The sequence below is a fragment of the Brevibacillus sp. NRS-1366 genome, from assembly GCF_050467985.1.
Window position 1 is genome coordinate 1 of the sequence record NZ_JBITPN010000005.1, and the last position, 57,671, is coordinate 57,671.

A 57,671-nucleotide genomic window follows, 5' to 3' on the forward strand; every position below is an offset into this window, starting at 1 on the left:
TGGGCTGGGTTTGACGCTTACTTTATATGCTTTCATTCTATACTAACTTTACTTTAAGTAAAGGAGAGAAAGAAATGACAAATGTCAAAACCTACAATTACGATCTTTGGGATCACGGAATCACCCAGGGTTACTCCGTAAACGGGACTATCTACATTTCAGGACAATTTTCCCACGACACAGAGGGCACGTTCGTTGGCGAAGGCGATATCGAGGCACAGACCCGGAAAACGCTGGAAAATCTTGATCGCGTGCTGGCGGGATTTGATGTCACGAGGTCGAACCTCGCTTATGTGGGATCTATTTGACAAACGCTCAAGAACATTCCGAGCCGGTCATCCGGCTGTTCAAGGAATACGTGGGACAACACCGGCCTGCCGGCAGTCTCATCGGGGTGACTTATCTTGCATTCCCTGAGCAATTGATTGAAATAAGCGCCGTCGCACACGCGGACTAACTCGGCTACCGTGGTCGGCGCAACAAGAGCGGTCGGGTCTCGGATAGGCGCGACCGCCATTGGCGTAAAGCAGAACGGTTTTGCCAAGTAGGTATAAAATAGTCTCCACCTGATCACCCGGTGGGGACTATTTTACGTTTACACAAGGAAGGATCAAGCCATTACATTCATTATAGTGTTTTACCATAATAACATCGTGAACTGCATGAGAATCATCAAGTTTTCTTAACTCAGCTTTCTCAGAGCGAATTAGGCTTGAAGTTGTTCCAAATGCTCAAATAGGAAAGCAGAAATATCTCCATACTTCTACTTTCCTATTTTCAAATCAAGCTACAAAGAATTAGCCTGAAGTTTTTTTTATACCAATTTCCGGTTGCTTTTTCTTTTACCTACCACCATTTAGTATATGACGGCACAAGCAAAGGAGTTTGCTGTCGAAGATGTTCTTTGATAACTGCATACATTTTGTTTCAAGTACATTCCTCTAGCCCTGTGAATAACAGAAGAACAGAAGCGACGAAGCGGAAGCGCCATGACGGTCTGACTCACTTGGGATCCGAACGATTTACTTCCGGCTGTAATCAACCTGTGGCGGGTTGAATCGCAATGATCGGTTAGAGAGATTATGATACTTCTGCCCGGCCAGCGTCACTGTATTGAGGGCAGCCCGCTCGGATGCGGGAGAGCTTCGATAAAGATCGAGATTATGATGCCGTTTGCCAGCGGCAGCTTGAAGCAGATTTTATTGCAAAAGAAGCAGTGCTTTCTCACGAGAACTGACTTTTTCTACTGCCCTCGATCCGCTGTACGTCCCCGAGAACGTTCTGTACATACCTCAATTTAGACGGAAAGGAGACAAGCAATGGCAGACTGAAGAAAACATTTCTGTTCCCATCGTAAAAGAAGAAAACTCGGAGGATATCGATCAAACCTTATTCGCCGATTACATGCTGGATTGGCTAGAAACCGTAAAGCCAAGCATTGAACTAATCACGTATATATCCTATGCCAATGCAGTACAGAAACGTATTGCTCCCTACTTTCGTGAAAAAGGCATCACGCTTCAGGAGTTGAAGCCACATCATATTCAAGATTTCTACAATCATGCCTTAAAGGAATGGGGAGTAAAAGCCAACACCATCATTCATTATCACGCCAATATTCGTTCAGCACTTCAACAAGCTTATATTACGGAGCGCATTAAAACCAATTCCGCTGATAAGATTATTCGGCCGAAGAAAGAACCGTTCGTTGACAGCTCATATAGCGCTGAGGAAGTCAATCAACTGTTAGAAATGGTAAAGGGAACAAAGATTGAACTTGGTGTCATCTTGGCTGCTTTTTACGGCCTAAGATGAAGCGAAGTCATCGGTTTAAAATGGTCGGCTATTGATCTGGTAAACAGAACCATTACAATCAAACATACTGTTACAACTGGCTCCCTGGATGGGAAGCTGATTACAATTGCAAAAGACCGAACAAAGAACAAATCGAGCCGACGCACGCTTCCGCTCGTAGACGCCTTCTACGACCTTCTGATGATCCTAAAGCAGCAGCAGGTGGAAAACCAGCAACTCTGCAGGGAATCGTATTGTAAGGACTATCTGGGCTATATTTACGTAGATGAAATGGGCAATCGAATCAAACCTAACTACATCACACAACATTTCACACTTGTTTTGAAAAAAACAATATGCGGCATATCCGGTATCATGATCTTCGACATAGCTGCGCCACACTGCTTTTAAGCAATGGTGTAAGTATGAAAGAAGTTCAGGAGGGGTTAGGCCACAGTGATTACTCCACGAGTGGAGTAATCAAAATATAAAAAAGCTCATAATGTTAGTAGTTAATGTGGTACCGGTGAGAGGACTCGAACCTCCACGGGTCTCCCCAAACGATTTTGAGTCGTTCGCGTCTGCCATTCCGCCACACCGGCACATTTTATAGTCTCCATCGCTCCTCCTCTGGACAAAGGAGAGAACTACAGGAGAGAACTTTCGAAACACATTTTGAAAAATCCAGTAATACCAAGGCTTTAGCGCATAAACCTTTGACTTACGCTCACGATTTTGAGTCGCGCGCGTCTGCCAATTCCGCCATACCGGCATATCGCCCTGGGCAGTTTCTCCCAAGTTGATCCAATCACGTCATTCGACAATTTTCGCTAATTGCATCATAAAATAATTAATATACTCCTCCTAGCGGCCAAAAGCAATACCGGATTTTTTTACCAATCAGGAAGATTGAACGGATAATCCAATGGATGGCGACCGACCACAATCCAGCGTCCATCCGCGCGTTTTTTCAGTTGGTACACACGAAAAAAACGATCACTCGGATCGAAAGCAAACCAGACAGCAAGCGTAACACATCTCCCGTTTTTTGAGAGCACCTGAGATTTGACAATGGGCGGAGCCCCGATTCCATCCCCTACTGGAACAGCGAGCTGACGGTGGATTGTGCGCAAATCGAGATTGTCCATGACACGGCTTGCCAGACAGGGCGTCAACCTCTTTTGGAAAAATTTACAGATTTTTATCTTGGAATTAAAACGCTGCGGCAAAATTCTCCCGCGCTCACCCACTTGTTTGGTTGCGGAGAAAACGATGGTCCAAAAAGCCTGCTCTGCCTGCCGGACTACTTGAACCCACTTCTTTTTCATGAGGCATCCCTCCTTCCTAAAAGGGTATGCATTCAGCCCGATATGCGGTTGGACTCTTACCTGCCTGCATATTTACCATCAAAGAAGGACATAGTAGCATGGTGTGCCAAAGAATACTTTCCCAAGGGAGGACGACTATGCCTAGCCAAATCAACACCGACTCACTCAAAAAAGCTGAAGTTTCTGCTACGCTTGCAAAATCAATGATTACCCAAGCGATTGAACAGTCTGCCGCCAATCCGCAGCTAGCTGAAGAAGCGCTGAAACAAGCATCGCAAGAAATTGCTCAGGCACAAACGATGGTTTCCCAAGTTCAATCCTCGATCCAAACGCAAACCCAGCAACAACAGCAACAAAAACAATCTTAAAAAAACCTCTATCGAGGCATGTTCACGGAGGAGCGACCGCGTTTTAGCGGAAAGTTTTCATGCGCTCCAGAATCCATAAGCGGTCGCGCTTATAAATTCTTTCACGTAATAAAACCTTTAGCGATGCCTGCTCAAGGATGAGCGACCGCGTTTTAGTGGAAGGTTTTACCGAAGTAATGCTGGATGCGAACGCTGAGGCACCTTGTTATGCGATCCGGAAAGTTTAAGCAGGATTGCTTTCATACGGTGAAGCACTTAAGCTTTCTTACACGTTAAAAAAAACAGGCAGACCCTTGACCTACGGGTTTGCCTGTTTTTTTGTCTGATGAAGCGAGTGATAGTAAAAATTTGCCCTCTCTTTTACAATGAGCGTAGTAGTTGATCTGATAACGCTATTGCGAAAGAGGGGATTCACTTTGCTGAAACCAACCGGGATTAACCATCTGTTGTTCTCTGTCTCCGATTTGGAGCGATCCTTCTGCTTTTACCGTGACGTCATGGGGGCAAAACCACTTGTACGCGGACGCAAGCTTGCCTATTTTGATCTGAATGGCTACTGGCTGGCCATCAATGAAGAGCCAAACATCCCACGTAATGAGATTGCGCACTCTTACACGCATTTGGCTTTTTCTATCGACGAGGATTCGTTTGATGCCTGGAGGTCACACCTGGAGCATCATAGTGTCAACATCTTGCCCGGACGTGAACGCGATGAGAGAGACAAACGTTCCATTTATTTTACAGATCCCGATGGGCACAAGTTTGAGCTGCACACAGGCACTCTTCAGGATCGACTCTCCTACTACCGCGATGAAAAGGAACACATGATTTTCTTCTAATAGGGGCTCAGCCAGCTTTTCCTGACTGGACGATGCCTATGTAGCTAGCGTACAAAAAGTAGCCCATTCTACTGTGCAGGTGGCAGAAAAATGCCACTGCAACGCTAGAACAGGCTACAACGAAGAAGATTATTCAAGCATCATTCGCTTTTTGCGCTTTGTCAGCAGAGCCTTCCTGGTCACAATACGTCTAAGCTGGGCAGCTGATAACGGACGGGTACGCCCTGGATTCTTGTTCTTTTTGCTAGTTCGTACGAAACCAAGCCTTCCTGCTGCTCGAGCTACACGGATAGCAAACGCCTGCATGGCCCAATGAACCGGAAATGAAATGGATCGTCTGCCATCTTCAGAGCCAGCAAAGTTGACTGCTGCCGCAAAGTTGTTTGTCGTAAGCCAGACTGAACCGGAATCACCTGGCAAAGAAACGGGTACCGAGCCCCTGACTACCGTTTGATTTCGAAAGCGGATGGTTCCCAGACCACCATAGCTTCCGTAATCAACGTCAATATCGGTATGAATCGACTCCACCACTCCGCTGACTCGTCCCGATGACCGCCCCACTTTTTTAAATCGACTTCCTACTGCGTACGAGCGTATATGGCCCGGTACCCTCCCGACTGTGGCATATCGTGCGGCAAGGAGTCGATTTGACGTCGGGATTGATAGGGCGGCATCCATGTAATTGTCCGCATTCTTGCGCAATGGTACAAAGCGGTACAATCGTCCAATTCGGTCCCTTCCTGATCGTCCCCCGTCTGCGCCGCCCGGTTGAATCGTCTCTGTATAGCCACTTGAATTGTTTTTATTCAGCACATGGTTGTTGCTTAGCAGATACCTACGTGCGGCCCTGGATGCACGCGAAACAATCAGTCCCGCTGTACCAGATGCTCCAGGATACCCTACGCTATATCCTGCGACAACGGGCCTGATTCTGCGGCGATATCTACTCCCTCCGACTGTGGGGAGAACATTGTAATGGCAGCAGCATCGACCTGACGTGATGGTCCGTACGGGAACGGATACACGGATGCTCGCCTTTGTACTGCGAACCAGGACACAGCGTGGACAGTTCCGTTTAACTGCTGTACTTGCATTTTTCGTGTACAGCACAATGCATGCTCCCCCTTTTCTGTCTTTCGCATTTGCAAACCCGATCCCAATACCGACAACACCGGGCATCTTCTTCCAGCGCTTGACCAGATGTCTTTTGGCTAGCATCGCTTCCCGAAAGGTAGCCATAGCTCCCCTTCCTTTCTAACGGAAATGACTTACATAGCCATCGTATGCCATACTTGGATAAGGCCATGGGGCATCTGGCGCGGCAAGACTGCCTGTTTTTACTTCGGCGATCCTTAAAGAAAAAGGCAAATTACTTGATCGTGCTGTTGTGGAGAAGAGGAAAAAGGAGAAAACACTCAAGCTTCTTGGGACACTTGCTCGGAGGTTAATACTGTCCGGCTCCATTCCAAAAGCGAAACCCGCGTCCAAAGCCGCCGATTCACGACGCTTCTCAAAGGTGGACGCTAAAGGCGGTTTCGCTTTTTCCATTTCACCTCGGTAGGGTCCCAAAGACCTTTCGCTTATTTCTCCTTTTTCCTCACACTAGCTCTGGGTCTTTTTCTGATTTTGTTTTGGGCCATTTCGACTAAAAAAATAAGGCTCTTTTCATAAAGATTGTTGCTTAATCCCCTTTCTGCTATAATAGACGGGAACATTAGTTTGCATCACAGGGGATGTTCGCATGGATTGATCAGAGTTATATGAACATTTCGATGAGTTGCCACAATCGGAACAGTTGCAACTCTTTCAAGCCATACAAGCCACACTCTTTCCTGAATCCAGAGTGGATATTACCAGTATGGTTGGCGATATTCGCGAAGTGCGATTCAGCAATGGTCTTGCATGCGTCCATTGCGGAAGTATCTCCGTAAAAAGTAAAGGAAAGTATCGTTCCCGCCAGCGATATCTCTGAAAGGACTGCGGAAAACATTTAATGATATGACTGCAAGCCCAATCCCAGGTTCGCATTATCCCCATAAATGGTTAAATTACTTCAAGTTAATGCTTGAAGGTGTTAGTCTGCCTAAAATTGCAGAAGAACTCGGCATTCATGTAGCAACCGCTTTCTACTGGCGGCATAAAATCTTAAATGCCATCCGTTCCCAAGGCTTTACAAAGCTCAAAGGCATAATTGAAAGCGATGAAACCTTCTTTCTCGAAAGCGATAAAGAGAAAAAGCAAATTACCCATCGCAAGCCCAGAAAACGCGGTGGTGTAGCCAGCAAACGGGGTATTAGTAATGAACAAATCAGTGTTATCGTCGCCCACGACAGAAGTGGTAATATTCCTCTCCTAAGTGGCTGGCAGAGGGCGGATTACTGCTGATGAAATTGACAAGGTTTTAAGCGGGTGTTTAGATTCTGATGTCGTTCTTTACACAGACTCAGCGACCAATTACAAGTTGTTCGCAAAGAAGAAAGATATCCAGCATGAAGTTTTAAATGGGAATAAAGGCGTACGGCTCAAAAAAGGCATCTACCACACTCAGCACGTCAACGCTTACCATCAGCGATTAAAGAAATCGATGGAGCGGTTTAACGGCGTCGGAACCCACTACATTGACAACTATTTGTTCTGGTTCCGCTTCTTAGAGTTACATAAACAGATGAGCAAGAAAATGATGAAACGTTTAATAGTCCTTGAAGAATGCAAAGAAGCGGTATTCTCACCAGTATGTTCATTTAAGACAGCATGATGGGTGGGGCAAAACAACCATTTGATTTCTAAGCTAACAGCCAGCTTTGATGAACTTAATTTTTGAGAATGGAGTTGCATTTATGAAAAGGTTAGTGATAATTACAGTCGGTAAAACTCATAGCGGGAAAACTACATTTGCTAAAGAATTAGAACAGCACTTACACAACTCAGTTGTGATTGACCGAGATAACCATGCTGAATTTATCAACACATATTATAAAAGCTTGCTACCTAAACAAGGAGTAAATACACTCAAGAACGCCATCTCTCGAACAATCGTAGATTATGCTGTCAATGAAACAAATTTTCATCTCATTTTATGTAACGCCAATCGTGGTCGCAAAGGTCGTTTGGATTTGCTCGAACGGTTTCGTCAAAAAGGTTTTGTAAGCATAATTGTTAATTTTGATATTCCCGATTTTATTCTTCATTCTCGAATTACCAATAGTCAGCGTAGTACAGCTATTTTCAGGAGTGCTTCTAATTTTGAAGAAGTGCTTAGTCGGCAACAAGCTGAGTCTCATAATGGCGATGTGTTGCCACCAATAGGCGGCGAAGCAAACCATTTGTTTGTAATCAAGGACAGCAATGAAGTTCAGTCCATCATTCAAGAGATTACGAATATCGCTCAAAGCTTGTGAGTGGTCCCTTTCAACTATACACCCAATCAAAACCCGCCATTATCGGTGGGTTTTGATTGGTAAAGACGCATCCATTTAAAGCAACAATATTTTAGAAAAGAGCCAAAAATAAAGATTTTATACGAAAATGAATACTGGAAAAGGCATGACAAAGAACCTCTCCTTCTTCGAGAGGAAAAATTCAATAATTGGGTTTTTAAGCGATTTCTTCTTGGAGATGCACGTTATAGCCAAGATTTTTGATGCATTGAACCTAGTAATCCAAACTTTTTTCTTTCTTGGGGAGGTAGTCCCAACCTAATTCATTGTAAGGTTGGTTACGTACTAGTATTTGATAAATGATCCGTAAAAGTAAATGAGAGACAACCATGTTAGCTTTTTTAGGAACTCGTCGCTTGACCAGCCGGTGATAAAACGAGGACAGTCGTGAGTTTTTTGCTTTTGAGGCGGCCCAGCCGCTTGACAAAAAATAGACTTTAATCCTTTGTTCTTGCTTCGTGTACGAGTACTTTTCTTTTTACCCGTACTTTTGTTATTGCCCGGACTGACTCCTGCCCATGAAGCTAAATGGCCTTCCGAGGGAATTTAGACTGGCTATTAACTGTCCAGCGTGCTATTAGTCATGTAGAGGAACTACAGACCGGTGTTGATTTTCGAGAACTCTAAAAATGATACATGGAGGTAGATTCATGAACGAACAACAGCATGTCAAACAAAGCAATACGCAGGCCAGCCCGATCAAAACACAAGTCGGAAGCATTTTTGTTCCCGTTAAAGATATTGAAAAGGCACGCAGTTGGTATTGTCAGGTTTTAGGGCTGAGTGAAGATGACTGCCGCTGATGGCTGAGGAGTGAGAGGTATGGATGTGCAACTTATCATTTCAAAAATGATTGATAGTTTAAAGCAAATTGACGGTGTGAGTGCTCTGGTTCTAGGCGGTTCAAGAGCTAGGGGGACTGAAAATCCCAACTCTGATATTGATATTGGTATTTATTATGATGCCAACAATGGGTTAGACATTGCCCAGCTTCGTCGGGTAGCCTCCGTCTTGGATGACGATAACAGAGACAACTTACTAACAGAAATTGGTGACTGGGGACCATGGATTAATGGTGGCGGCTGGCTAAAAGTGAATCAAAAACCGGTCGATTTTTTATACCGTGATCAAAATAGAGTTTCAAAAGTAATGGAACAATGCCTCGCGGGTGATATTACAATCGACTATCAACCGGGACACCCTCATGGGTTTATCAATTCGATCTATTTAGCTGAAATAGCGTTGTGTAAGGTGTTATGGGATCCATCAGGTCTTGTGGAAGAATTAAAGACCAGAACAAATCCATACCCGCATGTTTTGCAAAAAGCGATCATTCAAAAATTTCTTTGGGAGGCAAATTTCTCTCTTGAGATTGGGAGAAAAGGTATCTATAAAAAAGATTTATCTTATATCGCTGGATGTTGTTTTCGGTCAGTTTCATGCTTGAATCAGGTTTTGTTTGCACTTAACGAAACTTACTGGATGAACGAAAAAGGAGCTGTAGCCATCGCCGATTCGTTCAGCATGGTGCCAAGCAAATACTCCTACACAGTAAATAACATATTGACCTTAGTCACAGAAGATCAAGCCGAATTAGAGCAGGCTCTAAGAATGTTACGTGATCTGATTCATGAAACAGATCATCTCGTAAAAATGAAGGGTCTGTTTAACTAAATGGTGTGCAATATCTTCATTCAACAATGAAAGTTAATGAGGTGCAGGTTTTTCCTGCACCCCACTGTTCCTCATAATTAGATGTGTTACCGGTATTTATTCTGTTCGGTTCATGTCAACGTTGTTACCACTGGTACCCCGCTCGTTTTTCGCGTTGTTGTTGGCACCCTCTACACCCTCACCCATCTGGTTACCCAATGCACCGCCAGCAACGGCACCTGCAACGGTGCCAATTGGCCCTAAAATTGAACCCACGGCAGCGCCTACAGCAGCACCACCTACGGTTCCTACAGCTTCACCCGCGTTGCCGCCCACCATGTTAGTCTTGTTGGTGCCACCAGCACCGTTCTGATTGCGCTCGTTGTTTTTAGCCATACTTCTCACTCCCTCTGTTTGTGTTTGGGAAGCGCTGCTACTATGCAAGGGCCAGTCCCAGATCATATTTTGCCCAACCAGGGTGGTTTGAATTCCAAAAATAACCGAGTTTATCCATTTCTTCTAGGGCGATGATCTTGGCTTTAAAAGCCAAGAAAAAAAGCCGATTCCCCTCGTCCGGCTAAACATAACTGTAGGTAAGGCTTATTTTTCTGCAAGGATAGACCGAATTGCTTCCTTTATCTCCTGATAACTTGTGCATCGACAAATGTTGGATTGAAGCCAATTTTCTATTTCGAGCTCATCGGCTTCCGGACACGTTTCTACTAAAGCATGGCAATTCATAATAAAACCAGGGGTACAATAGCCGCATTGAAAAGCCCACTTTTCAAGGAACGCTTGTTGGATTGGTGCATTTTGAAGACCCTCAATGGTCGAAATTTGCTTACCTTCACATTCTACTGCCAGCCACAGACATGATTTTTGCGGAACATCATCCATAATGACGGTACATGCGCCGCAATCCCCATTCTCACACCCCGGTTTGGTTCCTGTTAGCCCCAAATGTTCACGAAGTACTGTCAGCAACGTGTCTGCACAGCGACAGAATGCTGTCCTTATTTCACCATTGATGTTAAGTTGGATATGTCTGTTCATTTTTAAGCCCTCTCAAAGCGTTCTATTGTGTCTAACATGAGGTTATGTACAATAAATTTCCGGAAGGACGCAGATGCATGATGATCTTCCATAACAGACTCAGGGAATTCTTGAATAGCAGAGCTGATTCGTTTTTCTAAGCTGAGCGTTTGATCATTGAGAGCCTGCTCGACTTTTTCTGAGCGAAATGGAAAGGAACACACTCCTGAAAAAGCAATGTGAACCTCACCCTGATTATGGATAGCAGCAATCGAAACAATTGGGTAACCGATGCGATCGATTCTTGTTCTTTTCTCGCTCAGGTACGGTAATGTAGTAACCTGTCGATCCACTGCGATCTTCAACAAAAATTCATGGGGTAACAGTTGCACTTCTCGTTCAATTACATCATGAATTGATACTTGTTTAATCCCATCATCCGTTGCAATATGCAGCTTGGCATTGGCAACAAGCAGTGGCAAGATCGCCTCTCGATACATGATTTTGCCACAGATGTTACCACCAATCGTAATTTTACATCTTGATGTGTGATCAGCAATACGATTGCAAACTCTACTCAGTAAAGGAAAATATTGCACTGCCTCAAGCTGTGCCAATGATATAGCGGATCCGATAACCAGTAGATCATTTTGCCATTCGAGTAAACGACAGTCAGGAATCCCTTTGATATCAATGATCCCTTTTGTGTGTAATTGCGATAATCTGGCCATGGTAATAATCTCTGTTCCACCGCAGAAGTATTTTGGTTCTTTCCCTTCTGCATCCCATTGACGGAAGATGGAGATCGCTTCTTGGATGGATTCAGGCTTTACATAGTCAAAGTCAAACGGAATCATGATTGTTGCCCTCTACTTTTGCTTCCCAGATCGATTCAGGAGTCAATGGCAGTTTGTTAAGCGGCACTTGGGCAGCATAAGATAGCGCATTAGCTAATGCAGGAGCCATACCAATGGTTCCATGCTCTCCAACTCCTCTCGCTCCATATGGACCATCGGTTTGCGGGGTTTCCAGAAATTCAACTACATATTCGGGATTTTCACCGTATCTCATCATTTTATAGGTCCTAAATTGGATATCAAGTACCTCTCCATTCTGGTTATAATGAAATGCTTCGCGGGTAGCAAAACTTAGTCCCATATTCATCCCACCCATAACTTGTCCTTTTGCGCCCATTGGATTTAACACCTTTCCTACATCGATGACTGAAATCGCTTTTTTAATCTCATAGGTATACGTTCGCTGGTCAAAAACAACCTCCACAGCTTGTGCGCCTACTGTCCAATCTGGCCCAGGTGTTCCCGAACCCGTATTTGGATCGACAGTTGTGAGATGTCTCATGACATAGCTTCCCCGCCCGATTATCTGGCCTCCAATTGTATTTCCATTTTTATATTTGTAACCATGAACGATATCCCTAAGATGGACTCCTTTTTGCGGGTCGGCTTTTAGAAATGCTCTTTCCTCCGCTACATCAATATCCTCCGGTGAACAGCGCAATACAATGGATGCAATTCGACAGATTTGCTGAATGGCATCTTCGGCAGCTCGCAGTACGGCATTTCCGACCATAAAAACGGATGAGCTGGCCACTGTCTTCCAGTGCTCAGGATTGACCTCTGTATTCACTTCCATCATAGTATGAACTTTGCTTTCACTCATTTTAAAACGTTCCGACAGAATTTGGGTAAGCGTCGTTTTTGTACCTTGTCCCAACTCAACCACACCGCAAGAGAGAGTGAGGCTACCATCCTTGTTGAATGTTATGACTGCACCGGATGAAGCATTAGAGGGTGAATTAGAGGTTTTCCAGAAGCAAACGATTCCTTTTGCTCTAACTTTTGTTTGGTCTTCCTTGATACATTGCCCTTCATCCCATTTAATCAATTCTTTGACTCTGTTTAAACATGAACTAACATCTCCTATGTTGCTTCGATTCAATTCAGCTAACGAAGGCGTAGAATCACCGGGTTTAATTGCATTCTTCAACCGGATTGAAACAGGATCCATGTTCAACTTTTCAGCTAAAAGATCCATTGTCCGTTCAATTGGAAAGGTTAACTCTGTGTGGGCATACCCTCGAAAGGATGTAGCATATGTATGATTGGTGTAAAGACAGATTGAGTCACACCAGACATTGTCGATTCGATAGGGACCCGTACAGTTTAATCCTGCCGACTTACTAATATCCACTGCTTCGTCGGAATAAGCTCCCCCGATGAACTCAAGGGTTATTTCAGCCGCCATCAATTTTCCTGATCTGGTAGAACCTAATTTTACTTTTGCATTCAATCCTATGTGGGTTGGGGATGTAATCATATCTTCTTCCCTGCTGTTGACGATCTTCACCTTTCTTCCGCCTACTGCTCTTGAAGCGGCATAGGCCAGTAATTCTAAATGAACAGCAGCTTTCCCGCCAAAACCTCCACCGACTAAGGGCACTTGTACTTGTATCTTCTCCAGTGGCACAAAAAAATGTTTATGAATCAGCTTTTGCACATCGAAAGGGGCTTGAGAAGCCGTCAAGATTTTTACCTCTCCATTCGGTAAAATCTCGGCGACTGAGCAGCGTGTCTCCATAGCCGCATGATCGGTTTGGGGAAATGAAAAACTTTCTTCGACGATTACTTCACTCTGTTTCCAACCTACATTCATATCTCCTTTTCTTATCTTGGTCCGGTTTGCTACATTTGTGTGAATCTCAGGTTGCACTTTTTGGTCAATCTTATAGTTGCCAAGATTCGGGTGAACAAGTGTTGCATTTTCTTTTTGTGCTTCAGTGGCAGTAAGGACGATTGGTAAGGCACTATATTCAATCTCTATCTTTTTACACGCAGCTATCGCTTGATACTCATGATCCGCTACGACGAGAACGACAGGCTCACCAAAATAAAGTACTTTTTCTATAGCTAAAATTGGTCTTCCTTCGATGTGTGGACCTACATAAATGGGAATATCGGTACCAGTAAGTACAGCTCGAACTCCCATCGAGCTCCTCGCCTTCTCCGTATTTATGCTGATAATTCGGGCATGTGCATAAGTACTGGTCAGCAATTTGGCGTGAAGCATACCTGGAGAGGAGAAATCAGCTGTGTATTTAGCTCTCCCCGTTACTTTATTTTCAGCTTCGATCCGCGGAACACTCGTTCCTATCGATTTCATCATAGCTCAACCTTTCTATTACCTCATCCATTGTTATTTTTAACTCAATAATTGCCATTGTATACTTGTGATAGAGTTGAAAATTCTTGCGAGAGCAAAATGGTACCCAATGAAAAAGCGCCACCCTCCGCAGTTGGCAGAGGATGGCGCTTGGATTCGATCAGGACGCTTCTGAGATCGCTCCGGCTGAAGTGTCCTGCGCTTTTTTGTTTGTGTGCACCAGCAGAATGTTGAGAACGACTGCTGTCAGGGAGCCTGTAACAATTCCGTTTTGCATCATCATTTTTAATAAGGTTGGCAGTTGATCAAACATGGTAGGGACAGTAGCAGAGCCTAATCCGACTGCAATACTGCACGCTGCAATCAACAGGTTTTCGTTTTTGCGCAAATCGACTTGCGACAAAATATTGATTCCTGAAGCTACGACCATTCCAAACATCGCGATCATCGCTCCGCCGAGAACAGCACTCGGCACGACGGTTGTGAGTGCAGCTAGTTTTGGCAGCAAGCCGAGAAGAACGAGGATTCCACCTGCGCCGATCATCACGTCACGCGATTTGATGCCAGTAAGCGAAACAAGCCCCACGTTCTGTGAAAAAGCGGTGTACGGGAATGCGTTGAAAATACCTCCAAGCACAATAGCTACGCCTTCCCCGCGCAAGCCCTTGACGACATCCTTATTGGTCACCTCGGTGTTGGTCACTTTGCCAAGTGCAAAATAAACGCCTGTGGACTCAGCCATGCTAATGATATTGACCAAAATCATCGTCAGGATCGCCACGATGCTAAACTGTGGCGTCCCAAAGTAAAACGGTTCTACAACACTGAACCAGGAGGCAGTAGCCACGTTTGCAAAGCTGACCATTCCCATCATGTACGCAGCGATCGTACCGACAATCAACCCCAAGAGTACCGAAATCGCCCGAATAAAACCAGTAAAGAAGCGGTTAATAAGTAAAATGATAACGAGGGTACCCAATGCTAGAAGCAGATGCTGCGGTTGACCAAAGTCAGGCATGCTCGCATTACCGCCCGCGGCATTTGTCATTGCCACCGGGATCAGAGACAAACCGATAATCGTAACAACTGAGCCTTGCACCACTGTTGGGAAAAAACGGAGAAGTCTGCCAAAAAGAGGAGCGGCGAAAACAACGAACAACCCTGACACGATAATAGCCCCATACGCCGTCGCTAAGTTCGTCTGACTGGCAATGGCGATAATCGGTCCTACTGCGGTAAATGTACAGCCTAACACTACCGGAAGACGGATCCCCGTGTAGCGTGTCCCGAGAACTTGCAATAGAGTCGCGATTCCACTCGTAAACAAGTCGGCCGCAATCAGATAAGCGATTTGGATCGGAGTCAAATGGAGCGCTGCGCCGATAATCAACGGTACGACGACAGCTCCGGCATACATGGCAAGAACGTGCTGCAATCCTAGGGTGACGACCTTTTGTTTGGATAGCATGTGTGTTTGTTTCTCTCCTCTTGGATTTGTCTTGATTGGAGCCATGTACCTCTTAAATAAAGTGAATTCCCTCTGGCGACATGGATTGGATCCGAGCCAACGATTCAATGCGTACACCCTCTTGCTCCAAGAGCCCACGCCCTTCCTGGAAGCTTTTTTCGATGACAGCCCCTACCCCGACGAGATGCGCGCCAGCATCTTTAATGATCTGCGTCAGACCTACCAGTGCTGCTCCAGTTGCCAGGAAGTCATCCACGATCAACACCCGATCCTCAGGTGATAAATATTGACGAGAAACACTAATTTGGTACGTTTCTTGTCGCGTAAAGGAATGAACAGGAGCGGAATAAACTTCTTCACTCAGCGTGACCGCTTTTTTCTTTTTTGCGTAGACGAAAGGAACACCCAGCACAAAAGCTGTTGACATCGCAAAATGGATACCGCTCGCTTCAATCGTCAAAACCTTTGTAATCGGCTCGTCCGCAAACAGTTCGGCAAAACGCTTTCCGATATTCATTGTCAATTGCGGGTCTACTTGATGATTCAAAAATGCGTCTACCTTCAATATGGACGCTGATAGCACCTTGCCGTCTTTTACAATGCGGTCTTGCAATTCTTTCATCTGTATATCCCCCTCGATTTGCATCCAACTTTTCAAACTACAGTCCTTGCTCCCGCCAAGTAATTGGCTTGTGAAATTGACGTATAAAATAAATAAAGCCCAGAGCGGACAGGTCACGTGCTGGCTCAACATGAAACCAACACGAAGTGAAACCTGTCCCTCTGGGCTTTTCTCCCTCAGGTGTAACACGCCATGCGTGCCAGCGTCGCTTGGACCTGCTTTCTGCACCTTCTCCCATATTCATAGGAAAATGCGAAACGGAACCCTAGACGCTCTTTCACTCGTAGTCAGGTGATTTACGGTCACCCGGTAGAAACTGCTGGGCCTTATTCCCAAAATTATACGAGCATGAGTGATAGTACTCATATCCTTTTTCGATAAAATCAAATCTATCATATCTATCACGTGGGGGGCAAGCGTTAATTTTTAGCGTCGAGGGCGCTTAGGTGGGGATGGGCTGTTGTGGAGGAGAGGAAACAGGAGAAAACGCTCCAGGTTCTTGGGTCACTGGCTTGGTTGATTCACTGTACGGCTCCATTCCAAAAGGGAAACTCGCGTCCAAAGTAGCCGGTCAGGGGGCTTCTCAGAGGTGGACGCTAAAAGCGTGTTTCCCTTTTTCCACTCTGCCTCGGTTGGTGCCCCAAAGACCTTCGCTAATTTCTCCTGTTTCCTCTCACCAGCCTTGGTCTTCCACCTGGCTTCTTTTAAAACACTGAAAAGAGAAAAGACAATTTCATAGCGAACTAGAATTAAGAAAAACGCGGGAAGTTGAAGTGCGCCCGCGTCCTTAGGTTAAGTGGTCGGTGAGGCTGTGGTGGAGAAGGAGGAAAAGGGAGCAAACGCTCCAGCTTCCCCAGTCCCCTGCGAGGGGTCATCCCTGTACGGTTCCATGAAAAAAGGGAAACCGCGTCCAAAGTAGCCGATTCATGACGCTTCTCAGAGGTGGACGCTTAAGACCGTGTTTCCCTTTTTTCATTCCACCTCGGCTGGGCCCCAAAGAGCTTCGCTTTTTTCTCCCTTTTCCCAGGCCAGCTTTAACTCCTCCCCCGTCTTCCTACATGATGGCATCCTTCGCAAACCAACAATATGAAACCGTTTCTAGGGTCACCACAAGAACGAAACTCTTCTACTTCCTTTAAGACTGAGGAACGAATTCGTTTACCATACTTCTTAACGAATGGATCCCCGTTCTTGTTTTCATCAAAGAAACTGAACGTAAGAATGTTCGTCTCCATGTCCTCATTTTACCAGCAAATAAAGGGGATGACTCCCCTCAGATTTTATACTTTCCGATATTACAAAAAAACCCTCGATTTCTCGAGGGTTTCGACGCTTATCGTTTTGGTTTGCGTTGGCGCATTTCGACGTTGATCTTTTTCCATTTATCTTTTTCAGCGGCTTGCAGTTTGGCGTCTTCTTTTCTTGCCAAATGGGCCAGCTCTCTTTGCAGCTTGAGATAGCTGTCAAAACGGGCTTTTTCCAAGGATCCGTCCTCAATTGCTTCGCGGACGGCGCAGCCGGGCTCGCGCACATGCTGACAATCGTTAAACCGGCATGTCTCGGCTATCGTTTCGATATCGTCAAAAGCACCGCGGAAGCCTTCATCTGCTTCCCACAGCTGCAGCTCTCTCATACCCGGTGTATCAATCATCAGACCGCCACTAGGCAATCGGAACAGCTCGCGGTGAGTCGTTGTATGACGGCCGCGGTCATCGCCCTCACGCACTTCGCTAACACGCTGCATCTCTACACCGCTCAGCTTGTTAATCAGGGTCGATTTCCCTACCCCGGAAGAACCCATCAAAGCAATTGTCTTGCCCTCACCAAGATATGGCGCCAACTGCGCCAAGCCTTCTCCCTGCTCAGCGCTGACCACATGAACCGGCACCCCGATGGCAACCGACTCCACTTCCGCCAGACGGGCATCCAGATCTTCACACAAATCGGCTTTGCTCAGTACGATTACGGGAGCCGCTCCACTTTCCCAGGCGAGGATGAGATAACGCTCCATCCTGCGTATATTAAAATCATTGTTTAAGGCATTGACAAGAAATACAGTGTCTACATTGGCAGCTACGATCTGCTCCTCCACGGTGTCTCCAGCAGCCTTGCGAGAAAATTTGCTCTTACGTGGAAGCAGGGCATGAATCGAGGCTTTTTTCTCCTCGGCTCGCGGGCTAATCACGACCCAATCTCCCACAGCAGGATAATCCTCTCTGCCTGTCGCCTCGTATCGCAGCTTGCCTGTTACTTCGCCCAAGAGCTCACCATGCTCGCTCAAGAGTCGATATATGCGTTTATGTTCCAGCGTGATACGACCCACGCTGTAGCCTTGCTCGGCATAAGGGGCAAAATGATTGGCAAAATACTCATTCCAGCCCAATGTTTTCAATGCTTCCTGATTCATTACGTGATTCACTACGGATTCCCCCTGCAAATGGTTAATAGATATGGCTATGCGCCACAACCAGTCACAGTCGAATCCTCATTTTGGGGAACGGTTTTATTGTTCGCTTGAAAGGAGGATTCCTGCGACCCCGATTACTACACTCTGAACGAATTTTGTGTTTGACATATAACATCTCTCCTTTTCAAACCGAACGAACCATTCCGGTTTGGATTCATATTTCCCAGTTATTGTACCATGAATCGATGCGATGCAACAGAGTCAGTCTCCTCCGCCTCCGCCGCCATCTCCACCGCCGCTATCGCCGCCACTGTCATAGCCGCCAGAGTGTCCATCAGCATCATGGAGGCGATGGCTGCTGTCTACATAAAACGGGGTCCCACCGTCCGAGGATGAGGAATAGGAACGTCCGCTCCCGCCTTTTTTTGCTTTAGACGCCAAGACCGCTATTACGACCACAAATAGTATGACGACGATGATGAAAAATTCCATCAGCCTCCACGTCCTTTCCATAAACGAAGACAAAGTACTTGCCTAATCAAGTATATCATTTTTTGCTCGATCCAAAACCACGCTCCAATCCGATCGCTGAAAAAAGGCACATACCCGCCTGTGGGTACATGCCTCCTTTATCATTAGCGTTTACGCAACACTCGGCCAAACACGACCAATATTGGTGCCAACAAGATCCCAGCTACAACCAGTGAGGCACGTATCGACAAACGGTGACCGATCCATCCCACAGCCGGTCCACCAGCCGTCTGCCCTAATGCATTGGATTGACTCATCATCGACAGGATCGTAGCACGTACGCTGCTCTCAATATTTAAATTGAGCCACGTATCGTACAACGGGCTGCTCAGTGCGTCAATAACACCGATCAGCAAGAGAGCAGCCAGTGCGACTTCAAAGCTAGGCGAAAAGGCAAAGGAAATCACTGCCGCAATTTTTAATCCAGTCAGAACAAACATCCCTACAATCACGACGCGCTCGTTATTCACATCCAGTCGTTTCTCGGCGATCCGCACAGCAACTAAACTGAGGAGGGCGGAGACAGCCGCAATGATGCCAAACCACATTGGCATAGAGATAGAAGGAATCTGTGGGAAACCAATCTCCGAGATCAAATGCGCTTCCCGTAGTCGATCATACCCCTCCGAAGCCGCGCCGGTAAAAAGCGTCACGAGCAAAATGAGCAAGAGGATAGGTTGACTGCGTACGACGCGAGCGCCTGACAACCACGTAGAAGTCATTTCCCTTAAGTGTGAAGACGTTTCCGATCGCTCTTTACGTACAAACCCTGTCTCCTTCATAAACAAGATCAGGAATACGCCAAGCCCTAAATAAATCAGGCCCCCGATCAAATAAGGCAAGTTGGGTGCCAACGTAGACAAGCCCACACTTAGTGCAATTCCAAGAAGTGTCGCCATCAGCGAATAGCGCTTGGCTCTCATGAAAATGCTGCCGAGCTTCTCTTCTCCCACCTCATCCACGATCCACGCTGTATCCGCCCCGCTGACAAACGTATCACCTACTCCAAAAAAGACTTGGGAAAGGAGCAGCCAGACCATCACCGAAACAAACGGCAGCCATTCTTCGATCACCGGGATGATGCCTTGCAGCACAAAGCCCGAACCAAGAACAAACATGCCAATAATGACAGACAAACGCCTGCTGTACGTATCGGCCACCACACCTGTAACACCTTCGAACAGTAATACAGCCAGCTCCAGAACCATTCCGACCAATAGCAGCTCAAACGGATTTAGTCCGAGAGCAGTAATGTAGTAAATCGCATAAGTCGTAAACATCGTGGAATTGGCAAGCGAGGTCGTAAATCGCTTTATCATATAAATGTTGGTTGCATCTAAAAACATGGAAGCAGTATCCACCCTTCCGGCAGATGACACGCTTTCGTTTTCACATACGTATTCAGTTGTGTGTTACTTCCTAAACTTATGGAACTACGTACGTGTCACTCTACCGCTCGTATTTTTTCCTATCTGGACTTGCATGCTTACCAAGTAGTTTTTTAACATTTTTTTACACCTCCGAAAGTAATTAGTCTTCATTATAATAGATTTACAAAAAAAGGATAGACCATTTTTTATTGGATCGGACTCCCGTTACTCTGTTAAAATATTTAGTGTGTTGGAAGAGGGCTAAACGACAAACAGCTGGAGGTTGGTTGAATGAACGTTGTGGTTACGGAGTATAACGAAAAATGGAAGCAGTTGTTCATCGAAGAATCTCAAAAAATCAAAGATATTTTTGTCAATGAACTAATCGATATCCACCATATTGGCAGCACATCTGTTCCAGGGTTAAAAGCCAAACCAATCATTGATATCATGCCAGTAGTAAAAGACATCGAAAAAATAGATTCGTTTAATGACCAAATGACAGCGCTTGGTTACGAATGCATGGGTGAGCTCGGGATGAAGGGAAGAAGATATTTCAGAAAAGGCGGAGATAATCGCACACATCAAGTGCATGTCTTTCAGGTGAATAACGCGGAAGATATTAATCGCCATTTGGCTGTAAGAGACTACCTCCGCACTCATTTTTCGGAAGCAGATCAGTACGGGAGTTTAAAAGAAAATCTGGCAAAACAATTTCCAAAGGACATTGAAGCTTATATGGACGGAAAAGATGCGTTTGTGAAAGAGCTGGAAAGTAAAGCCCTGCAGTGGTATCTCAACAGGTAGCGAACACCGCTGCCTTCACGTTTTCCGCTATTGCGCGCTGCGTCTTTCGTCTTCCTATCAATAAAAGCTAGTCACACTTGGTTAAATGTGTGTGGACTGGCTTTTTCTTTTAAGGCGTCTTTTGGAATTGCTTGAAAAAAATGATCAGCCATGATTAAATGATCTGATTAAAAAACTTTCCTCTCAATTTTTTTGATCGGAATCGCTAGAAATACTAATAGAAATGGTGGTTGAGGTAAAGATGATTTTATCAGATAGCAACAACAGATTTCTTGAAATTATGGCACTGATCATCGGTTCTTTCCTGTTTGCCCTTGGTATTAATCTGTTTGTCATTCCCCAGCATTTTGGCGAAGGCGGCGTTACAGGCGTTACCATTATTTTGTTTTACCTTTTCCAATGGGAGCCCTGGTTGACTAGTTTGGTGATCAATGCCTTCCTCGTCATAATCGGGTACCGTTTTCTAGGAAAAATAACGACCATCTATACGGTCATTGTCGTTGCCTTCCTGTCTATTTTTTTGCACGTCACGAAAACGTGGGACATTGCCTCTCATGAACCAACCGTGAATGCCATCTTTGGTGGAGTCATCATCGGGCTTGGGATTGGCTTGATTGTCCGGGTCGGAGGGACCTCCGCAGGAACGGGTATTCTCGCCAAGATTGCGAATAAGTATTTGAGTTGGAACATTAGTTATGCTTTGTTGTTTTTTGATTTGATTGTAGTGTTTGCCTCTCTTTTCATCATCGGGTTCGAAAAAATGATGCTAACCATCCTCATGTTATTCGTGGCTACCAAGGTGATGGACTTTGTTGTAGAGGGGCTGAATCCGAAAAAGGCAATCACCATCGTCTCTCTGAAACAGGACGAACTAGCCGAGCAGATCAGTATTGAGCTCAATCGCGGGGTAACCGTCCTTACCGGCTACGGCTACTATACGAAAGAGCCGAAAGAAATTCTTTATACCGTCATTACGAAACAGGAAGTGCCAGCACTCAAGAAAATCATCCGCAAAACCGACAAGGACGCCTTTGTGACCATTCACGATGCCAGAGACGTGTTCGGTGAAGGGTTTGTAGATATTTCCAAATAGAAGTGACTGTATAAAAAAGCCGTGTAGATTCCATCTCTACACGGCTTTGTCATTGTTCTTATTATTATTACGCTTTCTTTCTGAACAGGCCCACGAGAGCGATTAGCAGTGCCAAGCCCGAGAGCACCAACGGCACGGTATTGCTGCTGCCCGCAGCACTAGCGGAATCTTGGGCAGGAGCAGCAGCTGGTGTGGTTGCCTCGCCATGACCATGTCCGGCTTCACCTGCACCTGCTTTAATCGTAGTGACGGATGCTGGTGTTTTTGAGTCTTTGTCACCTGTCCATTCCACTACTTCACCATCTGCATACGTCTGATACGCTTTCCAGGCGAGACTGCCCTCTTCTTTTGGATTGGCGCCTACGAAAGCAAATTCCATAAATTCATGGGCCTTGATTCCACCATCTGTCGCTGTCCAAACCAATGCTGTGTTGCGTCCGTCTTTATCTTTTTCGAATTCATAGCTCCAGCCCGGGATTGGTTGAACCGTGCTTACCTTCACTCCTGCTGGGAATTCCAGCTTCACCTTTGTTGTGTTTACATCCTTTTCGACAGGGACGCGAACCGTATATTTTTCATAAGCACCTGTCGTTGTCTCTTTTGGATATACGTTAACGTGCGCTCCGGCAGCTGTTGTCAGTGTTAAAACAGCTCCTGCCACCAGTAGACTGCTCATCCATTTTGCCATTTTCATCGTAAAAACCCTCCTAGTTTGATTCTGCTTGAATCGTCTCTTGTGTACTTGTGTTGTCCGTCGGGTAGCTGGTCTGACTCATCCAGAGCCCAGCCAAAACTGCCAGGATGCCGAGGATGATTTCCCAGCGTAACAGACCCGCGTGCAAGGAATCTTTCGAACGCCAACGCTTTGTTTGCAGGTACGCGACAGCCAGCATCGCACACACGCTGATTACTTTCCCGTACAACAGATAGCTCCACGTAAGCGAGCTTTGCAAAATGCTTGTCATGTCAGTCTGCACAAACAACATCAGGACACCTGTCACGACGGCCAGCCCGGCAGCCAGCGCAACCGTCCGTAAAAAGAATGCTTTAAACCCTTGATTCCCCTGCTCTGCCCGTTTTCTGGCGAGCAGCATGTAGACGAGCGCTCCCAACCACAGGGAAACGGTCAGCACGTGCAGCAGCCGCAAGAGAATCGACAGCCAGAGGGGCGTAATTCCCCAGGCGTGGCCACCAAAAGCTTGGGCACAAACCAACAGCACCCAGATCCCCACATACCAGCCAGCCATCATGTTCGGAATCGCAAGCAAAAGCAATAGCGCGAACGAGACTAGTAGCATGATCGCAAATGGCGACTGAACGAGCAGATTTCCGTCCAATTGCCACAAGGCCTTTGTTAAGGAAACAGCCGCAAGCGATTCATCGTATAAAAACCAGAGAAAGATGAGTCCGACCACCGCCAGTGCCCAACCGATCTGTCTGCCAATCCCGATAAGCTGTGCCACAGTAGGCAATCCATATCGCTGTGCTCTCCACGCAACCAGATAAAGTCCGCCACCGAGCAAAAGAATTCCTTGGGCTAAATACCGATAAACGATCAAATAGCTGGTGTCCGCTTTTTTCTCGGAAGGCTGGACTACGACAGCGCTTTTTTGTCCGATTGAAAAAGACAAACGCTCCTCGACGGGATGTCCGTCCTCCGACACCACTGACACAATCGCTGTGTACGTTCCTTCTGCCAAATCAGGCAAACTAGCATTCACCTGAGATGCATCCCCAGGCTGCAGGGCAGGAGGTTCCAATTGAATTTCGTTCCCTTCCCAGTCGTACAATCGAATGGAGACCAGATCCGGCTCCAACGTTTCCGTAAATCGCAAAGACATTTGTCCTGGATTTGTCTTCAGTACCTCGCCGTCCTTTGGCGTGCTGCTCATTAATCCTGCATGGGCCGAGGCTGTAGTCATCCCCGATGAAAGCACCAGGAAAAAGGCTAGCCAGAGCAAGGTCAGGTATCGTTTCAAGCGCAAACCATCTCACCTACTTCCATCGCCTTTTCGCTTTTTATCCTATCAAAATTGTGTCCGAAGCCATATGGCTCAATTGGGCTATTGTTGTGACGTTTTCTTGAAGGACTGCAAAAAAACCGAGACTGATTTATCCCAGCCTCGGTTCGTCTTGTTTTATCTGCCACTCTTCATTTCTGTCCAGTAACGATCGTATTCTTGCAAGCTGTCTCCAACGTCTACCAACCACTCGGCGCGAGCGATATCGGCTTTATCGAGGAAGATCATTTTGTTCGAACGGTATTCTTCACTGTGCAGCGGATACGCCTTCTCGTTCGGGTTGCTGTAACCGATCGACTCGTAGTTTTTCACGCTGACTTCTGGATCCATCAAATAGTTAATAAACTTCTCTGCCAGATCTTTGTGCTTGGCGCCTTTTGGAACGGCGAGTGTATCCGCCCAAATCGTGGCGCCTTCTTTTGGAATGATGTATTCCACATCAGGATTTTGCGCTTGGATAAACGCGGCATCACCCGACCATACTGTTCCAATCCATGCTTCTTCTGCAATCATTTTTTGCTTGATGTTGTCTGTATCAAAAGCAACTACGCCAGGTACGAGCTTTTTCAGGTCAGCAAACGATTTTTCCAGTTCACCTTTATCGGTTGAGCTGTTGGAGAAGCCATTCTTGATCAGGGACATCCCCATGACTTCACGCGGGTCATTCAGCATGATGACACGACCTTTGTACGCGTCGTTCCATAGATCGTTCCAGCTCGTTGGCTGCTGCTTGACATACTTTTTGTTGTACGCAATCCCGGTAATTCCCCATGTGTAAACAACCGAGTGCTTGTTGTCAGGATCAAAGGGCGGTGTTTGGAACGTGGACACGATGTTTTTCATGTTTGGTACATTGTCCTTGTTCAGCTCTTCCAGGAGTCCCAATTGGATCATAGTCGCTACCATGTAATCAGACGGCTGAATCAGGTCGTAGCCAGACGCACCAGCCTGGATTTTAGCCAGCATTTCTTCGTTGCTTCCATACACGTCGTAGTTAACCTTGACGTTGTACTTCTGCTCAAAATCTTTGATGACATCCGGGTCAAAGTTATCTGCCCAGCTGTAGATGTTTAATACTTGCGCTTCTTGTTCAGAGGATGAACAGCCAGCTACGGTAAATGCGAGTACGGCGGTCAGTGCGCCGATCATCAGGGACTTGAAACGTTTCATTTTTTCCTCTCAACCTCCAACTCAGTAAGTGTCTGTCTTTTGTGAAAAAGCATCGGGTTATCTAAAAATGGTATTGGCCATTTTTGGAATCTCTTCGGCGGAACAACTCGGCCACGATGACCAAAAGCACCGTACTTACAATCAACAACGTCGAGAGTGCGTTTACCTCGGGAGATACCCCACGCTTGACCAGACCGTAAATATAGAGCGGCAAAGTAGTCGAATTAGGACCAGCCACGAAAAACGAAATAATGAAATCATCCAGCGATAGCGTAAAAGACATCAGGAAGCCTGCTACAATGCCTGGCATAATGAGCGGCAAGGTGACATAGCGCAGCGTTTCCCATGGGGTCGCTCCTAAATCCTGCGATGCCTCTTCCAGCTCTTTGCCCATATCCGCTAGACGTCCGGAGATGATGACCATCACATACGGCATACTGAACGTGACATGCGCCATAATCAGGGTCGCTTTGCCCAGCTCCATATGAATCTGGCTGAACAACACCAAGAGGGCAAGTCCCATCATGATCTCTGGAATGACAATCGGCAAGTAAATCAGTCCATTGACTATATTTCGCCATTTCAGCGAGTAATGCTTGATCGCCAGAGATGCCGCAGTCCCGAGCACGGTTGCCAGCACGCTGCTGATGACTCCGATCGTCAAGCTATTTGCCAAAGCCTGCATGACCTGCCTGTTTTCAAACAAGGATACATACCATTTCCAGGTAAATCCAGTCCATACGGCATTGATTCGCGAGTCGTTAAACGAGTACAGAACCAGAATGGCAATCGGCAAATACAAAAAGACAAGCATCAGCCAGGAATAGCCAGATAATGTGTGTCGACGCCATGTTTTCATGCCGCACCCTCCTTTGTTTCGCTCGCTTTCGTTGCGCGGAAGTAAAGGAGAATAAGCAGCATGGACAACAGCATCAATACGATGGACAAAGCAGAGCCGAACGGCCAATCACGCGCTGATAAAAACTGGTTTTGAATGACGTTTCCGATCAGCGCGGACTTCGCTCCCCCCATGACGTCCGGAACGACGAACATCCCGATGGAAGAAACAAAGACGAGAATGGACCCCGTCACGACACCCGTTTTCGTCATCGGCAGGGTGACGTGCCAAAACGCCCGCCAAGGCGTCGCTCCCAAATCATTCGCAGCCTCCAGCTTGCGACGATCCATCTGCTCCAGCGATACGTAGATGGGCAGCACCATAAAAGGCACCAGCGTATACACCATCCCCAAAAGCACAGATCCGGAATTGTACAACAGCGGCAGGGGCTCCGTGATGATCCCCATGGATTGCAGGAGAGTGTTGACTACCCCTTGCGACCGCAAAATAATTACCCAGGCATACGAGCGGACCAAAAAGTTGATCCAAAATGGAATCATCACGAGCAAGAGCCAAATCTGTTGCTTGGACCGCTCCAGCCTGGAGATGTAATAAGCCAGCGGATAACCGCTCAAGATCGACAACAGGGTGGTCAGGATGGCTACCACAAGCGTGTCCCAAAATATTTGGCCGTACAACGGATCCAGGATGCGAATATAGTTGTTTAAGGTGAATTCATAGACAACTTGCCCGTATGTTCCTCTTTTTAAAAAGGACAGGGCTGCGATCAAGAGCATGGGCAAGACGAAGAGCGCACCCATCCACAAAAGGGCCGGAAGCGCGAGAAGTTTCACAGGTTTCTTGTTTAACAAGGAAGAATCACCTCGTCCGTCTGTGCCCAGCCAATGGCCACGTGCTCATCCACCTGCCAGTCGAGACCGTCACCCGCATATAGATGCGCCATGACCGTCATATCCTGCCCGTCTAAACGGATATACAGCTTCTGCAGATTCCCGAGGAACACCACATCCGTTATGCGTCCCGTCTTCTTATGCTTGTCCGTCTGTTGATCCTTCTGATACAGCTTGATCTTTTCCGGACGCACAGCCATATTCGCCCCGCCATCGCGGAAAATGTTGTTTTCACCGATAAAGGTAGCGACAAAAAGCGTCTGCGGAGTATTGTAAATCTCTGCGGGAGAAGCGATTTGCTCGATCCGTCCTTTATTCATCACCGCGATCCGGTCAGACATCGCCATTGCTTCTTCCTGATCGTGCGTTACGTAAATAAACGTAATCCCCAGGTTTTTTTGCAAATTTTTTAATTCCAGCTGCAAGCTTTTCCGCAACTGATAATCCAATGCTCCGAGCGGCTCGTCCAACAGCAAAACTCTCGGGTTGTTGATGATTGCACGAGCAATCGCTACCCGCTGCTGCTGACCCCCGGAAAGCTGCTTTGGCATACGACTACGCAGCTCTGTCAGTTGTACGTACTGCAGGACTTCTTCCAGCCGTTTCTTTTGTTCTGCTGCACTTACTTTTTTCATTTTCAAGCCAAACAAAATGTTTTGTTCCACTGTCATATGCGGAAACAAAGCGTATTGCTGAAACACCATGTTCATATCCCGCTGATAAGGTGGTACGTGGCTCAGCGGTTTTTCGTCTAGGTATATTTCCCCAGATGTCGAGTCTTCAAAGCCCGCAATCATCCGCAAAAGGGTCGTCTTGCCGCAACCGCTTGGTCCCAGCAACGTCAAAAACTCCCCTTCCTCAATAGAGAGAGAAAAAGGAGGGACGACAACCGTGTCAGCAAATCTTTTTTCAATTGTATTCAGATTAATAATTGTTTTCATTGCGTCATCTCACCAGTATGTCATTATACTCATAGTAATCTAGGTTACTATATCGTGTATGATGCATTTTGTAAACAGTTTCAAGCTCTCTCCTCTCATTTTTTGTCGTTTTTTGATGCTTATTCATCTACCCCCGCACCTGTTATATTTTCATGTCATCGATTGTGATTTTGTCCGTAGCTGTTGTTTGGACACGGAAGATTTTGCCCTCAGGAAATTAGTCCCGACCACACCGGCGATAATCATGACGGCCCCGATCAGGTGATAGTAAGCCAACTGCTCCTGAAGGAACAAAACACCTGCTGCCATGGTTACCAGGGTAGACAAATTGCCAAAGACGCTCAGCCGCGAAGCTTCCATTTTCGACAAGGCAAAATTCGTCAACAAGGAAGTCACCAAGGATGATAGCACCCCCAAAAACAAAATCGAGGCAATGAACTGTGTATGGGCAAAGGGAGCAAAATACGCGGATAAGCTGCCTTCTGCTGCGTGACGGTATACAGCCATCGCATTGAAGGATAGAAACCCTATGATGGTCACCATATACGTGACGTCTATATAATGGAAAGACTTCGTCATTTTTTTGGCCAAGACGCTATATCCTGCCAGCGAGAGTGCAGACAATAGAATGAGAATAGTGCCCATGCTGTTTCCCGTCCCCACACTCATACCCTTCATCGCAAAAATGTAGATGACACCCACGACAGACAAGAGCGTTGCCAGCTTTTGCAGCCACGTAGAAGATTCCTTCAAAAAACAAGTCGCCATCACCATCGTAAAAATCGGTACTGTCGCTTGGATAATGCCTGCTTCGGATGAAGACGTATAAACCAAGCCAAATGTTTGCAATGCAAAAAACAGCGCGGGATAAAGCAAGGCGAGCGGCAGCAAGCGAAGAATATCCCGGGCCCGGATCGACAGCCGTACCCATCCGAATAAAACGGGGATGGTTGGCGCGACAAACGACATCGTAAAACGGTGGGCCAATGTATCTGTCGGAGAAGCAATGACAAGGGCCATCTTGACGAAAATGAACGACAAACCGATGATCAATGCATTGAGTACAGCTGCTATCATCGCTTTTTGTTGATCCTTCATACGATCTCTCCTATCCAGTACGTTACGTATTGAAGACGGCCGTCATCCTTACCTTCATAGTAATGGCGCAACACTCATGCTACAATTCAAAAAAAGGCCATCTGTACCGGTACAAAAAGATCGTTGGGAGCGGGATCGTATGCATAAATATTTACATTTGCAAAATGAGTTGGAAGCGTTGATCGAGGGAATCTCGTACCAGGAAGGAGACAAGCTGCCTTCTATCCGCGATCTGGCAAAGCGCTATCAATGCAGTAAAAGTACCGTCATTCGAACGCTGGACGAGCTGGAAAAACGTCATCTCATTTATTCGGTTGCAAAAAGCGGTTATTACGTCGTGAAAAAACAAGGGACTGCACAAGAAAAAGGAGAGCGTACCATCGACTTTGCCACTTCTGCCCCTGATCCCGATGTTTTTCCATACTTGGATTTCCAGCATTGCATCAACAAAGCGATCGAAACGTACAAAAACGACTTGTTTATTTACGGAACGGCAAAAGGTTTGCCTTCGCTCATCCAGGTGATTGCAAAGCAGCTCGCGAACCACCAGGTGTTTACCAACCCGCGCAATATTTTCATCACCTCTGGCGTTCAGCAAGCCTTGGCGCTTTTATGCACCATCCCGTTTCCCAATCAAAAGGAAACGGTCCTGATCGAACAGCCAGGCTATCACCTGTTCATCGAATATTTGCAAGCACACAAGCTCCCTGTCAAAGGCATCAAGCGAACCGCGCAAGGCATTGATTTGCATGAGCTGGAGGACATTTTCCGCACGGGAGAAATCAAGTTTTTCTATACGATGCCACGCTTTCAAAGTCCGCTCGGGACCACCTATTCCCGTCAGGAAAAGCAGCGGATCGTAGAGCTGGCCGGGCAGTATGATGTTTATATCGTAGAGGATGACCACATGGCTGATCTGGAGCACGACAGCAAAGCAGACCCCATGTTTGCCTACGATCGCTTTGCTCGAACCATCTATTTGAAAAGCTATTCCAAGATTATTTTTCCTGGGCTGCGACTAGGTATCGCCGTCATCCCGGATGTACTGACAGAGTCTTTCAATCAACATAAGCGGCTCCAAGACATTGACAGCTCCATGCTCTCGCAGGCCGCTCTGGAAATCTATCTGAAAAGCGGCATGTTCGAACGCCACAAGCAAAAAATCCGCGAATCCTACCGGAAGAGATCTATGATCCTCCATGCTTCCCTGATCGAGCACATGGCAAAAACGGGTGAGCTTCTCTCTTATCAGCCGCCAAACTACCCGGGCATACACACCCATATCGTACTGGACAAAAGGGTCCCTGTGCCGCGGCTTATCAGCCAGCTAAAAAAGCGTTCGGTCCTGCTCGAGACAATTGACAAGCACTACCTCCCTGATTTCCCTCGCGAAAATATACTCAAGCTCAATGTGTCCAATGCCAAGGAAGAAGACATCAGAGAGGGTCTACAGGAGCTTGCAGATGTACTTTGCAAGATACGCAAGTGAGAGAGCAAAAAAGGCAAAAAAACCACCACGTCGAAATGCTGACGTGGTGGCTTTTGCTCAAAACTTATCAACAAGCTGTGCCTTTGGTGCTTTTCCATACGGTTTCGCCATCATTTTCTCCCACATTGGGATAAACTGCTTGATCAACGGTCCGATCGCCAGTGCCGTGACCAGTGTTCCTATTGAAACCGGCCCTCCGAGCAAAAAGCCCAGCAGCATAACCGTGCACTCAATCCCGATCCTGACTTTGCCGATGCCCCAGCCCATTCGTTCATGGAGAGCCAGCATAAAGCTGTCACGTGGGCCCGCCCCCAGTCGCGGCGAGATATACATCCCTGTACCGAATGTATAGATAAGTAGACCCGCAGCAAACAGGACACTTCGCTCTATGACTGTCTCGCCGGTAGGAATCCATTTCAGCCACATGAATAAGTCGATAAACAGCCCAAAGAAAAACATATTCAAAAACATACCCACGGTAGGCCTAATCCTGCCGATTACATAGGATGCGAGAATGATTATCAAACCCACGATTTGCGACCACATACCGATGGTCAGTCCAAACGTCTTTTGCAATCCGATATGCAGTGTATCCCACGGAGCAACACCTAAATTCGCCTCAATCATCGTTCCGATCCCAAAGGCCATAACGGCCAATCCCAGCATGAAAACGCTGTATCGAACCGTGATCGGTCGAAGCATGAACTTCCATCCCATGTTTCCTTTTCCCCCTCTTTGGGGTGGTCAACCCCTGTTTCGAATGCCCTTTATTAGGACACATAAGGGGGGGATTGGGCGAATGCGATCCGTTCTCCAAAATCAACGCCGAGCACCACGTGTTTATTCATCTGCTTCACCTTCTTTCCTGCCGTTTGAATCATTCCTCTTCTTTCATGACCTCCATTTAGAGGGGGGAATGGGGTCATGTTTTACCTCGTTTTTACCAATCGAAAGATATGTCAATTCCTTTGTCCCATATGACTGGCGACTTACTGAAAGTTGCTGCACAAATAAAATTGGAGTACCATCTTCGTGCTTTTAGAGCTTGATCTTTGCTCCCTATCATTTTCATACAAACGATCCGGCTTGTCTATTATTTAATTGAACTTCCCATTAGTTGGCTGCGTCCCGCGACTGCTCCGTCGAGCTACTCAACTATAATCTTCAATCAACAGTTAGAAAACCTGTCTGCGCAATGCCTTTTGGCGCAGCCGCGGTTGCCCTTATACTGGATAGGAATTTTATAAATTCCTATCTATAAAAAAAAGGACTCGCCCGAAGGCGAATCCTTATGCTTTCTTCACGCGGATGCTGTCTTCCTCGACATCGATCGCAATCGCGGTCACGTTTTCTTCATCAATCACCAGATCGGCGATGCCATCCTCCACATATTGCTGAATCACTCGGCGCAATGGTCGCGCCCCGAAGGATGGATGGTAGCCCAGCTCGACCAATTTTTCTTTGGCAGCAGCCGAGACGCTGATTTCCATGCCTTGCTCCTCAAGATTCACCATGACATCCTGCAGCAAGAGATCAACAATTTTAACCAAATCCTCTTTTTCCAAATGGGTAAAGGAGATGATCGAATCAAAGCGATTCAAAAATTCTGGTTTAAAGAAACCAGCCAAAGAGTCAAGAACAGTAGCAGGTTTAGGCGATTTAGCACCAAAGCCGACCTCAATTTTTCGTTCACTCACGCCGGCATTGCTTGTCGCGATAATAACGGTTTCCTTGAAGCTCACGGTACGTCCCTGACTGTCTGTCAAGCGCCCGTCCTCTAAAATTTGGAGGAACATGTGCTGCACATCAGGATGAGCTTTTTCAATCTCATCGAGCAAAATGATGCTGTGCGGATTGCGACGCACACGCTCGGTCAACTGACCTGCTTCTTCATGCCCTACATAGCCAGGAGGAGAACCGATCAGCTTGGAGACGGAATGCTTCTCCATGTATTCACTCATATCCAAGCGAATCATAGAATCGCGAGTCCCAAACAGCTCTTCTGCCAATGCCTTCGACAATTCGGTCTTCCCTACACCTGTTGGACCTGCGAACAGGAAAGAAGCGATCGGTCTATTTTTTGGCTTCAACCCTGCGCGGCTGCGGCGGATGGCCTTGGCTACCTGCATTACCGCCTCGGACTGACCAATTACCTTGGCTTCCAAGTGAGCTGTCAGGTTTTTCATTTTTTCCTGCTCATCACTTTGCAGCTTCCGAACCGGGATCCCTGTCTTCTGCTCAATCATTTCTTGAATGTCTGCTACCTCGACAAGGGAGCGCTGCTCTACCTTATCCATTTGATCCAGCTTTTCCATAATACCCGCTTCTTCATCACGCAGACGGGCTGCACGTTCATAATCTTCTTGCTGAGTTGCTTCGTTTTTCTCTTGAGTGATTTGCTTTAGACGCTGATGCAAGTCTGTCGTATCCATTGTAGAAGAACGCAGATTCAAACGAGAGCCTGCTTCGTCCATCAGATCAATCGCCTTGTCCGGCAGAAAACGATCCTGGATGTAACGATGGGAGTATTCCACGCAGGCACGAATCACGTCATCTGAATAAGAGACTTGGTGAAACGCTTCGTATTTCGGGCGCAGCCCCTGCAAAATCTCCATGGCTGCTTCGATGCCAGGCTCTTTTACCATGACCGGCTGGAGTCTGCGTTCCAAAGCAGCATCTTTTTCAATGACACGGTACTCTTTTAATGTAGTTGCCCCGATCAATTGAAGCTCGCCACGGGCCAAAGCCGGTTTTAAAATGTTACCGGCATCCATGGAGCCTTCTGCCGATCCAGCTCCAACCAACAGATGAATCTCATCGACGAATAGGATGACGTTTTTACGCTTGTGCAGCTCGGAGATCACTTGCTTTACTTTCTCTTCAAATTGACCGCGAATACCCGTACCTGCTACCAAGGAAGCCACATCGAGAATGTATACCTGTTTGTTTTTCAGCTTGGCAGGAACTTGACCTTCTGTAATTCGCAAGGCCAGCCCTTCGGCAATCGCTGTCTTCCCTACCCCCGGCTCACCAATCAAAACCGGATTGTTCTTGTTGCGGCGGTTCAGGATCTCAATCACGCGCTCGATTTCCTGCTCGCGTCCAATTACAGGATCAATCAGTCCTGCTCGCGCCGAGTCGTTTAGATTACGTCCTAGCTCATCCAGGATGCCACCACGTTCAGGTGCCTGATCTTGTGTTTGTGGCTGAAAGCCGGATTTGCCTTGATCCATCGTAGATTTCGCGAAGTCTTGTAGAAAATCGTCCAAGCCCGAGAAGGACGGGAAAGAACCGAAGCCCATGCCGATCCCCATTTTGCTCTGCAGCTTGGCGTTGCACTCCTTGCACAAATAGTATTTTTGCTGTTTGTTTTGCAGCTTTATATTTACAGAGACAGTTGCTTGTCGTTGTTTACAGATTTCACATTGCATCTGTTTTACCCCCTACATGCTCGTTATTTCTATACGTACTTTCCTGTACGCCTTTGCGAAAGGTTCAGATCCGTTTGACCATTTCTGACCTTCGTTGACTTTATTATAATCTGACCTTCTTTGACCTTCAAGAGGATTTCTTTGGAATCAGATTCTTTTGTTAGGAAAAGCTATAGGCTGGGATGTTCGCTATTGCCTCACCATACATCCCTTCCTATAATGAACAAGAGATAGATAAACGTCAGGGGGCTCTTCGATTTGAATACTCTCGCTTATGGACTCCTTGGGCTGGTAGCCCGAACACCCAGCTCCGGTTACGATTTGATGCTTCAACTACAGCCCTTTTGGCAAGCCAAGCACAGTCAGATTTATCCGCTTTTGGCGAAGCTGGAACAAGAAGGCTATCTGGAGTTCACTCGTGTTCATCAAACGGACCGACCGGATAAAAAGGTATACTCGATCACGGAAAAAGGACAGATTGCCCTGAAGCTCTGGCTCGGGCAACCAGCAGTCGAGCCGGTGGTACGAGATGAGCTCGTGTTAAAAGCGTACTGTTTGTGGCTAGCAGACGACAAAATGGCTAACTCGATATTTACCGAGCGCATGGAACACTGTCGCGAGCAGCTGCAAATGTTCGAGGATTACATTCGCGAGCTGGAAACGGAGCCAGAGGGAGTGCCTGATCACCCTGATCATCCTGCCTTCGGTGATTACATCCTGCTTTCTTGGGGTGCTCGCCGCATGAAAGACGACATCAATTGGTGCGAATGGGTAATGGAATTGCTAAAAAAGCGGAAGAAATAATTGATCACATACAAAACGAGCCCCGGAAGCGATCTCCAGGGCTCGTTTTTTCATGGCTTTTTTGGGATGGAGCATTTAAAAAGAATGTGCGTTTACTTCTTCTATAGTAGGAAGGGATGGCTGCGCTCCTTGCTTTGTTACGACCAATGCCGCTACCTTGCTGGCAAAAGTGGCTGCCTCCACTTCGTTCATCCCTTTTGTCATTCCGACAGTAAATGCAGCGGTATAGGAATCTCCAGCCGCTGTGGTATCCACCGGCTCCACGCGACACGCAGGAATGTGGACCTCTTGATCTGGCGTCACGAGAATGGCTCCCTTTTCTCCCATCGTCACGATCACACGCTTGGGACCTTTCTCCAGCAGCTTACGTGCTGCTGCCTTCACTTCCTCTATCGTCCGTACCGGCATCCCGGTCAAAATCTCAAGCTCGGTCTCATTCGGTGTGGCAGTATGAACAAAGCGCAGCAGATCACTCGCCAGCTCGCACGCTGGTGCCGGATTTAAAATGACCAGCTTGCCCATTTCAGAAGCGCGCTTTGCTACGTACCGAACAACATCGAGCGGGATTTCCAACTGGAGCAGGACGAAATCGCTTTGCTCCAGTAGAGCAAGATTTTGTTCAATGTGCTCCACACTGACAAGCTCATTAGCCCCCGGTACCAGGACGATGTTATTTTCACCATCATCACTGACATTAATAAAAGCCATCCCCGTTGTTCCTTGCCGTTTCACTCCCTCTACATGAACATTCGAATCCGTCATGCCAGCGAGTAAAGTCGTGCCATTTTCGTCGGTACCTACCATTCCAATCATAGATACGTGCGCACCCAACCGTGCCGCTGCAACCGCCTGATTGGCACCCTTTCCCCCGGGAATCAGTTGAAAGGAATGGCTGGAAATCGTTTCTCCCGCTTTGGGCAAGTGATGGACATGGGAGACGAGATCCATATTGATACTTCCGACCACTACTATTTTCATGCTTGTGCTACCTCCCTGTCTTTCCACTGTCTTTCTACTGAATCTTGTCTATGTAGAACCTGCTTCAGCAATTGCAGTTCGAGTTTTTGGCAAATATGGTATCGCTACATCCAATCGTTAATAATAACACCGTAAGTTGTGTCTTTCAATAAACCGTTCATCGTTTGTTGGCTCTATGGTATAATCAAAAGACGAGGGGAATCCCTCAATCAACCATTTACAGGAGAGGTTTGCCATGATTATCAAGTTCATTCGTTTGCGCTAATAAAAGGAACATTTCATTTTTACTCACTCATTTTTGAAACGAAACGTGTGGGTTTATTTGAATGTGCCTTTTTGCATGCCAACAAATCGAATGAAATGAGGAGATCATGATGAGAGAACAAATCCACAAAATAAATGGGATTGATATTTGCACGGAGTCTTTTGGGAATCCAGCTCACCCAGCGGTATTGCTAATTATGGGAGCGATGTGCTCGATGGTTTATTGGGATGATGAGTTTTGCCAGCGTTTGGCCGACACAGGCAGATTCGTGATTCGCTTTGATAACCGAGATGTAGGTCGCTCTGTAACGTATGAACCCGGGACTTCTCATTACACCGTAACCGATATGGCTGATGATGCTGTCGGTGTCCTCGATGCATACGGTATCGAGGTGGCCCACCTCGTTGGCATGTCATTAGGTGGGATGATTGCTCAGGTGGCAGCCATCAAGCATCCGCAAAGAGTGCTGACCATGACATTAATTGCTTCAGGTTTTTTTGGTTCCGATGACAACACGCGGAATTTGCCTTCGATGGATGAAAAGATTCTCGCCTATCATGCGAACGGAGGAGCACTGGATTGGTCTGATGACGAAGCTGTTGCGAACTACCTGGTAGCAGGCTCACGTTTGCTTTGCGGTTCCAAACATAGCTTTGATGAAAAGCGTGTTTATAAACAGGTCACAACTGAAATCAAGCGTGCAAACCATTTACTCAGCATGTTTAATCACGCCCTTTTAAAAGGCGAAGATTTCTACGAAGGCAAGGTAAAAGACATCGATGTACCGACGCTCGTCATTCATGGTACAGAAGATACCGTACTTCCTTATGCGCACGGTCTAGCACTTGCTGAAGAGATCCCTCAGGCATCGCTCATGACCCTTGAGGGGACGGGGCATGAAGTCCACAGCGACGATTGGGATCGGATCATTCAAGGTATTTTTACTCATACTTCTGTCTCGTAGAAAGCCTAGGTATTGCCTTAAAGATTGAGCAAGTAAACCAAGAAGGGTTACGTCATCGGCACGCCGATCGTAACCCTTCTTTTCTTGTGCTGCTTTTCAGGCGCGATTGTCATAGTGACAAATAAGTCACGAGTATCGTTTCAAAGGGTGATAGATGGATTTCCTTAGAAAAATGGATACACAACTTAATATCAAAAATAGAAATCCTCCAAATACAACGTAATGTATACCAATTCCTGATATAAATAATCCGCATACAGTGGCACCAATTGTTGTTCCTAAGTTTGCGGAGGTTAAAAATAATCCATTTGCAAACTCAGGAGCCTCTGGAGCTGCGGACGTAATCCAGTATTGGTTGATATTTGCTCCCATACCAGCCAAGATTCCCCAGAGTAAAATAATTAAGGACATTGGAACACTGATATGTCCCATCAAGAACAAGATGATGTAAACAGCTCCTAACGGAAAAGGAAAAGTCGATACAGATTTGAAAGCATTTTTAGTAAGCAGCTTCCCTGCGAGGATGTTTCCAATAATATTGGCCGCACCGTATATAAGTAACATGAAGCTAATGGTGTTCCAAGTCATCTTCGTAACGGTTTCAAGATACTCCGTAAGGTAACTATAAACGCCGAAAACGGCTCCATTCATAAAAATGACCCCGGCAACGGATAGCCAGGTAATTGATTTTTTTAGTACGCTTAATTGTGCACCGTAAGATAGTTTTTCACTAACAGGCATTGACGGTACAAAGAGGAGTGTGGTTATGAATACGACAGCATTCACAATAGCGAAGAATAACATTGCCATGCTTAAAGAGGTTTCAGTGGCAATTAAGCTAGTGACAGGCACACCAAGTACCATCCCTGCCGATACGCCAATAAATATTTTGGAAACCGCTTTGGGGGCTTCTTCCTTACTAACCGATGTGGCAGCTACCGTAAAAGCTAATGACACATAAATCGGGTGGAAAATGGCTGGGATCACGAGCGATTAATAATACGGTAAAGTTTGATGTGAATGCGGAGACAACGTTACCCAAAATGAAAACACCGAGTACAAGTAACATGGTCGTCTTACGATTCAGGCTTGAAAACAAAATAGGCATAGTTGGACCAGATATTGCAACAACAAGCGCAAAAAGACTTACGACTAACCCTGCGCTGGATATACTTACATGAAAGTGATCGGCAATTAACGGTAATATACCAATGACACCCATTTCAGTATTTAAAATGCCAAACACACCCGTCGTCAAAAGAAATACAAGCAAGTTATTTCCTTCAACTTTCATAATTTATCCCCTATCTTCTCTTCACTTCTCCACGTACGAACCGCAGACTACTGGTCAAACGGTACCAACAAACCACACGAACATCAAATCAATCATGCTTATTGTTACCAATCGACTCGTTTTCCATCTCTGAAGAATTCCCCGTTAGGTCCTTCAGGTCCAATCGTCGCTAACCCAAAGGATAGATTCAGCAGCTTGCTTAAGAGTTCTTGGAGCAGTTCAGCATTGTTTTTGCATGAGGGGAATTGCTGCTTGACGGATATTTTCTTGATGATTGACATCCATCAGCACAAATGAAACGTCCAATCATTCAAATCCTCCCTTTCTCGGCTATTTATCATGGATTGGGGAAAAGTTTGTACCTTATTTTGAATATTTTGCGGAAAATTATTTATTTTTTCGACCATGTTAGCAAGTAAAGGGACCCCATCATCTTTCAGATCTCGGCTTTTTGCTTCTTTTATTGAAGGATTCAAAGGTGAGATTGACAGAGAAAGCGGCAGGAATACTGAATTAAGTGAAGATGTTCTGCTGCAATATGCTGGGAACGCCTATGTAGGGGTAATTGAGTTGTGGATTCGAATGGGATACCGTATCAAGTTATGGCCAAACAAGTCGGGGTTTTGTTAGGGAGAAGTCTATAGCTCATGTATAACAAGAACGTCCCTGCCCGTGGGGCATTGACCCCGTCCGCTAAACTGTTTACCCCCTACTTGTAGAAACATGTTTGAGGCTGGTTGGGACGAGATCCCGTATAATAAAATGTGAACAACAGCAGTCCCCAAAAGATGAACAGACACCTGCCGAACCGATCCAGTAGTTCACCGACGAATGGGCGAAAAATAACGGCAGCCGTGATTGGGCTACCGTTTCTGTCTGTTATTTTCATTTACTTGAGATTGATATATTCTTCATCGGTTACGGGTTCTAACCAATCTGTTGGCCCTGGTGTAAGTGCTAAGTGTACAAACCAGCTATCTTTCGTTGCCCCATGCCAATGTTTCACATTAGGCGGAATGTTTACCACATCACCTGTTTTGAGTAATTGAGCCGGTTTTCCTTCTTCTTGATACCAACCCTCACCACCAGTAACTAACAACACTTGCCCGGCGTGATGAGAGTGCCAGTTATTGCGAGCACCTGGAGCAAAGGTTACATTCCCGATAGCTGTATTGAGTGGTGTTGGATCGGTAAACACCATTTGTAAGTATGCGTCACCGATAAAGTATTGTTCTACTTTTTGACCCAACGGGAAAATTGTGCTATTGCTTAAGTTTTCGTTCTTCATTTTTTTATCCCTACTTTCTTTTATTTTTATTATTTATTAACCAACTTGAGCTGTTGGACGAATGATCATCTCATTGATGCCTACATTCTTCCTGATGCAAGCGGACTAAATGAAATTACTCCAATGTTTTCCTCTTTACAAAGTGGCAGCATCTCCCTCTCATCTTCACGATATATGAGGTTGTAGTGATTTTCGACCATGTGACCATGAGTTGCATCCTCCTGATTTATAAGTGTCTAGCTCGGACATAATGTTTCCTGTATTTCTGAACAAAATGAACATTGATTGTTTAATCAACTCGCGTTTATAATTCTAAACGGATACAAAATGCTTGCAATAATCAGTTCCTCCCGATGTGTGGATTACTCAACAAACCATCAATAATTGCCGATTATCTAAGAGGGGACTTTAGAAATGACTAAAGTGGATAGAAGGGTACTCAAATCTCAAGCAGCAATCAAGAAAGCAATTCTTGAACTGATGGCTGAAAAAAACTTTGATGACATTACAAACCGGGATATTTCCGACAGGGCAAACGTTAATCGAGGAACAATCTATCTCCACTACATGGATAAATATGACTTGCTTGATAAGATTATCGAAGAACACATAAGCAATCTCCGTGAACTTTGCCATTCTGCATCTGATATGACTTTCAAAGAAGGAAATTATGTTTGGTTTGAATACTTTGCGGACAATCATTTGTTCTTTTCAACAATGCTAAACACGAAAAGTGCAGCTTATTTCCGTAGTCGATTCCTTGATTTAGTCGTTCAAGAGTACAAGGTTGAAGTAGATGTAACCGAAGGAAAAAATCAAGGCTTAAGTGAAGTTGTTATTCTTCAATTTTTTGGGGCAGCGGTCGTGGGGACAGTGGAATGGTGGTTCAGGAATGGAATGCCTGTACCACCTCGTGTCATTGCAGAACAAACAGGGATATTGTTAGATAGGAATTTTTAACGCCCATCCCCACTCATCCTTACAAAATGGAGCAATTGCTTTTCTTCCGACGTTGTTACAATTCTTCGATTTGAACAAAATCCTCATCCATGATTTCGTGATGAGGATTTTGCGTAATCTTGAAAGACAAGGATCAGTCAACACGTTAGAAATAAGTATTAGTCTGACCCTACAATCAAAACAGCAGTAGCCATTGAATACTCCACCGCTTACTTCCATCTTCAAATGTCATCGTCACTTCTACTCAATTCCATTCATCAGATGGTCCTTTCGGATCATCATTAAAACACCAATGCAATAATTTCATTGCTTCCTCTTATACTAACTATTGAAACCATTATCCTCACAGGTCATATGCTTACCACCAAGCTCAAATCGCCCAATCTTTAATTTGACCAAATTAGATTTTCTGGGGCAAATTTTCACCTTTTAACCATTCCCTTGATCCAAGCATATCAGGGACATATTTCTTTGTTAGAATGAGACCGCTCAGCGTATTTCTAATCGTTTCTACATCATCTTGATTACACAAAGATAAACCAGTGGATGATATTTCAATATGCTTACCGTAATGCTTTGTTAACCAGGTCAATAATAAGTTTTTCTCTTCGTCATTTAACATAGTAAACTCGGATACGATTATTTCAATGGATTCTCTCACAATACCTTCTCCTTTAAAAATATCATTCTCCATAGATTTACGTAAAGTTGATTGATACGGTTGCATAATACTGCCCTTTAGTTTAACAAAGGCTGCCGAATTATCACCGGCAGCCCATTTTTGTGTTTGTTCAGCTCTCGATACCCGATAGTTTAATGAGTATTAGTTATATCGCATCCATATTTCATATTTTCGATTTCTCGACAAATAATTTGTTGAAATTGTAGCAGCTCTCAAAAGCTAAAAAATCTCGAGAAAAGCCACTTTTAAGACGTTCAGTATATCTCCAATCGAGCGAAGCCATACATTCCAAAAGTTCTACATACTATATTTTGGTTGCAATTCACGAAATTGTATTTTATATTCATTTTAGTAATCATCTTGATACAAAAGCTATTCTTTCGATTGTTTCTGATTTGTTGTTGCTTTCCCACATTCGACAATGATCGCGGGATTAATTTTATGCAATGACATCGTACGATAATGGCAAACCCACTGAAAAGTGGCGACGCAAAGCTACAGGGGCTAAGGTGGATCGCGCGCATCCGCTATGCCAGCCAGTTACCGAATACGACGGAAGCCTCCGTCTATTCAGACCGGGGCTTTTTGTGTTTTTTAAAATGCGTTTTTTTACCTAATTTCAAGTAGGGAAACAAACCATCGATCGATAAAAATCTTAACAAACAAGGAGTTGTATTAATGAATACGGACCAGGTCAGTAAATTGCTAGCCAATAAATTTACCATTCTTAAACAGTCGGAATGTCCCAACATCGGTCTTGTTGGTCCCGTTCGGCTCCCTGTGCAATTGGAGGATAATGAAGCCGTATTTAAATGGTACACTTGGTTAAATACAGGCAATTCATTTATGGATAAGAATGATGTTCTTGAATCATTATCTCAGGCAGATCTCGCTTCCTATCAACAGTCTTCCGTGCTAGTATATGGTGATTTTGCCAATGAGGAGCATACCTTGATACGGATGCACAGCATTTGCCATACAGGAGACATTTTTGGAAGTAAAAGATGCGATTGCGGCTACCAACTGCGGCACTCCATGCGCATGATAGTTGAAAACGGTAGCGGAGCTCTCTTTTATTTGGCGAATCACGAGGGTCGTGGAATTGGGCTTTTCTCCAAATCGTTAGCTTATCTTTTGCAAGATGAGGGATGCGATACAGTAGAGGCCAATCTTAGTCTTGGCTTCGCAGATGACCAACGATCCTATGAAGAAGCCATACGTGTACTCCAAAGCTTGCGGCAAAAACCAGTCAGCCTTATTACGAACAATCCTAGAAAGCTACAGTCTTTGCGGGAAAAAGGACTTTTAACCGATCATCATATATCCATTTGGGGAGATGTATCCGAGCATAATAAACGGTATTTGGCAACGAAGATCGAAAAATCGGGTCATATTTACGACTCCTTGTTGGAGGCCGCTAAACTATGATGAAGAGTGTTAATCATATGAAATCAGACCAACATTTTATGAGGCTGGCATTGGACTTGGCAGGTACGGCCAGTGGGAAAACAAACCCGAATCCGGTCGTTGGCGCACTGATAGTCAATGACGGACAAGTAGTCGGTGCAGGTGTTCATAGGAAAGCAGGGGAACCTCATGCAGAGGTGCATGCATTCCAGATGGCTGAAGGATATACCGAAGGCGCAACGCTCTATGTGACACTAGAACCAAGCTCTCATTTCGGGAAAACTTCTCCTTGTATAGAATTAGTCATAAACTCGGGGGTCTCAAGAGTTGTCGTGGCCATGCAGGATCCGAATCCGAAGGTGGCCGGACGAAGCATTCAATTGTTGAGAGAGAATGGAATAGAAGTTGAAGTGGGTGTATTGGAGAAGGAAGCCGAAATACTCAATGAACGATTCGTGCACAATATGTCAAAACGACGGCCGTTTATCATTTCCCAGGTAGCAATGACGCTCGACGGGAAAATTGCCGCGTCAACGGGGCATTCAAAATGGGTTACGTGCGATGAAACACAGCTTGTAGTACATAAATTGAGAAACAAAGTCGATGCCATATTGGTAGGAATTAATACAGTTTTGGCTGATGATCCTCTCCTAACGACCAGACTGCCAGAAGAAAGTGGGAAGAATCCCATCCGGGTAATCTTAGACTCGAATTTGAGATTGCCCGAAGATGCCAATGTTGCCGATTGTTCGGTAGCGAAGACATGGGTAGTCACGAAGGTGGATTCTGATCCGGAAAGAGTACACATGCTGCAGCAAAAAGGAATTGAAGTTCTGTTCGTCCCTGTGAACCGTTTCGGGCTAGACCTCCATGCATTATCGGATATCTTATATCAGCGAGGTGTTACCGACCTGCTGGTAGAAGGAGGCAGCGAAGTAAATGGGTCATTCCTTCGAGCCAACCTTATTGACAAATGGATGATTTATATTGCTCCCAAAGTGTTAGGGGGACGGCAATCCTTCTCGCCGTACGGCGGTTCGGATTTAGAATTAATGGATGACGCGCTACGCGTTAAGATTCATTCTGTTCAACAAATCGGCGAAGATATTTGCATCACCGCTTATCCGAATTACAATTGTCTCATGTCCAATGACACAAGATTTGATAATAATAGCGCGCATATAATTTGAAGCAGATGTATATACGCTTCGATTTGTACTGTAACTTCTTTACGTTAATGTTCACGATAGCTCGATAAGCATGAAGAAACGGCAGTCGGATACTTAACTGCCGTTTTTCTCAACTACCGGGTAGTATGTTAAAGTGAAACAGGGCGAAAAATCTAGGATGGAATTAACTTCGCCTTTTTTTAAAAAAAGAGATTGAGCGTTTATGCTGCTAACAAATTTATCGTGCGAGATCCCTTCTTGCTTGTATTCTTTCTTCTTGCTCATGTCATCCTTCCGGTGCTTACTTTAAATTATGTCACGAAGGCTGCGAGTGTCCATTGCTTGAGCAAAGGTATCTTGTAATGATGCCATAAAAGTATCATGAACGGTTTTTGCAGGAATCACTGTATCATTCCATACTAAATCTTTGGTGGTACACGCTTCATTGAGTACTATTACTTCATAGCCCAATCGATGTGCAGTTCTCACAGTCGAATCAATACATATGTAGCTCATCATGCCACAAATGACTAACCGCGTTACAAATGGCAATCAAAAGGTGGTTCCTTCGCGGCGGAATTGCTGCGGAAGTTTATTTGGCAAATCTGGTAAGTTGGTACCTGATTTCTGTCTCTTCCTCAGCATGGACACCTAGGACTTGAAAATAAAGTCTTAGACTGGCCGCTGTTTTTAATGAACTAATGAACCCGTTTAGTTCATTATGGATTTTTTAGTTCAGTCACTTGAAATTTTGCTTTAAGGACCGGATGAACATCTTTCTTTATGTAATTCTATACAACGGGGGTAACTTACACAAATCACGAAGAGATCTCCTTAGCTAATTTAGTCAGACTAACTTATTTCCATCTTTAATGTTCATGGTGAAACGCATCCATTCCCAAACACAAAAAGCCTAACCAGCACCCCGGTCAAGCTTCCTGTGAAATCATCATTTCGCGCCCTCCCAATAACCAGATCGTGCTGCGGCAAACGTTACATCTTTCTCAGGATTTCACTTAGCGAAATCTGGTAGATTATCTTGTTATCCAGCAAGAGAAGATGTTCGCCTCTGCAATCCAGTGAGGTTGCTTTTATTTCGACTCCTCCGTCTGAAAAGATTACCTCTCGTATCCTCTTCAACGTTTTATTTGCTTTTCTTTCATATATCGTATATGTATCGTGGTTCCCATACCCGCCTCTAAACAGAACATAGTTGTCATATACAACAAACCCATCGGAACCATCCATATTGGTTTTGTATGCAGTCATGCTGTCGTTCGTGAGGTGGACAAGATCAAAATCCGTGTAGAAATAAAACCAGACGTCATTCTCGCCAGTGACGTTCATAGCGTAACAATCAGAGATGTAACCCGCTTTACCGGTCTAGGTGTAAATTCTATCTCCGTTTTCATCCCAGGACAGCAATCCAGAAGAGCCTACAGGTTCATCCCAGCCATAGTTTCCAAACACGCCCTCATCAAAATAGCTGGTCCATATTTGTCCGTTTTTGGTTACAGCCACATCCTGAATGCCGTCGCCCAGCAAAAATTCCCGAACAAGGGCTCCGTCATAGGAAAAAACCTTTCCATTCAAATCATGGGGACCATCTTTATATCTGTTGCAACGGGAGGCAACCACCAAGATCTTGTCGTCACCGATAGGCTGGGAAAAATGATAGTTCCCGGTTTGATCTTTCAAAATGACTGTTTTCCTTGAATTCCCCTTGGACAAGACTATCTTGTCTTGATGCTTGGTTTCCGTAACCGCTGGCACAAACATCCCATCGATCCTCTCAGGGTTTTTGTCTGTTCCTAGGCAGCAAATCTCCGCATCCGGCCCCAGCGAGACATGTATCACTTCATAGTCTTGAAATTCATCCGTTACATCCCATGTTGGTTGAATTTCAATCTTTTTTAGTCTTTTCCAAAAGAACATGAAAACCCTCCTATCCGTTCCCTCCCTATGTTATCATCAAAATGTGATTATCAAATTTGAAACAATTGGAAAATATTACGAGATTCTGCCTGTTACTTCAACGACAATCTGGGAGCAGCTGCCGTAGCAATCTGCTCCCTTGGACGTTCAACTAACGAACCCTGTAGTTTAATCTCAACTAGCATATAGTGTTATACCCTATCCTCCCGATATGCCTGCCTTACCCGCTCGATCTGGGCGAGGTGGTCACGGACATGCTGAACGCGCAATTCCAGCAGCTCTTTGAAGGTGTACCGAACTCCATCGGGATATTGCCCGACCCGCTCAAGCTGCTCAGGAGTTAGATTTTCCAAAAGCGGCAGCATGCTGGCCCGCAGCATTTGGAACAGGAGCAGATGCTGCTCGCAGTCCAACCGTTCATATCCCAGGTTATCCGTCCAGGCTTCCTGATCAAATGATAGCAGAAGCGGTTCTTCCTCCGCCAAAACTTTCCTCAGCCGATGTGTCGACAGGATTTCGTCATCCGTCACATGGATCACAATCTGATGGATGCTCCATTTGTTCGGTGTAGGTCGGAATCTAAGCTCTTCCTCAGACAATCCTTCAACGGCATCTCGTCCCATCCGGTCCTCTCCTCCATCATTATTTATGTAAATTTTATTCTTGGTTATAGAACGAATACCTTCTTGATTTTAACCAATAGTACGTCACCCTAAAGTGATTTCCGTAATGACCCAACCGCTCATCAGCATGGGAGATTGAATTTTGGTTATATCCAAAAGCATTAGCCTCGGTTCACCAAAAATTGTATCGCGAACTATCCGACGTTTCCATCACTTGAAAGCTGGCCGCTTCTGACCCGTAGGCGAAGCAAATGGATGATTTTAAATGCGAATATGGGGGCCAAAATAAGCAGGGTTTGATCTTTTAACTCCGTAACAGGATTTTGTTCATAGTGGCCCCTCGTGTCAAATAATTGCTTGTGCTGTTTGCTCACAGCCTTGGCCCTGTCTTTGCTTCTGCCTTTGCTCCCACATAAGCTGACCGCGATGAAAGAACGGAAAAGCGATGAAGGTCAACAGCATGAGAATGGCAAAGATGACGGGGCCTTGCCCAAAGCCTAATTGCTGGAGTAAAATCCCCCCGACCCAGGCACAAACACTTTGCCCGATAAACGCAAATCCACTGGCCCCGTAGTAAGCTCCTCGCAAATGTTCGGGAGCTATCTGGCCAATCAGCACATCTCCGATCACAAAGCATAAGATTTCACCAATCGTAAATACAACCATCGACAGTGCCAGCATAAACAGATGGTCAAACATCCCGAATCCGAATAGCCCCAAACCAAACAAGAGGCAGCCTGCCTTCAACGCCGCAAGCGAAGAGAACCGCTTCATCAGCCTGGCAAGCGGATATTGGAAGACCAATACTGACAGCGTATTGACCACGAAAAGAAACGAATACGCCTCTACCCGATCATGACCAATATATTGCGACAGTGTCGTATCCAGGTGTGAATAAGCGCCTGCCACGAATACATTACCAAGTAAAAAATAGAGAAATACTTTGTCTGTAAATACAATCCGCGCCATTTGATTCATTGTGACAGAGGCTGATTTCTCCTTCACCTTTTGCTTGTACATGATCATGAGTACCACCAGAACCAATGCATAAACTGCAAAAATAATCGCACTTACGAGAAACGGCAGCAGTGATGACGAGCTCCCTGCCCCTAGCTTCAAGCCAACTAACGGCCCGATCGCTCCACCCATGTTGATGGCAAAATATCTGGCATTAAAAGCATCTGTACGACGATCCTCTGGGGTCACATCCGCTAATAAGGCACGGGCAGTCGGCTCAAACACATTGCGGAAAAGTCCATTCAAGGCACTCAATACGAAGAAAATCCACGTATCGCTTGCAAAAGCGAATCCGATCAACACAAAGCTCCAAGCTCCCATCGCAGTGATCATCACCGGATATCTGCCCAATCGGTCCGAGAACGCTCCGCCAGCAAAGCTGCTAATGGTTCCGACCAGCAGGCTTACAGCCAAGATGGCCCCGACCATCGCTGGATCGATCCCCTTTACCTTACCTAAATAAATACCCAAAAAAGGCAGCGTCATAAAAAAACCTGTACGTGACAGGAAGGTTCCAATAATGACACCCCATGCCACCGGATGAAATCGCGCCATTCGAAACAGCTTTTTCAAAAACATGTACATCCTCCCCAATCGTCTCCCAGTCATTCCCGTTTGTTGTCTGCCGTGTTATCTTCAGTATATGGATCAACAAAAAGGGGAAAAAGGGTATGATTTGAGTGAATCACGTCACCTTTTAGAAAAAGAAAAGGGGTCCTCTATGGTAACCGTTCTACATTTTTTGGAGCTTCGCTTATTTGTAGACAAAATAGAAGTCAGACAGCCTTTTTCGATCACAATTGAAAAGCTGACTGGTATTTGGCACTGTACGCCACGATACGCCAAACTGATTGTTCGCAAGCTGTGCGAGCAGGGCTGGATAGAATGGCAGGCTGGACGCGGCCGGGGAAATACATCCGTGATGACCTTCCTTGCTACCTCCGATGAAATCCTTCTACCGGAAGTGAAACTTCGAATGGAACAGGGCGATGTAAAGGAAGCAATGGAGTTGATGAACCGTTTCGGGAGTGCCGCGAGCAACCAACTGATGGATTGGCTCTCGGAAGGAATGGGCTTCTCTACGCAAGATGATGCCAATCAGGTTCACGACACTCTGCGCTTTCCTGTATACCGCAAAATTGTCACGCTCGATCCTGGTTTGGTTTATTATCATTTCGACGCCCATTTAGCCAGTCAACTATTCAACTCTTTGGTCACCTATGATCAAGAAAACAAGTCGATCCTGCCTTGTATCGCCCATTCATGGGAAACAAGCCCTGACGACAGGGATTGGACCTTTCATTTGAAGAAAAACGTGATGTTCCACCACGGACGCGAACTGACAGCCCACGACGTCATTTTTTCACTGGATCGGTTCCGTTTGAATCCGGAACGCTTTGAATCGAGTTGGATGGTTCGAGACATTGAGCAGATGGAAGCGATCAATCAGAAAACAGTTCGAATTCGTTTAAAAGAACCGAATTACTTGTTCTTGCGGATTTTAGCGACCGTTCCTGCGAGTATTGTGCCTGAGGAGATTGTGAGACAGAATGAAGCCGAATTCGGGAAGAAACCGGTGGGGACGGGGCCTTTTCGGATGACTCGCCTCGATGAGGGCATTTGTATTCTGGAAGCATACCCCGCACATTTCCTAGGCAGACCGCAGTTGGATCGGGTAGAGGTGCTTATCTTCCCTGAATTGGAAGCAAACCGTCTAAAAGAGCCTGACTGGACGTCGGTCATGACTTCACATGGAGTTGCTACGCGAGCGCAAGCGTTAAGAAAAGCTGTCGTGAGTGGCAATAGCGAGTGGTGTGACTTGGAAACACTATTCTCTTGCTGTAACCTGCTCATCTTTAACCAACGGAAGACGGGTCCGCAAAACCATCCCCACTTCCGTCAAGCGATTGATCAGATCATTGATCGGGATCAGATGATTACCGATTTGGGCGGCGACAGGATCTATCCAGCCCGAGGATTTCGCCCGCATCACCCGTCGCTGGAAAACATGCCGGCAACTACTGCTCGTCTCAGCCGTTCAGAAATCATGGATTTGTTAAAAAAAAGCGGTTATCAAGGGGAGACTCTTCGCTTAGTGACAACCGCCTACCATGAGCCGGACGCCAGTTGGATAAAAGAACGCTGCCAGACTTTTGGCATTCATCTGGAAGTCGATGTGAGAGATCAGTCGGAATTCGCCACTCACGATGCCCTGCCGGAGCACGACTGTCAATTGTTTGGAAACGTATTTAGCAATGATGAAGTAAGCGAGCTCGAGATGTATTTGCAAAAAAATTACTTCCTCCCCGCTTTTGACGAGCAGTTGTCAGAGAAAATCAATCAAGTCGCGTTGTCAATCTTTCGGGAACCAAATGAGCAGGAACGACTGAGGCGGCTTGCGCAGGTGGAGGCTCTCATCCTCGAAAAGCATTTTGTCTTGTATTTGGTCCAAAAGAAATCCCAAACGTCTTTTCACAAGTCCGTTCGTGGAGTGACGATTAACTCCTCAGGCTGGCTCGATTTCCATAAAATCTGGTTTCATCCACAAGCATTGCGGGAAGAAGCAAACTGACAGCTCGCAAAAAAACCACTGCCGTCTCTGACAGTGGTTTCCTATGTTCTTTCGCGGTAAATTACTTTCGGTAAACGTTATTTCCCGCCACGTACGTCATGGTTACATCAAACCGTTCATCCAAAACTGCGATGTCTGCATCATAGCCCGCAGCGAGACGCCCTTTTCGCTCTCCCATGCCCAAAATGGTCGCAGGCGTATGCGAGGCCATCTCTACCGCTTCCGGCAAAGGAACTCCGCTTAGCGTCACCATGTTCCCCACCGCACGGTTCAATGTCAGAATGCTCCCTGCAAGCGTTCCATCGGTCAGCTTAGCCTGATTGTCGTGCACGTGCACTTCCTGTCCGCCCAAATCGTACTTTCCTTCGCCCATGGCAGCAGCCCGCATGGAATCGCTGACCAACGCGAGACGTTCAGCCGTTTTGACCCGGTACAATATTTTCATCACCGCAGGGTGTACATGAATTCCGTCTGCAATCAGCTCTGTACTCAGTTGTTCGTGGTACATGGCAGCTCCAACTACGCCCGGCTCCCGGTGATGCAGCCCCGTCATCGCATTGAAACAGTGAGTGAAATGGCGGACACCTGCATCTACTGCCTGCGCTGCCTGCGCGAAGGTCGCACCGGAATGACCAGCCGATACGATGACCCCTTTGTCTTTTAACCACGCAATAGCCTCAAGTGCCTCTGGCTGCTCGGGTGCGATCGTGACCACTTTCATCAAGCCATCTGCAAGCTCGTACAATCTGTGCACCGCGCCAATCACTGGCAGCGAAATGTTCTCTTCCTTTTGTGCCCCTTTATAGCGAGGGTTGATCCACGGTCCTTCGAGGTGGATCCCTACTACCTGGGCACCCTGCATCCCCTGACGACTGACCTTCGCAATGTTTGCCAGTACTGGCTCCAATTCTTCATACGGCGCTGTCATCGTAGTGGCCAAAAACGACGTCACCCCAAATCGCGTCAGAGCTGTGGATATCGCCTGTAGAGATTCTGGTGTCCCGTCCATCGTGTCGTATCCGTCAATTCCGTGCATGTGAATATCCATAAATCCGGGACAAATCCATCCATCTACTGAGACGACCTGTTTCGGCATCACATCGCTGTAGTCTTTTGCAGCGCCGGCATAGCGAATCGTTTTTCCATCTACCACAACGAGGCCATCTTTTATTTCCTGGCCATCTGCTATTACTGCTCCCTTAAGAGCAAATCCCTGGTTCATTTTTCGTTCCCTCCGCGACGCTGCCACCCGTTTTTTCTCGTGATAGGGCTATCCTGCGACAACCCTTTCCACATGCGTCTTTCTCATCCTATTGTACCTTACTTACAGGACAAAAACAGAATGGAATTTCACTTGAGGGGGGAAACAACATCGCGAATACGCGCTTGAAAATCTAGCAGTACGGCTTCCTTGTTTCCTTCTGTTTCAATTACGTCGGCTAAACGGCGTACATGCTTTTCCTCCGTCCATTCCCTTTGTCTGGTTCCGTAATATTTAGATACTTGCCCAAAAAACAGATGTGGAAAGAAAACATCTGCCGTAAGTACCGTGTATTGCTCCTTGGTTAAAGGATTCACTTCTTGATAAGCCTTCATCATTTTCATCATACTCGCAAAATCCCATTTTTTCTGCTTTCTCATCACTTTATTCAGGATTTTTCTCATATCGCGAACGGGAAGATCAATCGTTAAAGTGTCCATGTCAAACACATGAATGTTTCCATTGTCATCAAGAGCAAGATTTCCTGCTGCAAAGTCTTGATGACAAAGCGTTTTTTTTGCTTTGGTTTGCTCTACCCACTGCTGGTAACAAGATTGGTCTAATATAGAGATGGCTCTCCTGCCCTGCTTGAGAAAAAAGTCGACATGAAGGAGAAACAACCTGTCAAATTCATTGATTGTCTTGGCATTGATTCTATCTGCTTTCCACTTTTCTAGTTCATCGCATCTTCTTAGAAACTCCGCTTTCCAGCTCCCCAACAGGCAAGAAGGATTGATACCGGGTGGAATCGGGATGTCAGTTGACGCCTTGTGAAAGTGTGCCATCGCCTGCATAATCTTTACCAGCTGTGTTTCATTCTTGTATGTAGGCTTTTGACCGTTAACGGCTTCAAACGCCACATAAATGTCTCCTTGAAAAACAACGTGATCTTCTCCCGTTTCTGTCCTGATGACTCCTGGTGTAAGTACCCCCTTCTTCTTCAAAGAACCGATCACATGAATCATGAATGCAAGATATTCTTTGTCGATTGGTATTTTCTTCAAAATCACCCTTCCCGTATCCGTTTGAATGGACCACACCGCTTTCTTTCCTTTATCCGAAAGTAAAGACACTTTTTTTATTTTCAGCGGATAGTGGGCGATTACCTGTTTGGCAGCATCCATGGCCATGCTCCTTTCCAAGGTTTTCTATACTTTATGAATGGCTTCTATAACAAAGCACCCATTCCATTTCAGAATGAGTGCTACTTGGGTGGACATCGTATGGCTCTGCATTACTTTATCGATCTAGAAAACCGGTGTAGCACCTGCTGTGTCTCTTCTACCAACTGCAACATAAGATCAGTCGCACTCATCTCTCTGCCAAGCGCTGCGGCCTGCCCGGCCCACATCGACAAATATTCGCTTTGCTGCTTTTTGGCGGCGGCTGCTCGTATATCCTTGGTTAATGCATTTTGTACAGGGTACGGGGGAAGCTCATCCTCAAAGGGGGCGAGCTTGGTCATGATTTCATTCTGTATGCCTCTTGCCCACTTTCCGGAGAAGGCGCGGGTCATTACCATCTTCTCGTCGTGGGACTCAAGAATGGCTTGCTTGTGCAAAGGATGTGCTCCACTCTCGATACATGTCAGAAATGCCGTTCCGAGCTGCGCAGCTTGTGCTCCCAACGCAAATGCTGCTGCAATGCCACGCCCATCCATGATCCCTCCAGCAGCAATCACCGGGATGCTAACGCGATCCACGATTTGCGGAACAAGTGCCATCGTGCCGATGAGATTGCTCGGTGAATCTGGGAAAAACGAGCCGCGATGTCCGCCCGCCTCACTCCCCTGCGCTGCGATCATATCAACCCCGCTCGCCTCTAAGGCTACCGCCTCGCGCACTGTGGTCGCCGTACCGATCACCACGATTCCCCGCTGTTTCAGCTCTGCCAGCCAGCGACCATCCAATATCCCAAAGGTAAAGCTAAAGACTGGTACCTCTTCCTCCAAAACCACCGCCATCTGCTCCTCAAACGCCTCAGAATACCGGGTCACCTCGGGACCCTGCGGGATGCCTAATTGCTCTCGCACCTCATTCATCGCTCGGGCAACATCAGGCGCTACTGGCTCGCTCGCATCAAACGGTTCGGGAATAAACAAATTCACCCCAAAAGGCTTGTCGGTCAGCTCGCGAATCGCCTTGATCGCTTCTCGAATCTGCTCGGCAGTCATGTAACCGGCACCTAATGAACCGAGTCCACCCGCCTCAGAAACAGCCGCGACCAGCGCTGGTGTTGTCACTGTGCCAGCCATTGGCGCCTGAATAATCGGCCACTTTATTTGCAGGCGTGACGTAATTGAATTGGACGACCACATGCGGCATCTACTCCCCTGTTTTTCTTTTCCTTACATAAATGATTCATCCGATTGGAGCAGTTCCAGAAAATGAGCCAATACGCGAGCAGTCATGCCCCAAATTACTCGTCCGTCAATCTCATAAAACAAATGCTCCACTGTACCAGATCGCCACGGATACTCTTTGCCACCCGGTATCAAGTGAAAAGGAAAATCTTCTTCTGGCTGTGTAGATACCGTAGAGCGATACGTAGCAGGCTGCGTCGCAAGCAGCGTATGTAGAGAAATGATAAAAACATCGCCGACCTCATCGGGATTCGGCTTCATATCCGAGACTCCTTCTATATAGCCCACGAATGGATAGATCGTAGCAGAGCCAGGTCCCATCAGCATGTCCAGCGCCCCCACATAGTGGATTCGACTGAGCGGCAAGCCCAGCTCCTCACTTGTTTCACGACGTGCCGTCGCCCAGCGCGAGTCATCTTTGTCTTCGGCTCGTCCTCCCGGAAAACAGACCTCGTTGGCTTGTCTGCGCATGGTACTTGCACGCGTTTCAAACAAGACGCCCAGCTGCTCGTCTTCCATCTTGACCAGCGGCAGCAGAATACTGAAAATCCCCATCCTTTTCGAGCCCATAATACCTGCCTCACGCTTTTGGAAAATATCAGCAATCCCTGCTAGAACTGAACCATCAGAGGTAGCTATGCTGGGTGTCGTTGTCATATAGTTGGATACCTCAATGAGGTTTTGGTCCGGGTCACGCAGATAGATAGAGAGAATAGGTCCAGTCGCCCCTGTCTTTTGGACCGGTCCTTCCAGAATGGGAACACCATGTGAAGTGACTCGCTCAATCATCTGCTCTATTGGTACCGATGCGATCAGGCAAAGATCAGCCGAGCCACTGACGGGATTCATCGCTTTCGGCTCGAACTCATGCCCGATCTGATGCAAGTTTATTTTTTGCCGGCCAAACTGAAGCGCTTTTCTACCCGCCCCGAAGGTGACGGTCTGCATTCCCAGCACCTGTTCATAGAAGCGACAGGTTTCTTCCATATCTCGTACCGTCAAAACCAAATGGTCCAATCTATCAATCAAAATCCCCACTCCCTCCTAACTGCAAAAGCTCTTATCGTTATTATAGCAAACCCTAATTTCCTCTTCACGCTCTACAGCCTATGACAAAGCGAGCATCCTCCTGCCATCCAGACCGGAAAACGCTCGCCTCATGTTGTTCGTCCTCCAGGCACGCATACAAAAGCAGCTTTCTGTCACCGCGAGGCAACAGGTCGTCCATTCTAGGACTTCGTCCGTGCGAGTAAGTACAGGAAATAAGGAGCGCCGATTACTGCTACAACGATACCCGTCGGAATCTCGGATGGCTGCAGGATCCAGCGTCCAATCGTGTCTGCGACAATCACGAGCAGCGCACCCGCTAGGGCAGCCGCGGGCAGAAGCATTTCGTGCTTGGGACCAACTAATCGGCGAGCCAAATGCGGACCTATCAACCCTACAAAACCGATACCGCCGCTCACTGCGACACACGATGCAGCGAGTCCCACAGCCGCAGCCAGCAGCTTCACCTGCTCTCTCGACACAGGTGCCCCCAGACCTGTAGCGAGCTCTTCTCCCAGATTAAGCACGTTCATGACACGGGCTTTGAAAAAAACATAGGGCAGAAGCAATACAATCCACGGCAAAAGCGACAGGACAAATTTCCAGTTCGTTCCCCAGATGCTTCCGGCGAGCCATGTCGCGACAAATTGGTACTTTTCAGGGCTCAGCTTCAGCGTTAAGACAATCATCGCGGCACTCATTCCAGCCGCAACCGCAATCCCCGTCAACAAAATACGAATGGGAGACAAGCCCTTGTGTCTCTTGTAGGAAAGGATGTAAATCAGCGCTGCGGTCAAGCTCGCTCCTACTAAAGCCAAAACAGGCAGCAAGAACACCGGAGCCGCAGCCGTGGACGGATAGAACGAGATGAACAGCATGACCATCAATCCAGCTCCAGCGTTGATTCCCAAAATTCCCGGGTCAGCCAAGGCATTACGTGAAATTCCTTGGATAATGCAGCCAGATACAGCCAGTCCCGCTCCAATCAAGATCGAAATGACGATCCGCGGCAACCGGAAGTCAAACAGGATGAGATTTTGTTTATCTGTCCCCGATCCGAGCAAAGTCATGAGCAAATCGGCTGGAGACAAGCGAATGAACCCCGTATTCATACTGATGATAAAAGCGATCAAAATAAGGATTCCCAACACCGCCATGACAGCGAAGCCTCTTTTTCGCTTGCGGGCATCTACAAAAGCAGTGACTTGTTGCATGATTACATCTCCCTTCTTTCTTTACGTGCCAGGTAAAGGAAGAACGGTACGCCGATCAGCGCAATGAGTGCCCCGAGTGGAGTCTCGAAGGGCGGATTCACCATTCTCGCTGCCAAATCGGCAAAAACGACAAGCAAACTCCCCAATACCGCTGAGCAAGGAATGATCCAGCGGTAATCCACGCCAACCAAATAACGGGTCAAGTGAGGAATAATCAGACCCACGAATCCTACTGCCCCGACAACCGACACTGCTGAGCCCGCTAAAATCAGCACGATGATCATCCCAGCGAATTTAACCAGCAAAGTGCGCTGTCCAAGCCCTTTGGCGATGTCTTCACCAAGACTGAGCATCGTGATGGAGCGCGATAGTGCGATTGCTCCAAGAAGCGCGGCAAAAACCCAGGGAAACATTATCTTAAGCTGGAACCATTTCGTACCTGCGACACCACCTGCGTACCAGAAAGCGAGGTCCTGCCCAATCTTGAAATATAGCGCAATCCCTTCGCTAAGCGCAGACAACAGAGCACTTAATGCCGCACCAGCGAGGACCAGCCGCACTGGCGTTAATCCGCCTTTTGCCATCGAGCCAATTCCGTAAACAAGTCCGGCGCCGACACCCGCTCCCAAAAAGCTATACAGGATCAGGTACATAAATGGCAAGCCAGGGAAGAAAGCAAAGCAAAGAGCCAGAGCAAAGCCAGCACCCGCATTCAGTCCTAATAAACCAGAATCAGCCAACGGGTTGCGTGTCATTCCTTGCATGATTGCACCTGCCACGGCAAAGCTGGCTCCAACCATCGCCCCGCCCAATAAGCGAGGCAATCGGATTTCCTGAATAATCTGGTGCTGCGTCAAATCCGGCTGAAAATGAAAAATGGCGTCCCAGACGACAGAAAAATGGATGTCAGCCGCCCCAAATGAAACAGACAAAAACATCCCTACTAGTAAGGCCAGGACCCCGCTCGTCAAAATCAGCGTGGCCGCCCAAGGACGAGAGCGCAGCTTGACTGGCTGCGCTATTGCTTTTTCTTGCATGGAATGCGCATGTTGACTCATACTTGCCCCCTTTTTCATTTAATCGAGAATGATTATCATTTTTATTATAATAAAAAAAAGAAAGCTCATCAATCATCGTTGAGAAGCTTTCTGCCTTTCTTTTTTGCACGACTCGTTTTTCTTATTTGACGAACGTCGTCGGTCTTCATCAGTCCCATGTTCCATTCGATGGGAACAGAATAATATGGTCCACATTGATCGCGGGAATCGCTTCTTCCGTTAGAATGACTGGACCTGTTCGTCCCGGACAGTGATGAGCTGTAATTTTATGTACGCCCCGTCATTTGTAAACTTTCTGCAGCCATTGATCGACGAGCGAAGAAGGGGGAATTGATGGGTGGCTGATAAGGCGGGATCAGCATGAAAAAAGCGGAACCTCGCCTCGTGTACGAGACTCCCGATGTGGCAGGAGTGTCCGGCACGGTAAACGAATGTTCCGCTTTTGAGGTTACAATTCCTCTGCAACCATCCAGGTCACATGTTTCGACTGCAAATCCGAATTCCATTCTTCTGGAGCGGGAGCGTCACTGATGACGATATCGACCTCTTTCAGATCAGCCACCTTGCACAATGTACTGATTCCGATCTTGGAATGGTCCGCCAAGACGATGCTTTCATTGGCATTCTCGATAAATCGCTTCGCCAGCTCTGCCCGCTCAGGATCGTAGCAAGTGAGACCCTTGTGGAGCAATAGCCCGTCCATCGAAAGGAACGCCTTGTCTACATAAAAAGACTTCATCATCTTTTCCGCAAAAGCTCCTCCAACCCGATGGTGCTTGGCATTGACTTTTCCGCCCAAAAAGTAGACTTCTGCGTTGAGCAAGCCATTGTTTTGATACTCGATCAAGAGGTTTAGTGCCGTAATGGAGCTGGTCAAGATCGTTAAATCCTTTTTGGTGGACAAGAAGCTGATCATCTGCAAGGGAGTTGTGCCTTCGTCGAT

General features: G+C 46.4%; 52 protein-coding genes, 1 tRNA gene, 6 pseudogenes and 2 riboswitches (1 of these 61 running past the window's edge). Of the genes and pseudogenes, 19 read left to right on the forward strand and 40 right to left on the reverse strand.

Annotation, left to right across the window (positions count from 1 at the left end; translation table 11 throughout):
* Nucleotides 1-74 precede the first annotated feature (74 nt).
* The 3 genes and pseudogenes from ACIFQN_RS03045 to ACIFQN_RS03055 all read left to right on the forward strand — a co-directional run bounded on the left by ACIFQN_RS03045 (nucleotide 75) and on the right by ACIFQN_RS03055 (nucleotide 2,285).
* Nucleotides 75-457: pseudogene (locus ACIFQN_RS03045) on the forward strand (RidA family protein).
* A 947-nt stretch (nucleotides 458-1,404) separates the two neighbouring features.
* The gene (locus ACIFQN_RS03050) at nucleotides 1,405-1,815 is read left to right on the forward strand and encodes a phage integrase SAM-like domain-containing protein (protein WP_429831558.1); all 411 of its coding nucleotides are present in this window, start codon (nucleotides 1,405-1,407) and stop codon (nucleotides 1,813-1,815) included.
* 335 nt (nucleotides 1,816-2,150) lie between these two features.
* Entirely contained in the window at nucleotides 2,151-2,285 is a 135-nt protein-coding gene (locus ACIFQN_RS03055; RefSeq protein WP_429831559.1) for a tyrosine-type recombinase/integrase, read from the forward strand.
* A 27-nt stretch (nucleotides 2,286-2,312) separates the two neighbouring features.
* Here the strand turns inward: ACIFQN_RS03055 and ACIFQN_RS03060 are convergent.
* A tRNA-Leu gene (locus ACIFQN_RS03060) sits at nucleotides 2,313-2,396 on the reverse strand.
* Nucleotides 2,397-2,687: 291 nt separating this feature from the next.
* On the reverse strand, nucleotides 2,688-3,122 hold the full coding sequence (locus ACIFQN_RS03065; protein ID WP_429831560.1) for a hypothetical protein: 435 nt from the start codon (nucleotides 3,120-3,122) through the stop codon (nucleotides 2,688-2,690).
* A 137-nt stretch (nucleotides 3,123-3,259) separates the two neighbouring features.
* On the opposite strand from ACIFQN_RS03065, the gene ACIFQN_RS03070 reads away from it, so the two are divergent.
* Complete coding sequence (locus ACIFQN_RS03070; RefSeq protein WP_429831561.1) at nucleotides 3,260-3,490, forward strand: hypothetical protein; 231 nt, start codon at nucleotides 3,260-3,262, stop codon at nucleotides 3,488-3,490.
* Between the two features lie 419 nt (nucleotides 3,491-3,909).
* Entirely contained in the window at nucleotides 3,910-4,329 is a 420-nt protein-coding gene (gene fosB / locus ACIFQN_RS03075) for a metallothiol transferase FosB (RefSeq protein ID WP_429831701.1), read from the forward strand.
* 129 nt (nucleotides 4,330-4,458) lie between these two features.
* Here fosB and ACIFQN_RS03080 read toward each other — a convergent pair whose 3' ends face one another.
* Entirely contained in the window at nucleotides 4,459-5,568 is a 1,110-nt protein-coding gene (locus tag ACIFQN_RS03080; RefSeq protein WP_429831562.1) for a hypothetical protein, read from the reverse strand.
* A gap of 15 nt (nucleotides 5,569-5,583) precedes the next feature.
* Nucleotides 5,584-5,877: a hypothetical protein gene (locus ACIFQN_RS03085; protein WP_429831563.1), complete on the reverse strand. Its 294-nt coding sequence runs from the start codon at nucleotides 5,875-5,877 to the stop codon at nucleotides 5,584-5,586.
* A gap of 229 nt (nucleotides 5,878-6,106) precedes the next feature.
* Between ACIFQN_RS03085 and ACIFQN_RS03090 the strand changes: the two are divergent.
* Nucleotides 6,107-7,084: pseudogene (locus ACIFQN_RS03090) on the forward strand (IS1595 family transposase).
* An 82-nt stretch (nucleotides 7,085-7,166) separates the two neighbouring features.
* Nucleotides 7,167-7,727, forward strand: coding sequence for an AAA family ATPase (locus ACIFQN_RS03095; protein WP_429831564.1), 561 nt, complete (start codon nucleotides 7,167-7,169; stop codon nucleotides 7,725-7,727).
* A 324-nt stretch (nucleotides 7,728-8,051) separates the two neighbouring features.
* On the opposite strand, the gene ACIFQN_RS03100 is transcribed toward ACIFQN_RS03095, so the two are convergent.
* Nucleotides 8,052-8,312 (reverse strand): transposase, encoded by a 261-nt coding sequence (locus ACIFQN_RS03100; RefSeq protein WP_429831702.1) that lies wholly within the window; start codon nucleotides 8,310-8,312, stop codon nucleotides 8,052-8,054.
* Between the two features lie 104 nt (nucleotides 8,313-8,416).
* Between ACIFQN_RS03100 and ACIFQN_RS03105 the strand changes: the two genes are divergently transcribed.
* Entirely contained in the window at nucleotides 8,417-8,569 is a 153-nt protein-coding gene (locus tag ACIFQN_RS03105) for a VOC family protein (protein ID WP_429831565.1), read from the forward strand.
* Nucleotides 8,570-8,588: 19 nt separating this feature from the next.
* Nucleotides 8,589-9,440: a nucleotidyltransferase domain-containing protein gene (locus ACIFQN_RS03110; RefSeq protein WP_429831566.1), complete on the forward strand. Its 852-nt coding sequence runs from the start codon at nucleotides 8,589-8,591 to the stop codon at nucleotides 9,438-9,440.
* Between the two features lie 96 nt (nucleotides 9,441-9,536).
* Here ACIFQN_RS03110 and ACIFQN_RS03115 read toward each other — a convergent pair whose 3' ends face one another.
* The 10 genes and pseudogenes from ACIFQN_RS03115 to ACIFQN_RS03160 form a co-directional block, all read right to left on the reverse strand.
* Complete coding sequence (locus ACIFQN_RS03115; RefSeq protein ID WP_429831567.1) at nucleotides 9,537-9,881, reverse strand: hypothetical protein; 345 nt, start codon at nucleotides 9,879-9,881, stop codon at nucleotides 9,537-9,539.
* A gap of 138 nt (nucleotides 9,882-10,019) precedes the next feature.
* Nucleotides 10,020-10,472: a (2Fe-2S)-binding protein gene (locus ACIFQN_RS03120; protein ID WP_429831568.1), complete on the reverse strand. Its 453-nt coding sequence runs from the start codon at nucleotides 10,470-10,472 to the stop codon at nucleotides 10,020-10,022.
* A gap of 2 nt (nucleotides 10,473-10,474) precedes the next feature.
* Nucleotides 10,475-11,308 (reverse strand): FAD binding domain-containing protein, encoded by an 834-nt coding sequence (locus ACIFQN_RS03125; RefSeq protein ID WP_429831569.1) that lies wholly within the window; start codon nucleotides 11,306-11,308, stop codon nucleotides 10,475-10,477.
* Entirely contained in the window at nucleotides 11,295-13,631 is a 2,337-nt protein-coding gene (locus ACIFQN_RS03130) for a xanthine dehydrogenase family protein molybdopterin-binding subunit (protein WP_429831570.1), read from the reverse strand. The genes ACIFQN_RS03125 and ACIFQN_RS03130 overlap by 14 nt, the downstream gene beginning before the upstream one ends.
* 160 nt (nucleotides 13,632-13,791) lie before the next feature.
* Nucleotides 13,792-15,099 (reverse strand): nucleobase:cation symporter-2 family protein, encoded by a 1,308-nt coding sequence (locus ACIFQN_RS03135; RefSeq protein ID WP_429831571.1) that lies wholly within the window; start codon nucleotides 15,097-15,099, stop codon nucleotides 13,792-13,794.
* Between the two features lie 52 nt (nucleotides 15,100-15,151).
* The gene (locus ACIFQN_RS03140) at nucleotides 15,152-15,721 is read right to left on the reverse strand and encodes a xanthine phosphoribosyltransferase (RefSeq protein ID WP_429831572.1); all 570 of its coding nucleotides are present in this window, start codon (nucleotides 15,719-15,721) and stop codon (nucleotides 15,152-15,154) included.
* A gap of 264 nt (nucleotides 15,722-15,985) precedes the next feature.
* A riboswitch (purine riboswitch) is annotated at nucleotides 15,986-16,087 on the reverse strand.
* A gap of 689 nt (nucleotides 16,088-16,776) precedes the next feature.
* Nucleotides 16,777-16,956 (reverse strand): annotated as a pseudogene (locus tag ACIFQN_RS03145) (IS91 family transposase); the annotation flags it as partial.
* Nucleotides 16,957-17,054: 98 nt separating this feature from the next.
* Nucleotides 17,055-18,128, reverse strand: coding sequence for a ribosome small subunit-dependent GTPase A (gene rsgA / locus ACIFQN_RS03150; RefSeq protein WP_429831703.1), 1,074 nt, complete (start codon nucleotides 18,126-18,128; stop codon nucleotides 17,055-17,057).
* Between the two features lie 261 nt (nucleotides 18,129-18,389).
* The gene (locus tag ACIFQN_RS03155) at nucleotides 18,390-18,620 is read right to left on the reverse strand and encodes a hypothetical protein (protein WP_429831573.1); all 231 of its coding nucleotides are present in this window, start codon (nucleotides 18,618-18,620) and stop codon (nucleotides 18,390-18,392) included.
* Nucleotides 18,621-18,763: 143 nt separating this feature from the next.
* Nucleotides 18,764-20,005 (reverse strand): MFS transporter, encoded by a 1,242-nt coding sequence (locus ACIFQN_RS03160; protein ID WP_429831574.1) that lies wholly within the window; start codon nucleotides 20,003-20,005, stop codon nucleotides 18,764-18,766.
* Nucleotides 20,006-20,320: 315 nt separating this feature from the next.
* Here ACIFQN_RS03160 and ACIFQN_RS03165 point away from each other — a divergent pair, with 315 nt between their 5' ends.
* Nucleotides 20,321-20,836: a GrpB family protein gene (locus ACIFQN_RS03165; RefSeq protein WP_429831575.1), complete on the forward strand. Its 516-nt coding sequence runs from the start codon at nucleotides 20,321-20,323 to the stop codon at nucleotides 20,834-20,836.
* A 241-nt stretch (nucleotides 20,837-21,077) separates the two neighbouring features.
* Nucleotides 21,078-21,929 (forward strand): YitT family protein, encoded by an 852-nt coding sequence (locus tag ACIFQN_RS03170; protein WP_429831576.1) that lies wholly within the window; start codon nucleotides 21,078-21,080, stop codon nucleotides 21,927-21,929.
* Between the two features lie 67 nt (nucleotides 21,930-21,996).
* Here the strand turns inward: ACIFQN_RS03170 and ACIFQN_RS03175 are convergent, their stop codons facing one another.
* The 7 genes from ACIFQN_RS03175 to ACIFQN_RS03205 all read right to left on the reverse strand — a co-directional run bounded on the left by ACIFQN_RS03175 (nucleotide 21,997) and on the right by ACIFQN_RS03205 (nucleotide 28,908).
* Complete coding sequence (locus tag ACIFQN_RS03175) at nucleotides 21,997-22,623, reverse strand: YcnI family protein (protein ID WP_429831577.1); 627 nt, start codon at nucleotides 22,621-22,623, stop codon at nucleotides 21,997-21,999.
* A gap of 13 nt (nucleotides 22,624-22,636) precedes the next feature.
* The gene (locus tag ACIFQN_RS03180) at nucleotides 22,637-23,914 is read right to left on the reverse strand and encodes a copper resistance CopC/CopD family protein (protein WP_429831578.1); all 1,278 of its coding nucleotides are present in this window, start codon (nucleotides 23,912-23,914) and stop codon (nucleotides 22,637-22,639) included.
* Between the two features lie 153 nt (nucleotides 23,915-24,067).
* Nucleotides 24,068-25,120 (reverse strand): ABC transporter substrate-binding protein, encoded by a 1,053-nt coding sequence (locus ACIFQN_RS03185; protein WP_429831579.1) that lies wholly within the window; start codon nucleotides 25,118-25,120, stop codon nucleotides 24,068-24,070.
* A gap of 61 nt (nucleotides 25,121-25,181) precedes the next feature.
* On the reverse strand, nucleotides 25,182-25,979 hold the full coding sequence (locus ACIFQN_RS03190) for an ABC transporter permease (protein WP_429831580.1): 798 nt from the start codon (nucleotides 25,977-25,979) through the stop codon (nucleotides 25,182-25,184).
* Nucleotides 25,976-26,779, reverse strand: a complete 804-nt coding sequence (locus ACIFQN_RS03195) for an ABC transporter permease (RefSeq protein ID WP_429831704.1) — start codon at nucleotides 26,777-26,779, stop codon at nucleotides 25,976-25,978. The genes ACIFQN_RS03190 and ACIFQN_RS03195 overlap by 4 nt, the downstream gene beginning before the upstream one ends.
* Before the next feature lie 44 nt (nucleotides 26,780-26,823).
* On the reverse strand, nucleotides 26,824-27,810 hold the full coding sequence (locus ACIFQN_RS03200; protein WP_429831581.1) for an ABC transporter ATP-binding protein: 987 nt from the start codon (nucleotides 27,808-27,810) through the stop codon (nucleotides 26,824-26,826).
* A 150-nt stretch (nucleotides 27,811-27,960) separates the two neighbouring features.
* A complete protein-coding gene (locus tag ACIFQN_RS03205; protein WP_429831582.1) occupies nucleotides 27,961-28,908 on the reverse strand; it encodes a DMT family transporter in 948 nt (315 codons plus the stop codon).
* A gap of 139 nt (nucleotides 28,909-29,047) precedes the next feature.
* Here ACIFQN_RS03205 and ACIFQN_RS03210 point away from each other — a divergent pair, with 139 nt between their 5' ends.
* Nucleotides 29,048-30,397: a PLP-dependent aminotransferase family protein gene (locus ACIFQN_RS03210; RefSeq protein WP_429831583.1), complete on the forward strand. Its 1,350-nt coding sequence runs from the start codon at nucleotides 29,048-29,050 to the stop codon at nucleotides 30,395-30,397.
* Between the two features lie 57 nt (nucleotides 30,398-30,454).
* On the opposite strand, the gene ACIFQN_RS03215 is transcribed toward ACIFQN_RS03210, so the two are convergent.
* Nucleotides 30,455-31,114, reverse strand: a complete 660-nt coding sequence (locus ACIFQN_RS03215) for a YczE/YyaS/YitT family protein (RefSeq protein WP_429831584.1) — start codon at nucleotides 31,112-31,114, stop codon at nucleotides 30,455-30,457.
* A gap of 572 nt (nucleotides 31,115-31,686) precedes the next feature.
* On the reverse strand, nucleotides 31,687-33,828 hold the full coding sequence (locus ACIFQN_RS03220) for an AAA family ATPase (protein ID WP_429831585.1): 2,142 nt from the start codon (nucleotides 33,826-33,828) through the stop codon (nucleotides 31,687-31,689).
* A 258-nt stretch (nucleotides 33,829-34,086) separates the two neighbouring features.
* Between ACIFQN_RS03220 and ACIFQN_RS03225 the strand changes: the two genes are divergently transcribed.
* Nucleotides 34,087-34,632, forward strand: a complete 546-nt coding sequence (locus tag ACIFQN_RS03225) for a PadR family transcriptional regulator (protein WP_429831586.1) — start codon at nucleotides 34,087-34,089, stop codon at nucleotides 34,630-34,632.
* A 75-nt stretch (nucleotides 34,633-34,707) separates the two neighbouring features.
* On the opposite strand, the gene rbsK is transcribed toward ACIFQN_RS03225, so the two are convergent.
* Nucleotides 34,708-35,610, reverse strand: coding sequence for a ribokinase (gene rbsK / locus ACIFQN_RS03230; protein ID WP_429831587.1), 903 nt, complete (start codon nucleotides 35,608-35,610; stop codon nucleotides 34,708-34,710).
* Nucleotides 35,611-35,984: 374 nt separating this feature from the next.
* Here rbsK and ACIFQN_RS03235 point away from each other — a divergent pair, with 374 nt between their 5' ends.
* Entirely contained in the window at nucleotides 35,985-36,839 is an 855-nt protein-coding gene (locus ACIFQN_RS03235; protein WP_429831705.1) for an alpha/beta fold hydrolase, read from the forward strand.
* A 126-nt stretch (nucleotides 36,840-36,965) separates the two neighbouring features.
* On the opposite strand, the pseudogene ACIFQN_RS03240 reads toward ACIFQN_RS03235, so the two are convergent.
* Nucleotides 36,966-38,133, reverse strand: a pseudogene (locus ACIFQN_RS03240) (MFS transporter).
* 355 nt (nucleotides 38,134-38,488) lie between these two features.
* Here ACIFQN_RS03240 and ACIFQN_RS03245 point away from each other — a divergent pair.
* Nucleotides 38,489-38,777 (forward strand): annotated as a pseudogene (locus ACIFQN_RS03245) (TetR-like C-terminal domain-containing protein); the annotation flags it as partial.
* A 245-nt stretch (nucleotides 38,778-39,022) separates the two neighbouring features.
* On the opposite strand, the gene ACIFQN_RS03250 reads toward ACIFQN_RS03245, so the two are convergent.
* Complete coding sequence (locus ACIFQN_RS03250) at nucleotides 39,023-39,421, reverse strand: cupin domain-containing protein (RefSeq protein ID WP_429831588.1); 399 nt, start codon at nucleotides 39,419-39,421, stop codon at nucleotides 39,023-39,025.
* 83 nt (nucleotides 39,422-39,504) lie between these two features.
* Nucleotides 39,505-39,618: pseudogene (locus ACIFQN_RS03255) on the reverse strand (aldo/keto reductase); the annotation flags it as partial.
* Nucleotides 39,619-39,835: 217 nt separating this feature from the next.
* Here ACIFQN_RS03255 and ACIFQN_RS03260 point away from each other — a divergent pair.
* The gene (locus ACIFQN_RS03260) at nucleotides 39,836-40,381 is read left to right on the forward strand and encodes a TetR/AcrR family transcriptional regulator (protein ID WP_429831589.1); all 546 of its coding nucleotides are present in this window, start codon (nucleotides 39,836-39,838) and stop codon (nucleotides 40,379-40,381) included.
* A gap of 400 nt (nucleotides 40,382-40,781) precedes the next feature.
* Here ACIFQN_RS03260 and ACIFQN_RS03265 read toward each other — a convergent pair whose 3' ends face one another.
* Complete coding sequence (locus ACIFQN_RS03265) at nucleotides 40,782-41,108, reverse strand: hypothetical protein (RefSeq protein ID WP_429831590.1); 327 nt, start codon at nucleotides 41,106-41,108, stop codon at nucleotides 40,782-40,784.
* Nucleotides 41,109-41,517: 409 nt separating this feature from the next.
* A riboswitch (cyclic di-GMP riboswitch) is annotated at nucleotides 41,518-41,611 on the forward strand.
* Nucleotides 41,612-41,741: 130 nt separating this feature from the next.
* On the opposite strand from ACIFQN_RS03265, the gene ACIFQN_RS03270 reads away from it, so the two are divergent.
* Both ACIFQN_RS03270 and ribD read left to right on the forward strand, forming a co-directional pair.
* On the forward strand, nucleotides 41,742-42,491 hold the full coding sequence (locus tag ACIFQN_RS03270; protein ID WP_429831591.1) for a GTP cyclohydrolase II: 750 nt from the start codon (nucleotides 41,742-41,744) through the stop codon (nucleotides 42,489-42,491).
* Nucleotides 42,491-43,660 (forward strand): bifunctional diaminohydroxyphosphoribosylaminopyrimidine deaminase/5-amino-6-(5-phosphoribosylamino)uracil reductase RibD, encoded by a 1,170-nt coding sequence (ribD, locus tag ACIFQN_RS03275; RefSeq protein WP_429831706.1) that lies wholly within the window; start codon nucleotides 42,491-42,493, stop codon nucleotides 43,658-43,660. Before ACIFQN_RS03270 ends, ribD begins: the two co-directional genes overlap by 1 nt.
* Nucleotides 43,661-43,945: 285 nt before the next feature.
* On the opposite strand, the gene ACIFQN_RS03280 is transcribed toward ribD, so the two are convergent.
* From ACIFQN_RS03280 to ACIFQN_RS03295, 4 genes are all read right to left on the reverse strand, one after another.
* Nucleotides 43,946-44,191: an isochorismatase family protein gene (locus ACIFQN_RS03280; protein ID WP_429831592.1), complete on the reverse strand. Its 246-nt coding sequence runs from the start codon at nucleotides 44,189-44,191 to the stop codon at nucleotides 43,946-43,948.
* An 831-nt stretch (nucleotides 44,192-45,022) separates the two neighbouring features.
* A complete protein-coding gene (locus tag ACIFQN_RS03285; RefSeq protein WP_429831593.1) occupies nucleotides 45,023-45,574 on the reverse strand; it encodes a hypothetical protein in 552 nt (183 codons plus the stop codon).
* Nucleotides 45,575-45,765: 191 nt separating this feature from the next.
* On the reverse strand, nucleotides 45,766-46,197 hold the full coding sequence (locus tag ACIFQN_RS03290; protein WP_429831595.1) for a DinB family protein: 432 nt from the start codon (nucleotides 46,195-46,197) through the stop codon (nucleotides 45,766-45,768).
* Between the two features lie 345 nt (nucleotides 46,198-46,542).
* Nucleotides 46,543-47,799 carry an MDR family MFS transporter gene (locus tag ACIFQN_RS03295; RefSeq protein WP_429831596.1) on the reverse strand — a complete coding sequence of 419 codons (1,257 nt, stop codon included), beginning with the start codon at nucleotides 47,797-47,799 and terminating at the stop codon, nucleotides 46,543-46,545.
* A 136-nt stretch (nucleotides 47,800-47,935) separates the two neighbouring features.
* Here ACIFQN_RS03295 and ACIFQN_RS03300 point away from each other — a divergent pair, with 136 nt between their 5' ends.
* A complete protein-coding gene (locus tag ACIFQN_RS03300) occupies nucleotides 47,936-49,786 on the forward strand; it encodes an ABC transporter substrate-binding protein (RefSeq protein ID WP_429831597.1) in 1,851 nt (616 codons plus the stop codon).
* Nucleotides 49,787-49,847: 61 nt separating this feature from the next.
* Here ACIFQN_RS03300 and nagA read toward each other — a convergent pair whose 3' ends face one another.
* From nagA to ACIFQN_RS03335, 7 genes are all read right to left on the reverse strand, one after another.
* Nucleotides 49,848-51,008, reverse strand: coding sequence for an N-acetylglucosamine-6-phosphate deacetylase (gene nagA, locus ACIFQN_RS03305; RefSeq protein ID WP_429831598.1), 1,161 nt, complete (start codon nucleotides 51,006-51,008; stop codon nucleotides 49,848-49,850).
* Nucleotides 51,009-51,136: 128 nt separating this feature from the next.
* Nucleotides 51,137-52,171 (reverse strand): CotS family spore coat protein, encoded by a 1,035-nt coding sequence (locus tag ACIFQN_RS03310; RefSeq protein WP_429831599.1) that lies wholly within the window; start codon nucleotides 52,169-52,171, stop codon nucleotides 51,137-51,139.
* Between the two features lie 110 nt (nucleotides 52,172-52,281).
* Complete coding sequence (locus ACIFQN_RS03315; protein WP_429831600.1) at nucleotides 52,282-53,364, reverse strand: NAD(P)H-dependent flavin oxidoreductase; 1,083 nt, start codon at nucleotides 53,362-53,364, stop codon at nucleotides 52,282-52,284.
* Between the two features lie 30 nt (nucleotides 53,365-53,394).
* On the reverse strand, nucleotides 53,395-54,438 hold the full coding sequence (locus ACIFQN_RS03320; RefSeq protein WP_429831601.1) for a VOC family protein: 1,044 nt from the start codon (nucleotides 54,436-54,438) through the stop codon (nucleotides 53,395-53,397).
* 200 nt (nucleotides 54,439-54,638) lie between these two features.
* Nucleotides 54,639-55,670 (reverse strand): FecCD family ABC transporter permease, encoded by a 1,032-nt coding sequence (locus tag ACIFQN_RS03325; protein WP_429831602.1) that lies wholly within the window; start codon nucleotides 55,668-55,670, stop codon nucleotides 54,639-54,641.
* A 2-nt stretch (nucleotides 55,671-55,672) separates the two neighbouring features.
* Nucleotides 55,673-56,728, reverse strand: coding sequence for a FecCD family ABC transporter permease (locus ACIFQN_RS03330; RefSeq protein ID WP_429831603.1), 1,056 nt, complete (start codon nucleotides 56,726-56,728; stop codon nucleotides 55,673-55,675).
* Nucleotides 56,729-57,176: 448 nt separating this feature from the next.
* Nucleotides 57,177-57,671, reverse strand: the 3' portion of a protein-coding gene (locus ACIFQN_RS03335) for a DeoR/GlpR family DNA-binding transcription regulator (RefSeq protein ID WP_429831604.1). It continues 297 nt past the right edge of the window; 495 of the gene's 792 nt are visible here — the last part of the coding sequence; its start codon lies beyond the right edge, outside the window; the stop codon is at nucleotides 57,177-57,179.

Coding starts and splice junctions, on each gene's coding strand:
- ACIFQN_RS03185 (WP_429831579.1), bottom strand. CDS start 25,120: ATGAAACGTTTCAAGTCCCTGATGATCGGCGCACTGACCGCCGTACTC.
- ACIFQN_RS03210 (WP_429831583.1), top strand. CDS start 29,048: ATGCATAAATATTTACATTTGCAAAATGAGTTGGAAGCGTTGATCGAG.
- ACIFQN_RS03120 (WP_429831568.1), bottom strand. CDS start 10,472: ATGAACAGACATATCCAACTTAACATCAATGGTGAAATAAGGACAGCA.
- ACIFQN_RS03265 (WP_429831590.1), bottom strand. CDS start 41,108: ATGCAACCGTATCAATCAACTTTACGTAAATCTATGGAGAATGATATT.
- ACIFQN_RS03115 (WP_429831567.1), bottom strand. CDS start 9,881: ATGATCTGGGACTGGCCCTTGCATAGTAGCAGCGCTTCCCAAACACAA.
- ACIFQN_RS03160 (WP_429831574.1), bottom strand. CDS start 20,005: ATGTTTTTAGATGCAACCAACATTTATATGATAAAGCGATTTACGACC.
- ACIFQN_RS03260 (WP_429831589.1), top strand. CDS start 39,836: ATGACTAAAGTGGATAGAAGGGTACTCAAATCTCAAGCAGCAATCAAG.
- ACIFQN_RS03130 (WP_429831570.1), bottom strand. CDS start 13,631: ATGAAATCGATAGGAACGAGTGTTCCGCGGATCGAAGCTGAAAATAAA.
- ACIFQN_RS03325 (WP_429831602.1), bottom strand. CDS start 55,670: ATGCAACAAGTCACTGCTTTTGTAGATGCCCGCAAGCGAAAAAGAGGC.
- ACIFQN_RS03135 (WP_429831571.1), bottom strand. CDS start 15,099: ATGCTATCCAAACAAAAGGTCGTCACCCTAGGATTGCAGCACGTTCTT.
- ACIFQN_RS03195 (WP_429831704.1), bottom strand. CDS start 26,779: ATGGGTGCGCTCTTCGTCTTGCCCATGCTCTTGATCGCAGCCCTGTCC.
- ACIFQN_RS03235 (WP_429831705.1), top strand. CDS start 35,985: ATGAGAGAACAAATCCACAAAATAAATGGGATTGATATTTGCACGGAG.
- ACIFQN_RS03290 (WP_429831595.1), bottom strand. CDS start 46,197: ATGGGACGAGATGCCGTTGAAGGATTGTCTGAGGAAGAGCTTAGATTC.
- ACIFQN_RS03215 (WP_429831584.1), bottom strand. CDS start 31,114: ATGGGATGGAAGTTCATGCTTCGACCGATCACGGTTCGATACAGCGTT.
- ACIFQN_RS03080 (WP_429831562.1), bottom strand. CDS start 5,568: ATGGCTACCTTTCGGGAAGCGATGCTAGCCAAAAGACATCTGGTCAAG.
- rbsK (WP_429831587.1), bottom strand. CDS start 35,610: ATGAAAATAGTAGTGGTCGGAAGTATCAATATGGATCTCGTCTCCCAT.
- rsgA (WP_429831703.1), bottom strand. CDS start 18,128: ATGAATCAGGAAGCATTGAAAACATTGGGCTGGAATGAGTATTTTGCC.
- ACIFQN_RS03220 (WP_429831585.1), bottom strand. CDS start 33,828: ATGCAATGTGAAATCTGTAAACAACGACAAGCAACTGTCTCTGTAAAT.
- ACIFQN_RS03285 (WP_429831593.1), bottom strand. CDS start 45,574: ATGTTCTTTTGGAAAAGACTAAAAAAGATTGAAATTCAACCAACATGG.
- ACIFQN_RS03170 (WP_429831576.1), top strand. CDS start 21,078: ATGATTTTATCAGATAGCAACAACAGATTTCTTGAAATTATGGCACTG.
- ACIFQN_RS03330 (WP_429831603.1), bottom strand. CDS start 56,728: ATGAGTCAACATGCGCATTCCATGCAAGAAAAAGCAATAGCGCAGCCA.
- ACIFQN_RS03070 (WP_429831561.1), top strand. CDS start 3,260: ATGCCTAGCCAAATCAACACCGACTCACTCAAAAAAGCTGAAGTTTCT.
- ribD (WP_429831706.1), top strand. CDS start 42,491: ATGAAGAGTGTTAATCATATGAAATCAGACCAACATTTTATGAGGCTG.
- ACIFQN_RS03315 (WP_429831600.1), bottom strand. CDS start 53,364: ATGTGGTCGTCCAATTCAATTACGTCACGCCTGCAAATAAAGTGGCCG.
- ACIFQN_RS03200 (WP_429831581.1), bottom strand. CDS start 27,810: ATGAAAACAATTATTAATCTGAATACAATTGAAAAAAGATTTGCTGAC.
- ACIFQN_RS03155 (WP_429831573.1), bottom strand. CDS start 18,620: ATGGAATTTTTCATCATCGTCGTCATACTATTTGTGGTCGTAATAGCG.
- ACIFQN_RS03105 (WP_429831565.1), top strand. CDS start 8,417: ATGAACGAACAACAGCATGTCAAACAAAGCAATACGCAGGCCAGCCCG.
- ACIFQN_RS03270 (WP_429831591.1), top strand. CDS start 41,742: ATGAATACGGACCAGGTCAGTAAATTGCTAGCCAATAAATTTACCATT.
- ACIFQN_RS03310 (WP_429831599.1), bottom strand. CDS start 52,171: ATGGATGCTGCCAAACAGGTAATCGCCCACTATCCGCTGAAAATAAAA.
- ACIFQN_RS03140 (WP_429831572.1), bottom strand. CDS start 15,721: ATGAAAGAATTGCAAGACCGCATTGTAAAAGACGGCAAGGTGCTATCA.
- ACIFQN_RS03190 (WP_429831580.1), bottom strand. CDS start 25,979: ATGAAAACATGGCGTCGACACACATTATCTGGCTATTCCTGGCTGATG.
- ACIFQN_RS03300 (WP_429831597.1), top strand. CDS start 47,936: ATGGTAACCGTTCTACATTTTTTGGAGCTTCGCTTATTTGTAGACAAA.
- nagA (WP_429831598.1), bottom strand. CDS start 51,008: ATGAACCAGGGATTTGCTCTTAAGGGAGCAGTAATAGCAGATGGCCAG.
- ACIFQN_RS03110 (WP_429831566.1), top strand. CDS start 8,589: ATGGATGTGCAACTTATCATTTCAAAAATGATTGATAGTTTAAAGCAA.
- ACIFQN_RS03175 (WP_429831577.1), bottom strand. CDS start 22,623: ATGAAAATGGCAAAATGGATGAGCAGTCTACTGGTGGCAGGAGCTGTT.
- ACIFQN_RS03050 (WP_429831558.1), top strand. CDS start 1,405: ATGCTGGATTGGCTAGAAACCGTAAAGCCAAGCATTGAACTAATCACG.
- ACIFQN_RS03065 (WP_429831560.1), bottom strand. CDS start 3,122: ATGAAAAAGAAGTGGGTTCAAGTAGTCCGGCAGGCAGAGCAGGCTTTT.
- ACIFQN_RS03205 (WP_429831582.1), bottom strand. CDS start 28,908: ATGAAGGATCAACAAAAAGCGATGATAGCAGCTGTACTCAATGCATTG.
- ACIFQN_RS03125 (WP_429831569.1), bottom strand. CDS start 11,308: ATGATTCCGTTTGACTTTGACTATGTAAAGCCTGAATCCATCCAAGAA.
- ACIFQN_RS03250 (WP_429831588.1), bottom strand. CDS start 39,421: ATGAAGAACGAAAACTTAAGCAATAGCACAATTTTCCCGTTGGGTCAA.
- ACIFQN_RS03085 (WP_429831563.1), bottom strand. CDS start 5,877: ATGGAAAAAGCGAAACCGCCTTTAGCGTCCACCTTTGAGAAGCGTCGT.
- ACIFQN_RS03055 (WP_429831559.1), top strand. CDS start 2,151: ATGCGGCATATCCGGTATCATGATCTTCGACATAGCTGCGCCACACTG.
- ACIFQN_RS03165 (WP_429831575.1), top strand. CDS start 20,321: ATGAACGTTGTGGTTACGGAGTATAACGAAAAATGGAAGCAGTTGTTC.
- ACIFQN_RS03295 (WP_429831596.1), bottom strand. CDS start 47,799: ATGTACATGTTTTTGAAAAAGCTGTTTCGAATGGCGCGATTTCATCCG.
- ACIFQN_RS03095 (WP_429831564.1), top strand. CDS start 7,167: ATGAAAAGGTTAGTGATAATTACAGTCGGTAAAACTCATAGCGGGAAA.